The sequence below is a fragment of the Pseudomonas sp. PSPC3-2 genome, assembly GCF_049897085.1.
GTDB lineage: Bacteria > Pseudomonadota > Gammaproteobacteria > Pseudomonadales > Pseudomonadaceae > Aquipseudomonas > Aquipseudomonas paraveronii.
In genome coordinates this window covers 111,815-169,485 of the sequence record NZ_JAFCVO010000002.1, presented here as the reverse complement: position 1 = coordinate 169,485, position 57,671 = coordinate 111,815, and the positions used below count along the sequence as shown (strand labels likewise).

The following is a 57,671-nucleotide window of genomic DNA, read 5'->3' as shown; positions in this document are numbered from 1 at the left end:
GACCTCTTTTAGCCTTTCAGCTTCATTCGACGGAATGGGAGCGCCTTCGCCCATGATGACCCTCGCAATTGCTTGGTTCTGATTAACGGTATCAGACGGTGATGTCACTATGATATCATTTTTTTCATTCGCTGGATCGCTCGAAGGTCTGCGCGTCGGCGGCCTCCCTTGATGCTCTCCAGCGAGCAGTGCCGGCTGTCGCTATCAGCAAGCACACGCGCGTTGATCGCTTGGCCAGACGCTGGATCGGTGCGCTCAACGATGCCGCGCAAGACCTGCAACGGCTTGCACCCATCACCGCACCGTCGCAGGTCAGCATAGACAACAAGTGACGCAAAACCAGCGTCGGTCCAAGTGCTTTGACCTGGATCATTTACTCGAATGCCTTCGCATTTATCGTGCTGTAGTTCTTTGAAGCTTGAGATTGAGCTACAGTTCGAGCAAAGCATTATTAGTTAGTCTGAAGACACACTCAAAACGATATATACAAGTTGGCGGTTAATCGCGATTGAATGGTTCCGTTCTCCTAGAAAAGGTCAATGTTCAGTCGTTTCCGACTTCCAGCGCTATGTAGAAGGTTGCTAGGCGTTTTACACGTCTTTCAAATGTCAAGTACTGTCAAAGACCTAGGTACAGGGACGTATGGCTCGCGACACACAGGCAATGGTTGACGACGATACGTTGCGAACCCTCGAGAGCGTGCTCGGCTGTCTGTCAGTTGCGGTTGTGGCGCTGGACCGAGCCGCTCGGGTTGTCGCTGGCAACCCCGCGTTCTCACACCTGCAAATTCATAATGGTGTTTCTCCGACTGCGGGCGGCGAGTTTATCGCCCTCCTGCGGTCCGAAGACCAGGGTGTTTTTTACGCGGCACTGGAACAGGCAGCGGGGAAAACGCGAGTTGGTTTCTCGGCGCTGAGCAGGCTGTCGTGCGGGCTGGACATCGTCTTGACGCTGTGGCGCGAGGATTATTTTATTGTCGAGGTCATTGCCCGCCAGGGACCGTCAGCCGCGCAATCCGATACCGAAAGCTACTCGCAGATTCCGCTCAGGTCGATTTTCGATTCCTCCGGTACCGGCCTGGCGTTGGTGTCGTTGGACGGTCGTTGGCTACGGGCCAATGGCGTCATTTGCAGCCTGCTTGGGTATAGCGAAGCGCAGTTGCAAACCACCACGTTCATAGCACTGACCCACCCCGAAGACCGGGAGGTTGGCAAGCAGTTGATCGACGAACTCAAGCGCGGTGAAAGGCCTGGCGCGACGCTGCATAAACGCTGTATCCGTCGCGACGGGCGGGTGGTGTGGGTGCGGTTGACCGTGGGGCTGGTGCGCGATGATCAAGGGCAGCCAATCTGCTTTGTGTCCCAACTGGAGGACATCACCGAGAACTGGCAGCTTCGCGAAACACTGATGGGCAGTGAACTCAAATTTCTCACCCTCGCGGAAAATTCACCCAACATCATTGTTCGTTACGATCGCAACCTGCTGCGCACTTACGTCAACCCGACATTTTTGCTCTTGACCGGCATGTCTTATGACGAGTCGATAGGCGTCAGCCCTGACGCGGACGCGGGTGAGTATCTCAACCAACTTCGCCATGTCGTCGCGACGGGCGAAACGGCGCAATTCCTGGACAGTTGGACCTTCGCGGACAGTACTGAGTCTGTCAGTTGTGCGGTCAGCCTGACGGCCGAGCGCAGTCCGACAGGCGAGGTGGTCGGCGTGTTGGCGCTGGCCCACGACATTACGGAGTTGTGCAAGCAACAAGTCCTGGAAGATGCGCGCTTGGGCATTTTCGAAAAAATGTCGACGGGCGCCCCCCTGGAGGAAACGCTGGGGCTCCTTGTGGGTTATCTGCAATTGGCCTTGCCCCACCGGTCCTGCAGGGTGCAGCTCGGCACTGGCACTGTGATGAATAAGGCGTCTGCTGTCGGCTGGTCCGAACCGATCGTGGACAAACAAGGACACATTCTCGGCACTTTCGAGTTGTCCCAGTCTCCCGGCACCGGGCCGGATGAGAGCGACACGCTGCGCGTGCGCCAGACGTGTCACATTGCGGCGATTGCGATCGAACGCTGGCGATCAGAGTCGTTACTTCGGGAGCGTGAGCGTCGTTATCGTGACATTTTTGACCACACCCTGGACATGCTTTGCCTGCTGGAAATGACTGAGGTCGGTTGCCTGCGTTGTGTCGAGGTCAACCCCGCGTTGTTACGCGCGCTGGGCAAAGCTCATGCCGATGTTATCGGTGAGCCCCTGGAGCCGATCTTTGGTCGGTTGAGCGCGCAAAAAATCCAGGCGCTGTGCGAGCAATGCACGAGCGCCGGGCGGGTGGTTGAGTCCGATGAGGGCGTGATGCTTCGCAACGAAGTTCGTCAACTGCACGTTACTCTGGTGCCGGTAGCGGATTCGGGGCGCATGGCCCCGCAGATATTGGTGATCAGTCGCGACATTACCCTGTTGACAAGGGCCAGGCAGAAAGAACTCGGACGCCAGCACGATATCAGCGCCCTGGTCGAAAACAGCCCGGATGCTATCGCTCGTCTGAGTGCTCATGGCGAGGTGCTCTACGTCAATGCGCAACTGCGCAAATGGGTGGGCGGGGCCTGGCCGGAACTGATGGGAATGCCCATGGATGCGGTGGCGCCCCTGAACCACCAGTCTCAGCTGTTTCGCGAATTGGTGGCCCAAGTGATTCAGGAAAATAAAGCGACGGAGCAAGAGTTTTTTCTCTCGGGGTTGAAGGCCGCACCCAAAGTGGTGCTGATCCACTTTGTGCCAGAGGTCGACGGCCAGCGGGTCGTGAGTGTGCTGGCGGTGGGGCGCGACATTTCCAAGCTGCGCGCTGCCGAACGGCGCCTGGCCAACTCCAATGCACAACTGCGTGATCTATCGACCCGCCGCGAAACGGCGCGGGAAGAGGAGCGCAAACTGATCGCCAGGGAGATCCATGACGAGCTGGGCCAGCACCTGACGGCACTGCGCATGGGGATATCGCTGCTGAGGTTTCAGTTCGGCGCCTCCACACCGGAGCTGACCCCGCAGGTCGAGCGGCTGATGGTGCTGACCGATAAGACGATCCAGGTCGTGCGTGATGTCTCTACCAGCCTGCGACCCTCCGCCTTGAACCTGGGGCTGGTCTCCGGTCTTGAATGGCTGACAACCGAATTCGTCACCTTGACCCGAGTTCCCTGCGTGTTGCACCTGCCTTTGATTCCCCTGACGCTCCCCGATACGCACACCACCGCCGCGTTTCGCATCGTGCAGGAATCGTTGACCAATATCGCGCGCTACGCCGAAGCGACACAGGTCAGCGTCACCCTGAGCCCGCAGGAAACGCACTGGCTGCTGGAGGTCCAGGATAACGGCAAGGGGTTTGACCCGGATGCCGTCACCCGCCAGACCTTGGGGTTGGCCGGGATGCGTGAGCGCGGCCTGATGTTGGGCGGCAAAGTGATCATTTTCAGCCATCCCGGACAGGGCACTACGGTGCAGGCGTTCATTCCGATGCACAAGGATACGTATTGATGATTCGCATGCTGATTGCCGATGACCACACCATCATGCGCGAAGGGCTCAAGCAGTTGTTCATGCTGGTCGCCGACGTCCAAGTGGTGGCCGAAGCCGAGAGTGGCGCGCAAGTGATCGAACTGTTGCGCCAGGTCGAGATCGACCTGCTGCTGCTCGACATGAATATGCCAGGTATCAGCGGCGAAATTCTGATTGCCCGCCTGCATGCCCAGTACCCGAATCTGCCGATCCTGGTGTTGAGCATGCATAACGAAATCCACATCGCGCAACGCGCACTGCGCGCCGGTGCGCTTGGCTACCTGACCAAGGACCGCGACCCCGAGACCCTGTTGATTGCCATGCGACGCGTGGTCAGCGGTCAACGTTACCTGGACCCTGGGCTGGCGGAGCAGATTGCCCTGCAGAGCAGCGGCTTGAAGCAACAGACCTACGTTGAAAGCCTGTCCGATCGCGAGTTCCAGATTCTGCGCTTGCTGGCTCATGGCATGAGCGTCAACCAGATTGCGGGGCAGTTGGTCATCAGCAACAAGACGGTCAGTACCCACAAGACTCGGCTCATGGAAAAAATGGGCTTCAGTTCTACGGCGGACATTGTTCGCTTCGCCATGACCCTGGGGATTTCATAGTCAGCGCCCTTGGGTAGGGATTTTCCTACCCGGGTTCCCGGTATCCCTACCCCAGAATAGGGATGGTCTGATGGCTGGCGTGCCATTACTGAGCCATCATCCTCCTCAAGCAATCTAACTGCCGATCAACCGGTGATGAGAGGCTTTGACTGGGAGACAGACCGTGAACGAACAGACCACACCCCCCTCGGCTGCTTTGACACTGTTTCCCGTGGCCTTGGCCGGTCTGCTCGGTGGGCTGGCGATCGCTTACAGCAATGGTTTCAGCGCCTGGGCAGTAGGGGCGGGGAGCGTGTTGTTGGCGTTGTGTATCGGCCTGGGCCTTTGGGCAAACAGGGGCTACCAGGCGCACTGGACCCGACTGCGCCAGCAGCTCGATCAACCGGCAGAGACCTCGGCGACATTGGCCGTCGATAACGGCTTGGCAGATGTGTGTCTGAGCGTACTTCCGATCTGGTCCAGGCAGATTGAAGCGGCTCGACTGATCAGCGAAACGTCCATCCTCAAGCTCAGCGAACGTTTTGGCACGCTGTCATCAAACATCAGCAACAGCGTAGCCAGCAACGGCGGGCAAGACGCTTCCCAGCAATTGGTCGACTTGCTGGAAGTCGGCCAGCATGACCTCAACTCCATCGTTCTGGCCCTGCGCGCCGCGCTCTCGAATAAAGAGAACGAGCTCAAGGAAGTTATGCAGCTCTCAGGCTTCACAGAGCAACTTCAGCAGATGGCCAAGTTCGTCGGTGACATCGCCAGTCAAACCAACCTGCTTGCCCTCAACGCTGCCATCGAAGCCGCCCGAGCCGGTGAAGCAGGGCGAGGTTTTGCGGTGGTTGCCGATGAAGTGCGCAAGTTGTCGAGCATGTCCGGCGAGACCGGGCGCAAGATCAGTGAAACCGTCAATACCGTCAACGCGGCCATTGCCCGCACGGTGCAAATGTCCCGCCACCACGCCGAACAAGACACCTTGACCCTCGCCGACTCGGAGCGCGTGGTCTCGCAGGTCATTGAACATTTTCGCGGTACCGCCCAAACCATCGTGCGCAACAGCCATGACTTGCAGCAGCAGAGCGCCAACGTCGCCGACGAGATTGCCCAGGTGCTGGTCGCCTTGCAGTTTCAGGATCGCGTCAGCCAGATGTTGACGCTGATTACCCGCGACCTGGGCAAGCTAGAGCAGCAACTGGACGAGCGCCAAGCATCGAGCCTGAGTGGGCATGCGCTCACCCCGATGGCCAGTGACCGTTGGCTGCAAGAGCTTTCAACGGCTTACACGATGCCGGAGCAACACGCCATTCATGGCGGCAACACGCACGCCAAGGCTGACGCCAGCGAAATCACCTTTTTCTAGAGGAGCTTTTCCGATGAGCAAAACCATTCTGATTGTCGACGACTCGGCCTCCATCCGGCAGGTGGTGAGCATCACGCTCAAAGGCGCGGGTTACGACGTGATCGAAGGCTGTGATGGCAGAGATGCACTGAGCAAGCTGGATGGACGCAAAATCCACCTGATTGTCAGTGACGTGAACATGCCAAACATGGACGGCTTCAGCTTCGTCAAGGCCGCCAAGCTGCTGCCAGCCTACAAGTTCACCCCGGTCATCATGCTGACCACCGAAGCCAGTGATGCGATGAAGCAGCAAGGCCAGGCGTCCGGTGCCAAGGCGTGGATGGTAAAGCCCTTTCAGCCCGCGCAAATGCTCACCGCCGTCTCCAAGTTGATCCTGCCATAGCGATGGCCAGCGACCGCTGACCAGGAGGTTTCCATGAAAAGCACCGTCCCGATGCTGCGTCGAATCCAGGTCATGGAAGGCCCCCTGACGATCTACACGGCCACTGAACAAAAAGACCTGTTGTTGTCGTTGTTTCCGCTGGCCCATGAGGTCGAGTTGGACTTGTCCAATGTCGACGAACTGGACAGCGCCGGTTTGCAACTGTTGATCCTCATCAAACGCGAGTCGCTCAAAGGGAGCACGCAGCTGTTGCTGAGCAACCCGAGTGTGGCCGTGATCGAAGCAATACGGCTCAGCGGTCTTGACGACTACTTCGCCAATCCGCCTTTCGCTCAGTCGCTTGGAGCATGATCGTATGAACATGGATGACGTGCTGCAGACCTTCATTGCGGAGAGTCGCGAGCTTTTGTTGCAAATGGAAGATGCGCTGCTGCAGATCGAGAAGTCGCCGCAGGACCTGGATACCATCAACGGCCTGTTCCGTGTGGCCCACACCATCAAAGGCTCGGCCGGCTTGTTTGGCTTGATGCCCATCGTTGAGTTCACCCATGTCGCCGAAAGCGTCCTGGATCGGGTCCGCAGCCTGGAAGTGCGCGTCGACGAGGCGTTGAGTGCGCTGTTTCTCGACGCCCGTGACCATATTGGCCAATTGATCGACCTGCTGGCCGAAGATGGCAACCTTGATCGATTGGACGAACCGTTGCAGGTCCAGGGCCAACGCCTGGGTGAGCGGCTCGCTCTGTATCTGGAAGGCTCGGTACCGACTGCTTCGCCCGCGCCTCAACATAATAGGCCTGCGGCGGATGACCGCGGCGACAGTCCCGGCCACTGGCATTTGTCCCTGCGCTTTGGCCCGGATGTGTTGCGCAACGGCATGGACCCCTTGGCGTTCCTGCGTTACCTGAGCACGTTGGGGCGTTTGCTACATACCGTCACCCTGTTCGAGGCGTTGCCACCGATAGCCTCAATGGACCCGGAAACCAACTACCTGGGGTTTGAGCTCGCGCTGGCCAGCGACGCCTCCCGGGAGGTCATCGACGGCGCCTTTGATTTTGTTCGCGATGACGCGCTCGTACAGATCCTCGCACCGCAAGCGACTGTCCAAGCGTGTCGCGCGCATCTCGACGCGTTGCCCGAAGACAACGCCGAGCTGCTCGAGCTGCTGGTTCGTTGCGGCACATTGACTGAATCCCAGGCCTTGCTCGTCGCTCAAGAGGGCGAGCAAGCACCGGCCGAGACGCACGGCGAGCTTGAGGCACCGCAGGATTCGATCACGCCGCTGATCAAGGCCGCCAAGAGCGCGGCGAGCAACGAAGGCAATCTGATTCGGGTCGACGCGGCCAAGCTGGATCAACTGATCAACCTGGTCGGCGAGCTGATCATTGCCGGTGCCGGCGCCAACCTGGTGGCGGTGCGTAGCGGGATTGGCGAGATGATCGAAGCCACCAGTCTGTTATCGCGGTTGGTGGAGGAGGTGCGTGACTCGGCACTGACCCTGCGTATGGTGCAGATTGGCGCGACATTCACGCGTTTCCAGCGGGTGGTGCGGGACGTCTCCAAAGAGCTGGGCAAGGACATCGTGCTGCACATCGGCGGTGGCGAAACCGAGCTGGACAAGACGGTCGTCGAGCGTATCGGCGACCCGCTGACGCATCTGGTGCGAAACGCCATGGACCATGGCATCGAGCCCGCGTCGATTCGCCTGCAACGGGGCAAGCCTGCCCAGGGCACGGTGCGCCTGAATGCCTATCACGAATCCGGCAGCATTGTAATCGAGGTCTCGGATGACGGCGGCGGCCTGGCCAAGGACAAAATCCTGGCCAAGGCCCGCGAGCGTGGCCTAGTGGGTGACGGCCAACAACCGGCGGATAAAGACATTCTGAATTTGATTTTCGAGCCGGGCTTTTCCACGGCCGACCAGGTCAGCAACCTGTCGGGCCGAGGCGTGGGCATGGACGTGGTCAAGCGCAATATCACCGCTTTGCGCGGCAACGTGAGTCTGGAGAGTGAAGAAGGGCAGGGCACGACGGTGCGGATTCGTCTGCCGCTGACGCTGGCAATCATCGACGGTTTTCTGATCGGGGTGGGCAAGGCCTCCTATGTCATTCCGTTGAACATGGTGGAGGAGTGCATCGAGCTGGCGCCCGGGCAGGGCGCCGAAACCGGCTACCTGGACCTGCGCGGCGATGTGCTGCCGATCCTGCGGTTACGGGACATGTTTGACGTGCAAGAGCCTCGAGGTAACCGCGAAAACGTGGTCGTTGTGCAATACGCAGGCATGCGTGCCGGCTTGGTGGTCGATCGCTTGCAGGGGGAGTTCCAAACCGTGATCAAGCCATTGGGCAAAGTGTTTGGTGAGGCCCATGGACTGGGTGGTTTCACCATCCTAGGCAGCGGAGCTGTCGCCCTGATTCTGGATATACCCAATTTGTTAGGACTCGTTGCCAAGGACGCCACCCACCGCTCAATCCAAAGTCCTTTATCGACTCAATGAAGCGTCATCAGGAGTTCCTCGCCATGACCGTTATCAGAAATATCATGTTGTTGGTTTTCACGGCAGTGCTGGGTGTTGTCGTGTTGGGTGGCACCAGTTTTTACCTGACCGATGAAATCAATACGAGCGCCAGCTATGCCAACGTCAACACAGTGCCGAGCTTGCTGGAGATCGACCGTGCCGCAGCGGCGTTCACCAACCTTCACGCCTTGGAATGGCAACGTTTGAACGGTCCTGAAAAAAATCTCGTGCCGAGTTACGCCGACAGCGTGGCACAGAACTTCAGTGTCATTGGCAAAGCCCTGGATCATTATCAGGCCAAGTTAACCTCCGACGACCATGACGCGTCACTGTTGACGCAACTGCGCGGCCACCTGGGTGAGTTTGCCACCGTGCAGGCGCATTTCGACAAGTTCATCGACAACGGTGATCAAGCCTCGGCCCGCGCATTGATCGAGGCGAGCCAGCCACTGCAGAACGCGGTGCTGACGGCGATCAGCGACCTGCGTGATTACAACCTGGAACTGGGGCGCAAGGGCCAATTGCTCGCCACCGCCACCGAGCAAAACGCGCGCTACATCATCCTGTTGGTGAGCGGCCTGACCCTGTTGGCTACCGTACTGATGGGAAGCTTGCTGGGGCGTAACCTGATGCGCCAACTCGGTGCTGAGCCTTCGGCGGTTCGAGCCTTTGCTGCACGGTTATCCGCCGGCGAGCTGAATGCCAAGGCGACGCTCAAGGCGGGTGACACCACCAGCCTGATGGCGAGCATGCAGCAGTTGGGGGCGAGCTTGAATGAATTGGTCGTGGAGATGGACCGTATGTCCAGTGAACACGATAAGGGCGACATCGACGTACAGATCGATGCCGGCCGCTTTCATGGCAGTTACCGTTCCATGGCCCAGGGCATCAACGCTATGGTCAACGGCCACATCGCGGTCAAGAAAAAAGCCATGGCCTGTATCCGCTCCTTCGGCGAAGGTGATTTGTCGGCGCCGCTTGAGCGCTTCCCTGGCAAAAAAGCCTTTATCAATGAAAATATTGAGTTGTTGCGCACCAATATCCTGGCGCTGATCAATGAAATGCAGCACATGTCCAGCGAGCACGAAAAAGGTGACATTGACGTCATGATCGACGTCGATCGCTTCTCGGGTTCGTACCGTGATATGGGGCGGGGCATCAATGAAATGGTCGGCGGCCATATCAGTGTGAAGAAAAAGGCCATGGCCTGTATCCGTTCATTCGGCGAAGGCGATCTGTCGGCACCCCTTGAGCAATTCCCCGGCAAAAAAGCCTTTATCAACGAGAACATCGAGCAACTGCGGGCTAATATCCTGGCGCTCGTCGACGACACCCGCCAGATCAGTGACAGCGCGCTGATCGGCAAACTGGACACTCGCCCTGACGTTACACGGCATCAGGGTGACTTCCGCCGCATCATCCTGGGTATCAATGGTTCGCTGGACGCGATCATCGTGCCGATTACCGAAGCCATGGATGTGTTGTCGGCAATGTCCGGCGGCGACCTGACCCGTAGCATCGACGGTGACTATCAAGGCAAGTTCCTGGAGCTCAAGCACTCAGTCAACGGTACCGTGGAAAAACTCTCGGAAATCATCGGCGAAGTGCGTGGCTCGGCTGACTCGCTGTCCAGTGCTTCTGAGGAGATCTCCGCCACGGCCCAAAGCATGGCTCAATCGGCGTCCGAACAGGCCGCATCGGTGGAGCAAACCTCGGCGTCGATGGAGCAAATGTCGGCATCCATTGCCCAGAACACCGAAAATGCCAAGGTCACCGACGGCATGGCAGGCAAAGCCAACAAAGAAGCCTCCGAAGGTGGTCGAGCCGTGAAGGACACTGTGGCGGCGATGAAGACCATCGCCGAAAAAATCGGCATCGTCGATTCCATCGCGTACCAGACCAATCTGTTGGCGCTCAACGCAGCGATCGAAGCGGCGCGTGCCGGCGAGCACGGCAAAGGGTTCGCGGTAGTGGCGGCAGAAGTGCGCAAATTGGCTGAGCGTAGCCAGATTGCCGCGCAGGAAATCAGTGAAGTGGCCAAGAACAGCGTGGCCTTGGCTGAACGGGCGGGCAACCTGCTTGATGAGATTGTGCCGTCGATTGCCAAGACATCGGACCTGGTGCAGGAAATCGCGGCCGCCTCGGAAGAGCAATCCATCGGCTCCGAGCAAATCAACAGCGCGATGTCGCAGATGAGCCAACTGACGCAGCAAAACGCGTCGGCATCCGAAGAGCTGGCGGCAACGGCCGAGGAGATGAGCGGCCAGGCCGAGCAGTTGCAGGAGTTGATGGGCTTTTTCACCGTACAGAGCAAGCGTGCCGGGCGGGCGGTCTCGATGCCCGTCGTCAGCCGTGCGGCGTCCACGTTTGACCAGGATAGCCGTTCGGCGGAGGGCGGTTTCGTCCGCTTCGGGAGTTGACCCATGAGTGCCTCAGCCGTTACGCCAGGCACTAGTGAGCCAGCGCTGCAAGTCGATGAACCCTTGCAGTACCTGACCTTCCTGGCTGCTCAGGAAATGTATGCGGTCAACACACTGAGTGTTCGTGAAATCATCGAATACAACCAGGTGACAACCGTGCCGATGATGCCGTCGTTCCTGCGAGGGGTCATTAACCTTCGCGGTTCGGTGGTGCCGGTCGTAGACCTCAAGGCGCGGTTCGGCAAGGGGGTGACGGTATTGGGCAACCGAACGTGCATCGTCATTCTGGAGGCGGCGAAGGAGGGCGAGTCCCAGGTCTTGGGCGTGGTGGTGGACTCGGTCAGTGAAGTGATCGAGATACTCGATATCGATATCAAGCCCGCCCCGGCTTTTGGCAACCATATTCGTACCGACTTCATCCGGGGGATGACCAAGGTGCGAGGCGAGTTTGTCACGCTGCTGCAAATTGAGCATGTTTTGTGTGTCGATGAGATGGCCGGCTTGATGTGACCGTGACGCATACGGCCGCGCCTCCAGGCGCGACCGGAAAGTAATTGATCCGAGGTGAATCATGGCGCTATCCATCGAAAGTCCACGCAATTCCACGGCCTCAAGCCCCAGCCAATACCTCACCTTTGAGCTGGGCAATGAGATGTTCGCCGTCGGTACGCTCAATGTTCGAGAGATCATCGAATATGGGCCGATTACGAGCGTGCCGTTGTTACCCCCCAGCATACGCGGCGTGATTAACCTGCGAGGCGCTGCGGTGCCGGTACTGGACCTGGGCGTGCGCTTTCGCGGCGAACGCACGGTGCAGACCTCAAAAACCTGCTTTGTGATCCTTGAGGTACAGACCAATGCCGTGCGCAAGCCGGTGGGCATCATTGTGGATGCGGTCAGCGAAGTCCTTGAAATCGCCGAGCAGGACATCGAACCCTCGTTGAATTTCGGTACCGATGTCAGGGCCGATTTTCTGTTGGGTATCGGCAAACTGGAGAGCGGTTTTGTACTGCTGCTGGACATCGGTCGGGTGTTGTCCCTGGAACAGGTCGATGCGCTGGCAAGCCTTGAGTCCTCGGGCACGTCGTTATGAACGTGATTCTCTCCGACGCCGAGTTCCAGCAATTTCGCACCCTCATTCACCAAATCGCGGGCATCAGCCTGTCCGATGCCAAAAAACAGTTGGTGAGCGCTCGGCTCGCCAAGCGCCTGCAAGTGTTCAAGCTCAATACCTACGGCGCTTACTACAAGGTGTTGATGAAGGACAGTACGGAACTACAGGTGGCGGTCGACATGCTGACCACCAACGAAACCTACTTCTTTCGCGAGCCCAAGCATTTTGACTTCCTGCGCGACGTGGCGCTTCCCGAACTGCGCGGCAGCGGGCCTTTGCGCGTATGGAGTGGCGCCTGCTCAAGCGGAGAAGAGCCCTATACCCTGGCGATGGTCCTGGCGGACAACCTCGCCGGCCGGCCCTGGGAGATTGTGGCGTCGGACATCAGCAGCCGCGTGTTGGACAAGGCCCGCGAAGGGCGTTACCCCCTGGAAGCTATACGTGGGATACCCGAAGCACTGCTCAACAAATACTGCCTCAAGGGGGTCGGCGCCAACCACGGTTGCTTCATTGTCGACCCGGCGCTGGCGTCGCGGATCGATTTCCAGGCCATCAATTTGAATAATCCGTTGCCCAAACTGGGGATGTTTGACGTGATCTTCCTGCGCAACGTGATGATCTATTTTGACAGCGATACCAAAGTCCAGGTCGTCAAACGGCTGGTCAGCCACCTCAAGCCCGGCGGGTACTTTCTGGTGAGCCACTCGGAGAGCCTCAATGGCGTCACCGATGAACTGCGGCTGGTCAAGCCTTCAATCTACCGGAGGCCACATGCCCGACTCCCGTGAGATTTTCCTTAATCCCGGCGATTGGTTTTTCGGTGCAGGCGCGATTCGGCTGCGTACAGTGCTGGGCTCGTGTGTGGCCTTGCTGTTCTGGCACCCGCGGCATTTGTTGGGGGGCATGTGTCACTACTTGCTGCCCCAGCGCGCAGCGGCGAATTCAGGTGGCCTGGATGGTCGCTACGGCGATGAGGCGTTCCAATTGTTGCTCGGTCGAATACACGCGAGCAACGCCAAGCCAGCCGAGTTCAGAATCAGCGTATTTGGCGGTGGCAACATGTTTCCAGGGCTTGTGCGTCCGGACAATCATTACGTCGGGCAACGCAATGTCGAGCAAGCCAGGTACCTGCTCGATTTACATCAGTTGCACTGCCAAAACTTCCACGTGGAAGGCGTGGGTTATCGGACCGTGGTGTTCGATCTCGCCAATGGCGACATTGCGCTCAACTACCTGGCCCTGCCGCAACCCCAAAGCAGCCCTCATGGAGAGCGTGCGACATGAGCCTTATCAAAGTGCTGATCATTGATGATTCCGCCGTGGTGCGTCAGGTGCTGACCGCGACATTGGGACAAGACCCCGCGATTGAGGTGATCGGCGCGGCGGCCGACCCCGTGTTCGCCATGGACAAAATGAACAAGCAATGGCCGGATGTCATTGTGCTGGACGTCGAGATGCCACGGATGGATGGCATTACGTTCCTCAAGAAACTGATGGCAGAACACCCCACACCGGTGGTCATCTGCTCCACGTTGACCGAGAAGGGCGCGGCCACCACCATGCAGGCACTGGCTGCCGGTGCGGTCAGTATCGTGACCAAGCCACAACTCAATTTGCGCCAGTTTCTGACCGACAGTTCCGATGAACTGGCCGGTGCCGTCAAGGCCGCAGCCCGGGCCAACATGAAGCGTATGGTGCCGTCCGGGGAGCGAGCCCCCGTCAAGCTGAATGCCGACGTCATACTGCCGGCGAGCACTCAGGCAATGGCGCGCACCACCGAAAACATCGTCGCCATCGGTACGTCCACGGGCGGGACTCAAGCCCTGGAGCTGGTGTTGACCGCCTTGCCCAGGGTGTGCCCAGGCATCGTGATTGTGCAGCACATGCCCGAACACTTCACTGCGGCGTTTGCCGAGCGCCTCAATCGGCTGTGCGAGATCGAGGTCAGAGAGGCCAAGCATGGCGACCGAGTCGTCCCGGGTTGTGCATTGATCGCACCCGGTGGCCGGCACATGTTACTCAAGCGCAGCGGTGCCCAGTACCAGGTTGAAATTGTCGACGGCCCTCCCGTCAGCCGACATCGCCCGTCGGTGGATGTGCTGTTTCGCTCGGTTGCCCGCAGTGCCGGGGGCAACGCGCTGGGCATCATCATGACGGGCATGGGGGACGATGGCGCCCGTGGCCTGAAGGAGATGCACGATAACGGTGCCCGCACCCTCGGCCAGGATGAAGAGTCGTGTGTGGTGTACGGCATGCCCAAGGAAGCCTTCAAGCTGGGGGCGGTGGAGCGTGAATTGCCCCTTGAGCATATTGCTGCGGCGATTCTGCAATCCATGCATCAGCGTCGTTGACTGTTTCGGCTGTAGGCCTGGCGCGCCAAATGAAGGCGAGGAGGTTCGCGGGGCGGCTGTAAAAAATGCTAAGCCACCGGGGATACACGTGTGCTTGCGTTATAAACAGGTTACATACAAGCCTGACATTGTTCCGTAGGATGCACGCGCCAGGACGGCGCTACATGGCCGATAGCCAGTCTCTCCGGCTCTTAGCGCGGTACGTGCCCAGGAGGGGCCTTGTTTGCCCACCTGTTCGCTACCCAGCGTGCTTTGATTTATTCGACGGGACTTGCGTTTATATGTCGAAATTTGAAACTGGCGATTGTCCGGTCGCCTCCAGGCAATCGAAGAAAGTGATACTGGCGACAGTCATTGGCAATGGCCTGGTGATCTACGACTTCACGGTATACAGCTTTTCTGCCGTGATCATCGGCAAACTTTTTTTCCCATCGGACAGTTCCTTCGCCTCGTTGCTGATGGCGTTGCTGACGTTTGGCATCGGTTTCGCGATGCGCCCGCTGGGCGCAATCGTGATCGGCAACCTTGCAGACCGCAAAGGGCGAAAAGCCGGTTTGAATGTCACCAATTTATTGATGGCAGCCGGTACCGCGTTGATCGCTTTCATGCCGACTCATGCCTCTATCGGCGTCACCGCAACGGTGTTACTGGTCGTCTCGCGGTTGCTGCAGGGGTTCGCGACCGGAGGGGAGATCGGGGTGTCGTCGGTGGTGCTGATGGAGCTGGCGGCCCGCAATCAACGCTGCTATCTGGTCAGTTGGCGCTCTGCCAGCCAGGCTGCCGCAGTGTTGTTGGGGGCTGTCGTCGGTGCCGCAACGACCTCGTTGCTGACGCCCGAGCAGTTGTTGGCCTGGGGCTGGCGCATCCCTTTCGTGCTGGGGCTTTTGATCGCGCCGTTTGGGTGGTTCATTCGGCGCAATATGGTGGAGACAGCACGGCGCGGTATCCAGCTACCGTCGCTGCGTGTCTTGCTGAAAAGCCACCGACCCCAGCTATTGTTGGGGATTTTGATGATGGCAACCCCCACCGCAAGCATCTACCTGATGGTGCTCTATATGCCGACCTATCTGGTCCGCACGTTAGGCATGTCGCCGAAGATGAGCTTGCTCTCGGCGTGCTTTTCCAGTGCGGTGCTGTTCATCGCCGCGCCATTGTTTGCCCGGCTCGCCGATCGGCTGCCGCGACGCAAACCCACCCAATACGTGACGATGATCATCAGCATCCTGCTGGTTTATCCGGTATTTCTCGCCTTGACCCATGGTGTTGGCGAGCTGGCCTCTTTGCTGATTATCTGCGTCTATTCGGCTGTAGCGATGGGCAACAACGGTGTCGCCACCGTGATGATTATGGAGGCTTTTCCGGCGCATCATCGTGCCACTGGGATGTCGATGGTCTACAGCTTCGGCGTGACGATCTTTGGGGCGTTCTGTCCGTTTTTTGTGACGTGGTTGATCGGCATTACCCAGAACCCAATGGCGCCTGCCTGGTATCTGCTGGGTGCGCTATTGGTCAGCCTGTTCGCGTTAGTGAAGTTTCCATCCCGCTCGCCGACTCACTGATCAATCCAGCCGGCGACGTTACGGTTACCCGGCATAACTTTGCCCATGCGCTGCGCCGCCATCAGGCGATGGTCCTGCGGCGCCAGGTCATAGCGGCGACGAAACGCGCGGGTAAACGCCGATGCGCTGTTAAACCCCAGGCTGTAGGCGATCTCAATCACCTGGCGGTCCGGATAGCGCACCAGTTCGTCTGCCGCTTCGCGTAGGCGGCAGTTGAGGATATAGCGACCCAATCCACCCTCATGCTGGAACAGACGGTAGAGCGTGGCGCGGGGTAGCTGCATGGCCATCAGCACGTACTCTGGCGTCAACCAGGGTTGATACAGGTTGTTTTGCACATAACGCCTGGCTTTATCGAACATCGCGCTGCGCGCTGCCGCCCGCGCGTGCCCACCCAGCTTGGCCTGTTTCGAAAATGCCGCGAGCATGAGTTGAACGGCAGTATCGAATGTCGACGCGGCCTCGGCGCTGGTCATAGCGGGCAGTTTTCTTGAAAACGCCTCGACATGGTCGATCATCAACTGGGTCATAGGCGTCGTATTCTCGAAGACCCGCCCGTGGATCGACTCGGCATGTGGCAGCGCCGCCTCTACGACCGGGCGCGCGACAAAGAAGGTCAATACGCGGCAACACCCACGGCTCATTCTGATCGGCTGGTTCATGTCCATGGCAACGATGCTCGCGATGGCGGATGTGCCTTGTTCCTGTGGCCCGCCTCGAATGGACTCGATTGCGCCTTGGGTGAAGACCTGAAACACATAGTCCCGGACCTTGTCGGTCGAGATGCGTGCAATCGAACGCTCCAGCAACAAGGCGTCGCTCGAGCAGTCGGTAAAGACCCGATCACCCAATGTGTAGCGGTCAATGCTCGCGTTGAAGTGCGTGGTGGTTGCCTGGGAGGTAGGCAGCACGTCAATGACGTGCCCGACCCGATCACGCCAGGCCAGCAATTGGTTGGCAACCGGCTCGGCGCTGACCTCAAAGTGATCGTGGGCATGCCTGGAGGCGAAATGTTTAGGGGCGTATATGACTGAAGCTGATTTGTTCATGAATTCACTACAGCCCGGAAAGCCTAGGTTATCGACCCGTGAACAGGCGTTGTATCTACCCACTATATGTCCACGCTGCCTACCGGCAGCCCGTCAGAATGGGGTGTCGTTCTCCTTATAGCCGGTTTTTTCCCGAAAGTAATGACAATCCCTCTTTGTATCCAACTTGTTGCGTACTTTCAGGCGCCGGCAAGACCGCGGCAGGGCGCCTGAAAATAGTTGAAAAGTTGCAACGCAGGGTCAAGCCATCTGCAGCGCGCTTGATAGATTGATACGAATTCGAATTTAACAGCGTTTATGGGCTTCGCACGCTGTAAACGCGTGTGCTTGTTTCTCAAGCAAAGTCCGCTCGGTATTGGCCTTGTTATTTTCGGCGCGATGATCTGAAAGGGCACTTTCAACCGGTGAGTACTTCAGGTGTTCACCCGATGGCCCCGACGTCTTGGCTGACACATGCTTGTCCGGCAGCTCAACGATCGAGGCTTCGGCCTAGAGGATTGCAGCACTGACTGGCGGAATCTCAGGTCTTGGATCAATCAATGAAGATCGTGACCGCTGCAGCAATCAACCGCGCAGCGGCAGCCAGTTTTTACGCGGCAACGATGTATCAAACAACCTATTGAAGTAAGGAGTAACGGATGAGTTGCGCCGACTGGGAAGTAGGTTCGTTTGCGATCAATTTGACGCAGCCTGCTGGCGCCAACCCGCGGGAAGGCGCGGCTTTTTCGCTCGCGCAAATTGAAGTGGATAAATTGAACAATATCCACGCCGAGTCCGGAGTGGATTGGCAGAAAGTCGCCGATGCCTGTGTAAAAGTGCTTCGAGAAGAGGGCAAGGATTTTAATGCAGCGGTCTGGTTGTTATGTGCCTGGACCACCCTGCAAGGCGTTTCCGGCCTGGCGACCGGCGTGCATATAGTGCGCGAAATGCTTGAGCTGTATTGGGAGACCCTGACCCCGCCGCCGGCGCGATTGCGTGCCCGGCGCAACCAGGCCGAGTGGATGCTCGAGTGGCTCGCAGTGAAGCTTGAAGGCAGCTTCGAAGCGGTGCCCGGAGAACAATTGGCGCAGTTGCTCGAAGACTGGGACGCTATCGATAGCCATTGGCGCGATCGTGACGCCGATGGCCCAAGCTTTTTTGCGTTGCGTCGTCGTCTATCGCAGCTGCCGGTGCAAGCGAGTGCCGAGCCGACAGCCGTTGCGTCAGAGGCGGTGCTGCCGGCAGTCGATGCGCCTACCGCGATCCCGACGCCGGTTGCGCATGCCCCCTCGGCCCCTGTGCCGCCCCTGGTCCTCGCGCCGGTTCAGTCATTGGGCCGTCTTGAGAGCGATGAGGCCATCGAGAGCGCGGTCAATAGCGTGTTTGCTTCGCTTGCGCCGCTGGTGGGGTTCTGTCTGGAGTCTCGAGCGACCTTGCCGTTGCTGTTTCGCCTCAATCGCCAATTAGCCTGGACGACCCTGGAGCAAGCACCTCCTGCGCAAGGCTACACGACGCGCCTGCCGCCGCCTTCGGACGCGGAACTCGAAGGTTTCAGTCGCTTGCAAAGCGCTGGCGAGCCGCTGGACATCGTGCGCTTTTGCGAAGGTCGGTTGACGAGTTATCCCTTTTGGCTGGACCTCAATCGGGCCAGTCATGCCGCGCTCTCACGACTGGGTTCGGCGGCGATGGCCGGTGCCGCCAGCCTGGCCCTGGAAACCCGGCATTTTCTGGCGCGCTTGCCGTCGCTGGTCGAGCTGACATTCGCCGACGGCCAACCGTTCGCCGATGGCGCAACCCGCAGTTGGCTCGAAGGTTTGGCACCGGCGACGAGCAGCGGCGCCACGGATGGGCTGCAGACGCTGATCGACGAGGTCGGGCGTGATGCCGCGCAAGGCCGTTTGAACGAAGCGTTGGCGCGGTTGCAGGCTGCCGTGCGAGAGGCTGGCAGCGGCCGCGAGCGGTTTCGCCTGCGCGCCGCCCAATGCCATTTGCTACAGCGTTTCGACCCTCGCGCGCAGTTGCGTGTGGCCGTGGATGTATTGCTCCAGGAAGCGACGGAGCAGGGCCTCGATCGTTGGGAGCCGGATCTGGTCCGGCCGTTATTGGAGTTGGCCCTGGCGCATGAAGACGGCGGTTCGAGAGCGTTGTGGGGGCAACAGTTGGCAGCAATGGATTTGCCGGCTTTCTGGCGTTTGGCCAGCGAGCCGGCAAGTTGAATGAGCAACAGGCAATACCTGGCAGGCGTGTGCATATCCATGCCATGAGTTTTCTAACGGCTGCGTTGAGCGAGTCCGGTAAACAGGAGTGAGATTTAATGGCTAGTGAAGGTTCGGTCGCGCCTAAAGAGCGCGTCAATATTGTTTACAGCTCTGACACCGGCGGCGCGCAGGAACAGGTCGAGCTGCCGCTCAAGCAACTGGTGATCGGCGATTTCACCTTGCGTGAAGACGATACGCCGGTTGAAGACCTCAAACCGATCCGCGTCGACAAAGACAACTTCACCGATGTGCTCAAGGGCCAGAACCTGAGCCTGCAGCTGGCGGTACCCAATCGTCTGGCGGAAAACGCGCCAGAGGACGAGCAGCTCCCGGTATCGCTGACCTTCCAGTCCATTCGCGATTTTGAGCCGGATGCCATCGTGGCCCAGGTTCCCGAGTTGCAGCAGCTGATCGCCCTGCGTGATTCGCTCAAGGCCTTGAAAGGGCCGATGGGCAATTTGCCGGAATTTCGCAAGCAGCTTCAGGCCCTGATGAACGATGACGGTGCCCGCGAGCGTTTGCTCTCGGAACTCGGCGTAAAGGACAAGGAATAACCCATGAGCGAAGAAAAGAGTCAGGCAGCGAACGCCACCGGCCAGGCGGTCGAGTCGGTTTCCCTGTTGGATCAGTTGGTGGAAGCGACTCGCGTCAAGCCGGGCGACGAGGCGTATGCCGTCACCCGTCAGGGCCTCGAAGCCTTTGTCGCCGAGCTGCTTGAGCCTGCCCGGCAGTCCGAGAAGGTCAGCGCCGGATTGATCGACGACATGATCGCCACGCTGGATGCCAAGCTGTGTCGGCAAGTCGACGCGATCATTCACCACCAGCAATTTCAGAAGCTGGAATCGTCCTGGCGCTCGCTGAAGTTTTTGGTCGACCGCACGGATTTTCGCGAGAACAACAAGCTGGAAATCCTCAGCGTTTCCAAAGAGAAGCTGCTCGAAGATTTCGAGGATGCGCCGGAGATCACCCGTTCGGGTCTGTACAAGGCGGTGTACACCGCAGAGTTCGGCCAGTTCGGTGGCCAGCCGTTCGGCTCGATCATTGGTAACTACGAGTTCAACCCGGGCCCGCAGGACATGAAGTTGCTGCAATCGGTCGCGGCCATTTCGGCGATGTCTCACACGCCCTTCATCGCCTCGGCCGGACCGCAGTTCTTCGGCATCGACAGCTTTGCCGACCTGCCCAACCTCAAGGATCTGCAAGCCGTCTTCGAGGGCCCGCAGTTCACCAAATGGAACGCCTTTCGCGAAAGCGACGACGCGCGTTTCGTTGGCCTGACGTTGCCGCACTTCCTGCTGCGCACGCCGTATGGCGAAGACACGATTCCCGCCAAGACGTTCCGCTACAACGAAAACGTCGGGGGTGGTAACCAGGACTTCCTATGGGGCAACGCCGCGTTTGCCTTCGCCAGTCGCCTGTCCGACAGCTTTGCCCAGTACCGTTGGTGCGCCAACGTGATTGGCCCACAGGGTGGCGGCACCGTCGGTGATTTGCCGATCTACAACTACGAGGCCATGGGTGAAACCCAGACCAAGATCCCGACCGAAGTGCTGATTTCCGAGCGCCGCGAGTTCGAGCTGGCCGAGCAGGGGTTTATCGCACTGACCATGCGCAAGAACACCGACAACGCGGCGTTCTTCTCCGCCAACTCGTGCCAGAAGCCCAAGTTCTTCGGTAATGACAAAGAAGGCAAGGAAGCCGAGCTGAATTACAAACTGGGCACCCAACTGCCGTACATCTTTGTAGTCAGTCGCCTGGCCCATTACATCAAGGTCATCCAGCGCGAAAACATCGGTACCTGGAAAGAGCGCGGCGACCTGGAGTCAGAACTCAACACCTGGATTCGCCAGTACGTGGCCGATATGGATAACCCCGCGGCCGGTGTGCGCAGCCGTCGTCCACTGCGTCAGGCGGACATTACCGTCAGCGACGTCGAAGGGGATCCAGGCTGGTACCGCGTCGGTTTGAAAGTTCGCCCGCACTTCAAGTACATGGGCGCGTCTTTCACGCTGTCGCTGGTGGGCAAGCTCGACAAGAGCTGATCGGAAGCGCGAATGGGCAACGCAGCCGTTGCCCATTCAGGTGTTCACCCGAGGGTCATTGCCTCGGCGTTTCCATAAGATGGATTCAACGCAGCGAGACAGGGCCAGAGGCTTTGATCGATGCCTGAAAACTAACTGATTAACCCCGGAGTACACGTTATGCCAATGCCATGCTACTTGAGTATCGAAGGCCAGAACCAAGGCAAGATCGAAGGTTCCAGCACCGTTACCGGTCATGAAGGAATGATCCTTGTTCAGGCCGTCGAACACCTGATCGATATTCCGAAGAATCCGCAGACCGGCCTGCCTGCTGGTAAGCGTGTTCACCAGGGCATGACCCTGACCAAAGAAATCGACAAGTCCTCTCCAAAGTTGCTGCAAGCCCTGACTTCCGGCGAGCAGCTCAAGTCTGTTGTGCTGGAGTTCTATCGGATCTCGCCTAAAGGCACCGAAGAAAAGTACTACACCATCACCCTGAGCAATGCCGTGCTCGTTTCGGCCCACACCTGGGTGCCAAACGTATTGAACCCTGAGTTCAAGCAAATGGGCCATATGGAAGACATCGGCATCACCTACGAAAAAATCGTCTGGACCTGGGTTCCGGACGGTATCGAAGCCGAAGACTCGTGGTTGGCGCCAAAAGCGTAAGCCAGGCTCGACTGTTCAATGCCGCCCTGTTCCAGGGCGGCGTTCTTGCTATCGCAGAAGGTACACCGCGTTGAGAGAAAAACGATTGCTGGAGCGCATCACAAGCCTGCAGGTCGAAACCGGTCGCACGCACCTGACCCAGGCGGAAGTGTTGACGCAGTCGATCGTCCAGCATCTGCAACGCATTTTGAATACCCGGCGCGGCAGCGTGCCTATCGACGCCGAGTTTGGCGTACCCGACTTCACCAATCTGGCCGGTTCGTTTGCGACCGGCGAGACCACGCAAATAATCGAGAACATGACTCGCATGATCGCCCGCTACGAGCCTCGCTTGAAATCGCCGCGCATCCTGGTCGCCGAAGGCGCCCAGGAAGTGTTGTCGCTGAGTTTCAGTCTTGAAGGCGTGGTGTCGATCGATGATCGGGACATTCCCATTCACCTGGCAACGCGGGTGTCTTCGGACGGTCGCGTGTCCCTGGCGATGCACTAAGTCATGCTCAACAGCCATTATCAAAATGAACTCAACCAACTGCGACGTCTGGCCGATGAGTTTGCTCGCCGCAACCCGGCCCTGGCGCCGCTGCTGGGGGTGGACTCGGCCAATGACCCGGATGTCGAGCGCTTGCTCGAAGGCGTGGCGTTTCTTACCGGGATGGTTCGCCAACGGTTGGATGACGAGTTTCCCGAGTTCATTCAAGAGTTGGCGCAGCTGCTCTATCCCCATTACCTGCAACCCTTGCCCTGCCTGACGCTGCTGCAATTTCAGCCGCGTGGGGCATTGCAGGAGGTCTCGCGTATCGAGCCCGGATGCGAAATTGCCTCGGTGCCGGTCGATGGCCAGCGCGTGCGCTTTCGCAGCACCGCGGCGGTCGATCTGGAGCCGTTGCAATTGCTCGGTAGCCGCTGGGACGGCGCCGCCGGTGAAGAGCGCAGCCTGGTTCTGGACTTCGCTTTTACCACCGCCGATCCCAATAGCTGGCTGGCCGACAGCCTGCGTTTCTATCTGGGTGATGGCCTGGCCGATGGCTCCAAGTTGTTGCGTCTGCTGCAGCTCAACCTGCGTGAGATTCGTATCTGCGCCCAAGAGCAGCCCATGACCATCCTGCCGGCCAGCCATTTGCGTGGCCTGGGATTCGATGCGAGCAACACCTTGCTGCCGTTTCCCGATACCGCGCACCCGGCCTATCGTTGCCTGCAGGAATACTTCGCGCTGCCCGAGAAATTCCTGTTTATCGAGCTTTGCGGGTTCAAACAATGGCGAGCGAGAGGCGCCGACGGGCGTTTCAGCGTGCGCCTGATGTTCGAAAACCTGCCGGACTGGGCACCGAATCTGTCGGCCAACAGCTTTTTGCTGGGGGTGACGCCAGCGATCAATCTGTTCGCCCAGGACGCGCACCCGCTGCGCATCGACCACAAGCAAGTCGACTATCGCATCCAGCCTGCCGACCATGGCCAGCGCATGAGCATGCGGATTCATTCGGTGCTCAAGGTCAGTGCTTATTCCGCCGCAGGCGGCGAGCGGCTGCTAGAACCGTTCAATACCTTCTCGCAGCGCGACATGTATAACCTGCGCATCCGCGCCTCGAGCATCGATGCCCAAGGCTATGACCACTATCTGAGCCTGCCCTACAGCGAAGGCAAAGTGCCGGGCGAGATGACCTTGTCCATCGGCTTGCTCTGCACCAATGGCAAGTTGCCGGAAAGCCTGCGCCTGGGGGATTTGAACCAGCCTACCGACAACACACCGCCCAGGGTCGAGTTCAAGAGCATCCGTGGCATTACCCCGTGCCAGCCGCCCAAGTTCGACGACAAGTTGCTGTGGCGCATGCTCTCGCAGCTCAATGCCAACCACTTCCGCCTGGCCGATCGCGACTACCTGCGCGGCCTGCTCGCGCTGTATTTGCCGAGTGTCGGCGAAGGTGCCCAGGACGCCAACCAGCGCCGCATCGATGCCATCGAAAACGTCACCGTCAGTCACGAGCGGCGCTTTATTCGTGGGCTGCCGATCGAAGGCAGTGAGGTCCGGGTCGAGTGCCGGGGCGACTATTTTCTCAGCCCCGGCAATTTCTACCTGTTCGGTTGTGTGCTCGATGAGTTTTTCGCCGGCTGTACGGCCATCAACAGCTTTACCGCTTTCACGCTGTTCGACAGCGTCAACCACGAGACCTTGAAATGGCCAGCGAAGATCGGGCACCAACGCCTGTTGTGATCGATCCGCTGCTCGATGACGGCGGCGAGTTCGGGTTTTTCCAGGCCTTGCGCCTGTTGCGGTTACGTTTCCCGAGCGAAAAAGGCTTCGTCGACAACGTGCGGGTCCGGCCGCGTCTGGGGCTTGGGTTTCCGCTGCGGGATATCGAGGGGATCGAGCAGGACGGAGACGGTCGCTATCGGATCGAGGCGAACTTTTTCGGTCTGTATGGCGTCACCTCGCCGTTGCCGACGTTTTACACCGAAGACCTGATCGACGAGCAACTGCTGGGCCACTCAGCGGGACGTGACTTTCTCGACATCCTGCATGCCTCGCTCTATCCGTTGCTGTTCCGCGCCTGGGAAAAACACCGGATCTGGATCGACATTACCGAGCGGCGCGACGTCAAGAGCCTGCGCCAGCTGCAGGCGCTGATCGGCATTGCGGAAGCGCGTCCGGAGCAGCGCGATCAATCCAACGATTTGCTGCGGTATGCCGGGTTGTTCAACCAGTACCCGCGCTCGGCCCTGGGTCTGCAGCAACTGGTCAAGGCCGTGCTCGGTGATGTCGCGGTGGAAGTCGTGCCGTGTGTCGAGACGCGTCTGCGCGTCGACCGTGCGGCGCGCACTTACCTGGGCATGCAGTGCGGTGTGTTGGGCGAAAACAGCCTGCTCGGTCGTGAAGTCATGGACCGCAGCGGCACGCTGGATATCCGCCTGACGTCACTGAGTACCGCGGCTTTTCACGGGTTATTGCCGGGGCAAGCGCTGTATCAAAAGCTTGAACGGTTGGTGGGATTGTATCTGCAGACACCGCTACGCAGCCGACTGGTCATGCGGCTTGCGGCAGATAAGCAACAGTGCGCTTCGCTGGGGGGCGGCTGGCAGCGGCTGGGCCTGGATACCTGGCTGGGCGACGGTGACACACAGGACGATGTTGTATTCATGCTGACGGCCGAACACGGACCAATGCTCGAAGAGAGGGCTCGCTAGATGATTCAGGTAGAACTCAAACCGCTGTTCGCACGGCTCAATGTGTACAGCACCAAGGCCCTGGAGAACGCGGCGGGCCAGACCCTGGCGCGCGCTCACTACGAGATTTCCCTGGAGCACCTGCTGCGCCAGTTGCTGGAAGATCCGGATGCCGATACGACGCGCATCCTCGCTCGATTCGAGATCGATCCGATGCGTCTGCGTGCGTTGCTGGATGAGGGCCTGGCGCAACTGAAAAACGGCAACCCCGGGCGGCCGGTGTTCGCCGGCCTGCTCACTGAGTGGATTCAGGACGCCTGGCTGATTGCCTCGCTGGTGGTCGGCACCGGGCGGATTCGTGGCGGCTCGCTGTTGCTGGCGCTGGTATCGCGCCTGGGTTACTACACCGCCGGCACCCGTTATGGCGAACTGCTCAAGCCGATTTCCACCGATGCCCTGACGGCAGAGTTTGCTCAGCTGTTGGGCGGCTCCAGTGAAGGTCCGCTGGACAGCCTGCAGACCGGCACGGCCTCCGCTTCGCTGGGCAGTGCTGGCGGTGTTGCGCCCGCTGCCGAAGACAATATCGCGCGCTTTTGCGAGGACCTGACCGCCAAGGCAGTGGCGGGGCGCATCGACCCGATTTTCGGGCGCGATGATGAGATTCGCCAGATGATCGACATCCTCGCCCGGCGGCGTAAAAACAACCCCATCGCGGTGGGCGAACCAGGTGTGGGCAAGTCCGCCGTGGTAGAGGGGTTGGCGTTGTTGATCAGCCAGAATGAAGTCCCCGACTTCCTCAAAAACACACGCCTGCTCAGCCTGGATCTCGGTGCGCTGGAAGCAGGCGCCAGCGTCAAGGGCGAGTTCGAAAACCGCCTGCGGGGCGTCATCGAAGAGATCAAGGCGTCCACCACGCCGGTGATCCTGTTCATCGATGAAGCGCACATGCTGATCGGCGCCGGCGGCGCGGCGGGAGGCTCGGATGCGGCCAACCTGCTCAAACCCGCGTTGGCCCGTGGCGAGCTGCGCACCATCGCTGCCACGACCTGGTCGGAGTACAAGAAGTACTTCGAGAAAGACCCGGCCCTGGCGCGCCGTTTCCAACTGGTCAAACTGGACGAGCCGAGCGTTAAAACCGCGGTGTTGATCTTGCGCGGGCTCAAGGGCCACTACGAAAAAGTCCACGGGGTCAGCGTGCGTGATGACGCTATCGTTGCCGCCGCCGAATTGTCGGATCGCTACATTACCGGACGTTTGCTGCCGGACAAGGCCGTGGACTTGCTCGACACCGCCAGCGCCCGGGTACGCATTGGCCTGGGCATCAAGCCTGCCGAGTTGGAGCGCATGGAGCGGCAGTTGTCCGGCCTGGCGCGTGAACAGAGCGCCCTGGAGCGCGACCGTGGCAATGGTTTCCCCGTGGAAGACCAGCGCCTGACCGATATCGCCGACGAACAGGCCGACATCGACGAACGTCGTGCTGCGCTGGAAGTCCGCTGGCTGGCCGAGCGTGACGCGGCGCTGCGCGTCCTTGAAGCACGCAAGCAACTGACCCTGCAAGCACAGGATCTGCCGGTTCCGGCCGAAGGCGAGGTTGCGCAGGTACTGGCCTCGCTGGAAGAACGCCAGGCCGAGCTGGATCAGGCCCGTGAAACCCTGGCCGCGCTGCAAGGCGACGCGCCGCTGCTGTTCACCGAAGTCAGCCCCGATGCGATTGCCCAGGTCGTCTCCGACTGGACCGGCGTGCCGCTGGGCAAAGTGCTGCGCGATGCGGCGGGCGGCGTATTGGCCCTGGCCGACAACCTCAAGCTGCGCATTCGCGGGCAGGACACCGCCGTCGAGCAGATCGCAGAAATCCTCAAGGCCGCGCAATCCGGCCTGCGCGATCCGCAACAGCCGTTGGGCGTATTCCTGCTGGTCGGGCCCTCGGGTGTCGGCAAGACCGAAACCGCCCTGGCCGTGGCCGAACATTTGTTCGGCGGCGAGCAGGCGATGATCTCGGTGAACATGAGCGAGTACCAGGAGAAGCACACCGTCAGCCGCTTGGTGGGCTCGCCCGCCGGTTATGTTGGCTTCGGCGAGGGCGGCATGTTGACCGAGGCGGTGCGCAAGCGTCCGTATTCGGTGGTGCTGCTCGATGAAGTGGAGAAAGCCCACCTGGACGTGGTGAACATTTTCTATCAGGTCTTCGACAAGGGCAGCCTGTCCGACGGCGAAGGGCGGCAGATCGATTTTTCCAACACCGTGGTGTTGCTGACCAGCAACCTGGCCACCGAAGAGATCCAGAACCTGTGCGTCGACGGGCGTCCCGATCCGGACACCCTGGCGGAAAAGATCCGTCCGACCCTGTCCCGGCATTTCAAACCGGCGCTGCTGGCGCGCATGACCATCGTGCCGTTCTTCACCCTGGGTGGCGAGCAACTGGCGGGCATCGTGCGCCTCAAGCTGGGCCGGCTCAGCGAGCGCCTGCTGGCTTCGTCGAAAGTCCGTTTGACGTTTGCAGACGAGGTCGCCGACGCCATCGCCGCGCGCTGCACGGAAGTGGAGAGCGGGGCGCGCAATATCGATTTCATCCTGCGCAAAAGCCTGACACCGCGTTTGTCTGACGTGTTGCTGGGGGCGATTGCCGATCAGCGTCCGCTGGCTGGGTTGCATGTGGCGGTGGATGCGCGCGGCGAGTGGGTCATTACCGCGCAAGAAGTCGATGCGATCAGGTCTTTACCCGAGCGTGAAGCGCTGCTTGAACCCCTAGAGTGACCGCTCGTTTACCGTTTGAAGAACAAGGATTGATTGATGGCTCTCAATGATCACGCGCTCTGCACTTTCGCCAGCCTGGCACCCTCGCTGCTGCTCGAAACATTATGGGTGCAGCAGTGGCAGGGCGAGGAAAAGCTCTCTCAGCCCTATCGCTTCGAGGTTCGGCTGGCCACGATCAATCCGTTGTTCGACGACGAAGCACTGCTGGGCAACCGAGCGGTATTGACCCTGAGCGATGCGTTGGGGCAACCGCATCCCTATCAGGGCGTGGTCACAGAGGTGGATTATCTCGACGCCGATTCCCTGTATTTCTACTACCGCGTGGTGCTGGAACCACGCTTTGTACAGTTGCGTCATTTCCGTTTTTCCGAAATCTGGCTCGACAAAAGTCTGCCGGAATTGATTCGCGACGTGCTCAAGTTGGCCGACCTGACTGTCGAAGGTCCGGGGATGAACGGGTTGCCCGGTTCGGCGTATGACTTCGATATTCGCCTGCCGCTGGCCGATGATCCGCTGACTCAGGCGACGTTTACCTGCCAGTTCGAAGAAACCAGTTTCGCCTTTATTTCACGTCTTCTTGAATATTTCGGCGTGTATTACTTCTTTGAACAGGGGCCTGACGGCGAGGCGCTGGTGTTCTGTGGCGACCGACTGTACCAGCCGCAACTCCCCAGTCTGCTGACCTATCGTCGTCAAGATTCGGAACTGGATGTAGGTCGGGTCCTGGCGGTAGCGCGTACCTTCGAGCGCAAACTCGTCCGGCAAGCGGCGGGGGTCACGCTCCAGGACTTTTCCGCGAGCAACGCGCAGTTGAAGTTAGAGGTCAACGCTTCGGTGGCAACTGCCAGCCTTGGCGCAGATGCCTCGACTGAACAACGAGAGGCCGTCTCTGGTTCGTCTGTATTTATCGGCGGGCAAGGGTTGTATGGCGAGCACTTCGGTTCGCTCGAACAGGGGCAATGGTTGGCCAATCGCCGCGCCCAGGCCATCGGTTGCCGTCAGCGGGAGTTTCATGGCAGCGGTCGAGCCACGGGGTTGCGCGCCGGTTATCCGATGCTGTTAGTCGGCCACCCGCGCCCGCTATTCAATGCCGGTTATCTGGTTATTGAAGTTCACCATGACGGTTATCAGCCGTTGCCGGGCCTGGGGTCGGAGGGGGAAGGACCGGGGCAGGGGATCAACACGCGGTTTATCGCCTTGCCCGGCGAGGTGCAGTTCCGCGCACCCTGCGTGACCCCCCGGCCTTATGTGCAGGGCGTGCTCAGTGCGGTAGTGGACGGTGATGAAGATACCGGTCGGCCGCTGCTCAATGAGCATGGTTGCTACAGAGTGAGTTTCCCGTTCATTCGCGGCGAGAAGAATGCAACGCGCGGTTCGGCCTGGTTGCGTATGGCCACGCTGTCCAGTGGTTCGAGCCACGGCATGAATTTCCCGCTGCTCAAAGGCACGGAAGTGCTGGTTTCGTTCTTGGGCGGCGATCCGGACCGCCCGGTGATTACCGGTAGCGTGCCCAACTCCGAGAATCCTAATGTGGTCACCGGCGATAACGCGACCCAAAGCGGCTTGAGCACCCCCGGTGGGCATTTGTTTGCGATGGAAGACAGCCCGTCCGGGCCGATGATGAAGATGGGGGCGTCTACCGGTTGCAGTTTTACCTTGGGCGAGGGCGATGTCAGTGGGGCGCATTTGCGCACGGACAAGCATATGCAGTTGGCGTCCAGTTCTTATAAACATGAGATACCGGGTGTATATACGCTATCTATTGGTGGAGGGAGTGCACCGAAACCACTTGTGGCCCATGGCTCTAAAGAAGAGCTGCTGAGCAGCAACTTCACCGTTGGCCAGAACGTTTCCCTGGATGCTAAAGATTTTGTTCCCGGTGCAATGGCGGCTACAGGCATTTACGACTGGCTAAGTCATCGGACCAAAAAAACGATTACAGCACTTGATTTGTCAGCAAACTTAACAGGGGTTAAGGCCGCTGTTGCAGCGACTGGCTTGAACGTCAGTGTTGCACTCAATGGCGTGGATGTGAGTGTCAAGGTAGGGATTGTCTCAGTCGCCTACCAGTGGTTTCCTATAAAGGTTGTCAATGGCGATATTATTATTGATAAGGCAAAGGCCAAAAAAGACAAACTAACGTATAGCGAAAAATCGGTTGTCGTCGGCTCCGATATAAGTAAGGTTAAACTGGAGAAGTCTGCCTATTTCATGCATTTATCCAGCAATTCTCATGAGATTACGGTGGGCGCCAATACTATCGTATTGACCAACGATGGCGTGGTTATCAAGTCCGGTGGGATTGTTCATATCGATGGCGATCTGCATGTTTCCGGAGACGTCTTAATGGGTAAGGCACTGTCTGTTGTTGACAGTATTTATGTGGGGGGCGGGGCTCAGATAGGGGAGCGGATGGTAGATAGTTCAATTAACAAGCCTGACCCGTTTATTCCGAGTGTGGCGATCCAAGGGTTAAAAACCAGAGCCTCGGTAGAGTTGAAAAAAATCATTATCGAAGCCGCCCTCAATAAGGTCGATGTCGAAGCTCAGGTTGCTGTGGGTGCTGCCAGTGTGGTTGCGGCCGAGGCCGTCGGTGACGTCGCTGCTGGCGGCGCTGGCGACGCGCCTGCGGTTTGACCGGCGACAGTTGCTCTAAACATGTGCGGAGAGTCTGATGCAACTCAAATGTGAACACGCCAGCCTTGTGTTGCTTGCCACTTCCAAACTGCGGGATACCCATGTCTTGGTGGTTACTTTCGGCTTATTGGTGGATGCCGAAGGCAAGACCATGCCCGCCGAGCAGACCTGGAGCTGGATCGCCGAGCGCATGGGCAAGCAGACGCTGGACAGCGGTTTGAAAAAAAGCCGTGGCACCTTCGCAGTGCAGGGGCAAGCCTATGCCCTGACCGATGCACAGCGTGCTGGAATGGCAGTGCGGGTAAGTCTGGGGACACTTGAGAAAACCCTGCATGTGTTTCCACCCCGTCAATGGAACAAGGGCCTCTTGGGCTGGATGCCTGTTACAACCGGACAGATCGATTGCCTGCCGTTGACCCTGGAAAACGCCTACGGTGGTTCCCCGTGGGCGGATAACCCAGTGGGCAAAGGTTATTGTGCTGATACAGACACCGCTGGCGGAACTGCACTCGCACAACTGGAAGTCGCGAACCTGAGTGTTTGCGATCCAAAGGACCGCCCGGCAATTGCCAGCTTCATGCCATTACCGCCGCAAAGCGCTGCACGCAGTGCCTTTATGGGAACTCTTGACGAGGACTGGACCGCCTATCGTGCACCGTTCTTGCCGATCGACACCGATGCCCGCTGGTTCGATGAAGTGGCGCAGGACCAGTGCAATACCGAATTTTGGCGGGGAGACGAAGCCTGGTCGGTAACGGGGATGCACCCGGCCCAGGCACAAGTGTCCGGGCGTCTGCCTGGCCTGCGGCCACGACTTTTTGTCGAGCGCACTGATAAGCACCTTGCCATCACCGAGGCGCCAATGGACCTCGATACGGTATGGCTGTTCCCCGCAGCGCAGAGTGTGCTTTTGCTCTACCGGGCAGAGGTGTCTGTACTCGATATCGATGCGCAGGATATCGCCACACTGGCGATGGCCCTTGAGCGTGTCGGGGATGCCGAGCTGGATAAGCAGACATGGATTGATCGGCTTTGGCCGCGTCCTCCGGTGGAGCCGGTCGAGATACCGCCCACCGAGCCGCCGGTGTTCGACTCCGGGCCCATGATTGCCAGCGTGCAGGCTGCGGCGGACGCAATACACGCCGAATTATCCGTGGCGCATGAGCAGAGTCTTCAGATCGCCCAGGACATGGCGACAGGCATGGACATGCCTTTCAACCGTGCAGATTATCCGCCGTTGGCCAAACTGGATTTTGCGGCGTTCATGCGAGCGCCGCAGTCGCCTGCCAAGCCCTTCGATCCAGGGGCGCTACGAGCCGAAATCGAGACGGAATTGGCTAAGGCCAAGGCCGACAGCATGCGCCATGCCCGGAGTGCGATCACGCGATTGAGTCTGGATGTCGAGGAGACTTTGGCGCTGGCGAATCAACCCGTCCCCGAGGTTGACCTCATGGGGGTGCTGGCCCGACTGGACCTGCCTCAAGCACAGCAGGCGGATATGGTTGAAAAAGTGGCAGCGGGATTTTCCCGTTCACAAGCGATGGAGGCCTCCATCGATCAGCAACTCGCTGCTGTCGAAAAGGCACTGGCGGCTGATCGAATCAAATTCGGCCCCGCACCCACGCCTGCCGAATACTGCAATCTGACCCGTGAATCGCTGCAAGCCTTACACCTGGCGGGTAAATCGTTGCAGAACCTCAGCCTCAATGGCCTTGATCTTTCAGGGCTGGATCTGGGTCAAGCAGACCTGAAAAGAACGTTGTTTGAAAACTGTCGGCTCAAAGGTGCTTGTCTGGCAAATACGGACCTGAGCCAGAGTCAATTTATTGGTTGTGATTTGAGTGCTGCGAGTTTGGACAAGGCGTCCTTGCAAGAAACGGTCTTTGAACGGGTTCTATGCCCAGGTGCATCATTCAAGGGCGCTAACCTTTTGGCTATTCGAGCCAGTAAAAGTGATTTCTCTACGGCTGATTTCACCGAGGCCAACCTACAGCAAGCTCAACTCAACGAATGCAGCCTCGACAAGGCTCAACTGAGCAACGCCAATCTAAGCAAACTACGCCTCAATAAATGCGACCTGAGCGGCGCAATATTCACCGACAGCAACCTCCACAAAGCCAAGCTCTACGACTGCACACTGGACGCGACAGACATGCGCCGCGCCAACCTCAGCAAAGCCGATTTCGCCAAGGTGGTGGGCCGCGACCTGGACTTGCGCGAGTGCAATCTGCAAAACCTGCGTCTGGCCGCTCACTGCGTTTTGCCGGGTGTGCGCCTGGACGATGCCGACCTGACCGCTGCCAGTTTTCAAGACGCCGATCTGAATCACGCCAGCCTGCGCGGCGCTCGGTTTAACGACGCGCTGCTGAGCGGTTGCGACCTGAGTGATTCCGACGGTGTCGGGCTCGTCGCGCAAGGTGTCTGCCTGTCGGGATGTGACTTGAGTCGCGCTGATTGGTCTGGCGCCAACCTGCTTAACGGCCGCTTGCGCAAGGTGTGCCTGGAGCAGACCAACCTCAGTGGCAGCAACTTGCATGGCTTGGCCAGTGACGCTGTGCACGGCAGCGGCGTGCGCCTGGAACAGGCATTGATGACGCGTTGCCGACTCAAGGAGAGCCTGACTCATGCTTGAGGTATTAAGTGTCGAGCGTCTAAGGGAATTGCTGGCTGATTGGCAGCCCTTGCGCGCGTTGAATCTGGCCGGTGGCGACTATCGCGGTGTCGATTTGAGCAACGCGCGGCTGGAGGAAGTGGATGCGCGTGGCGCGCAATTCAATGGCGCCATTCTGACCCAAAGCTACTGGAAAGACTGCCGCCTGGACGGCGCCAATTTTTCCGACAGCACTGCTGACTCGTCGCACATGAACGCGTGTTCATTGCAGGGCGCATTGTTCACGAATGTGCGTTGGAACAAGGCCTACTGGGCGCAATGCTCCGGCGAGGATCTGGATCTGTCGGGGGCGCAGCTAGAGGCTTTTACGCTCTCGGAGTGCCGCGTACCGCGTATCAGCCTGGCAGCCGCCCAGTTGAGCAAATCCCAATGGAGCCGCTGCGATCTGACGGGCCTTGATGCCCAGTCGGCGCATTTTGCGAAGGCACGGTTGATCGATTGCCAACTCGATCAGGCGCGCTTCGGCCTGGCGTCGTTGCAGCAGTGTGCCTTTGATGAATCGTCGTTGAGTGGCGCCGATTTTCATGCCGTGCAGGCCGAGGGCGCGTCGTTCTACCGCTGCAAGGGAGCCGCGCCGATGTTTGTCGGTGCCAATCTCAAGGGCGCTCTGTTCAATGCCAGCCATTTTGACTCGGTCGATTTCAGTGATGCCGTTCTGGAGATGGCCATCCTGATAGACGCCCAGATGCCAGGCGCGCGCTTTGACCGCGCCCTGTTGCGTTATGCCGATTGCACCGCGTTGCTTGCGCCACGCGCCTCGTTCGTCGCCGCCGACGTGACCGGCATGAATGCGCATGCCGCTGACTTCACCCAGGCCGACTGGCAGCAGAGCAACCCCCAGGCCATCCAGCCCGTTGATACCGAACGCCTTGCCGCCGAGCAATGGCGGCCCGCCTCTTTAGGAAAATCGAGATGAATGAAGCCCCGCAGTATTGCGATGCCGCTGCTCAATTGCGTCATGCACAGGTCAACGCACTGGATGGCGAGCGTTTCGGCGTGGTCAGCAGCGATGGCCGCCGCTATTGGCTAAAACCTGCATTCGGTTGCCTGGTGCGTCCGGCAGTGGGGGACAAGGTGTTGGTCAGCTTGGACGCGCAAGGCGGTTACATCCTTAGCGTGCTGGAACGCGCCATCGCTCAACCGGCGCGTCTGCATCTGGAGGGTGATTTGCATTTGAGCCTGCCCGCTGGCGCGCTGAGCATTCAGGCTCGCGACGGCGTGAGCCTTGACGCCGGTAGCGCATTACGAGTGTGCGCCGAACAGGGCAGTGTGCAGATGCAGCGCGCGCATCTGACGGTCGGGACCCTGGCCATGAGTGGCGAGCATCTTGAGAACCATTGGGTCGAGCGCCACGACAACAGCGTGTATCACCGCGAAAAGGCCGTGCGCCACGAGGCGGATTTTGCTGATAGCCGCCGTCGCGTCGAAGGCCATGAAGAACTTCATTCCGGCTCGTTGCGCCAGCGCGTGCGCGATGAGTGGAGCGTGCAGGCCGACACGCTGGACCTGAACGCACAACGTAGCGTTGCCATTGATGGCGACAGCATCAAGCTGGGGTGAGATCGATTATGTATATGCTCAATAACGGCGGTGCGATGGCGATGTCCACCGTGCCCGATATCTGCAAGACGCCCGTTCCGCCAGCCGGGCCCGTGCCGTTGCCTTATCCCAACACTGCCGATACCAGCGCCGCGGACCCGGGTGGATTGGTGATGGAAGTGCTGGTGGACGGCATGCCAGCGATGAATATGTCCAGCAAGGTGTTGATGACCAGTGGCGATGAGGCGGGCGTGGCCGGTGGCGTCACCAGCGGCAAGGTCAAGGGTGAAATGATCTTCATCGATGGCAGCGCCAAAGTGATGGTCGCAGGTAAGCCCGCCGTGCGTGTCACCTGCCAGACCATGCACAACGCCAATAACACCATGGGTACGGTTTCGCAGCCAAGCCAGACCGCTGTCCTGGTGATGGAGTGAGCATGCCCTCCATTAAGTTTTCCATGGGCGGACTCGTCCTGTGCATCCTGCTCGCCGCCTGCAGCAGCCAGGAACTCACCCCCGAGCAAAAGGCCCTCACCGCGCTCAAATGGGACTACACCGAAAACGCCATCGAGCTGAGCTTCACCGCCGATAACGACCTCAATCAGTACGACGGCCAGGCGCATAACTTGTTGGTGGTGATCACGCAGTTCGATCAGGTCAGTGCGTTTTCCGGCTACACCGGCAGCTCCCAGCAACTGAGCAGCCTGCTGCTGATGAACAGCGCGCCGCCCGGGATGATCGGGCTTACGCGGCTGTTTATCGAGCCGGGTCAGACCCGGCAGTTGAGCCTGCCGCGACTCGAGGGCGCGAAGATGGTCGGCGTCGCCGTCGGCTATGCGCACTTGGACCCGGCGCGCAGCGTCAAGCTCTACCAGATCGGCGTCGATGTGACGTCGACGGGGTTCTTCAGCAAGACCTGGACCGCCACACCGCGCCCCATCGCCATTGACCTGCTCGTCGGGCCCGATGCGCTGTTGCGCGGCAAGGAAAGTCGCCTGGCGTTGCCCAAGCCGGTGCAGCCCCGAGAGGGCGAGGTGCGCCTGCCCGGCGCACAGGACTGACCTGCTTGTCGTGAGCGTTGCAACGGCCACGCTTTTTCAATTTTTTGCCTGAAACCGAGCCCTATGAATATCGATCAGTTGTTGTATTGGCACCAGGGCTTGTTCCTCCAGCCTCAGCATTTCCAACAGAACGATGCCCGTATCGAGCATCGTCTTGCCCGTACCACGGGGTTGAACCATCCATACCCGTGGGGCCTGATCTCGCTGAAGATCAACGAGCCCGCGCTGGTTGCCAAACAATGCCTGCTCGATCAATTGTCGGTGCGCTTCGCCGAAGGCACGTTGGCCGAGTACCCGGGTAATGCGGTGCTGGAATCGCGCAGCCTTGACCTGGGCGAATTCAGTGGCGGCCGCACGCTGTTTGTGGGGTTGCGCCGCTTGCTGCCAGGCGAAGTCAACGCGCAAGTGTTCGAGACCCTCTCGGCCGGTTCTCGGGCGGAAGCGCGGTTTATCGTGGCGGCTGACCCGGAAGTGATCGGTGACCGTCTCGGCAATTCCCCGGAAGCGCGGGTGCGCCCGATGTCCTATGTGTTGCGGCTGTTCTGGGAGGATGAGCTGGAGCATTTGAGCGCCTACGAGCTGCTGCCGATTGCCCGCCTTGAACTGGACGGTGATCGCGTCCGGCCGGCCCAGCGCTACGTGCCGCCGTCGATCAATCTGGCGGCATCGCCGATGCTCCTGCAAACCTTGCGTGAAGTCCGTGACGAACTGGTCGGCCGGGCGCGGCAGTTGTCGGTGTACAAGCAGCCGGGAGAGTCGCGGCGCGGCGATCTCGACGCTGCGCAGGTCAACCATCTGATGGCCCTGGCGGTATTGAATCGCTATGGCCCGTTGCTGACGCATTTGCTCGAAACACCGCAGGTTTCGCCATGGGAGCTTTACGGCACCCTGCGCCAACTTGTCGGTGAGTTGAGTCTGTTTTCCGATGTCTGCGACATGCTCGGCGAAACCCCGGATGGGCGTCTGTTGGTGCCGCCGTACAAACACGAGGAGGCGGGGGCCGCGACGATTGCACTGGTGGCCCTGATCGGCCAGCAGCTCAATGAAATCAGCATCGGCTCAGAGTTGCTGGTGCACCTGCAACTGCAGGAAGGTTTTTATCAGGCCACATTACCGGACGCGTTTTTCGGCCCACGGCATCGTTACTTTCTGGTGGCGCGCAGTGTGGTTGATCCGGTGTGGCTGGCCGAGTGCCTGCCGATGGACGGCAAGCTCGGAGCGCTGAGTGTCATGCAAGGCCTGGTCAACCGCGCATTGCCCGGCGTCGAGTTGATCTACCTGCAGGTTCCGCCCCAGGGGCTGCCACGGGTGGCCGGCGCGTTGTACTTCCGCCTGGAAACGCTGAGCGATGGTTGGGACACGCTACAGCAGGAGCGCCAGGCGGCGTTTTTCCTGCCCCAGCCGCCGGCTGACCTGAGTATCGACCTGGTGGTGGTGCGCACATGATCAATCCCCGCCTGGCTGACTGCTGGATGTCGAGTTTCGAGGCTGCCAAGCGCGGCTTCATTGATCCGGCACAGTCCTATGAGACGCTTGCGCCGGCGCTCATCGTGCTGCTCGATGGCGCGGCCAATCGGGCCCGCGAGCTGCATTTTGCCGAAGCCGAAGTGCGTGAGGCGTTGTTCGCGGTGGTCGCCTGGATCGATGAGGCGGCCATGTCTGGCGAATGGCCCGGGGCGGCAGAATGGCGGCGGGCGCCGTTGCAACGTCACTACTTTTCCACCAGTCGTGCCGGTGTCGAGTTCTTCCAGCGCTTGGAGGCGTTGCCCGAGGCGGCGGTCGGTGCCCGCGAGGTCTTCGGCCTGGCCTTGCTCGGCGGCTTCCAGGGGCGCTACGCGACCCGTCCGGGTGGCGAACTGATGCAATACCGCCGGCTCTGCCTGGAACGGATCATTCTCGATCGGCAGATGGTGCCGCTGGATGCCACCAGCCATCTGTTTGAACAACCCGAGGCGCAGTTACCAACACGCCTGCGTGTGGTGCGCCGGGGCTTGCCCGGCATTTCGTTGCTGCTGCTGATCGGGGTGCCCTTGATTCTGTTGACCGTGCTTTACATCAGTTTCGATCTCTCGCTGGGTCGACAAGTCAGCCAATTGCTGGAGATGCGCTGATGTTGAAGAAAGCAGGGGTGTTGTTGCTCTGGGCGGTGCTGCTGGTATGCATTGTGCTGTTGCTCTGGGGCCTGGCGCTCTACCAAAACTGGCCATTGTGGTACGTGCCGGTGATTTTCATCGTTGCGCTATTGCTGGTTTTTTGCCTGCGTGGGATCGGGCGGCGCTGGTATGCCTGGCGCTTGCGTCGGCGGATGAACAGCGAATTGCCCCAGAGTCGTCGCGATGAGGCGCCGGCGCTTGATCAGGACTGGAACAGCGGTGTGCAGATGTTGCGCCAGTCGCGCCTGAGTCGATTGGGTTCACCGCTGTATGTGCTGCCCTGGTTCTTGACGCTGGGCGAGAGTGACAGCGGCACCCGGCGTTTGCTGGGCAACAGCGGGCTGACCTCGGCCTTGCGTTCGACCCACGGTGGAAAGCCGGCGGCCTCGACTGGGGCCTTGGATTGGTGGTTCCTTGAGCGTGGCGTGATCATTGATCCCGCCGGGCGCATGGCCGAGGGCAACAGCGACGCGGGCCCGGAATGGCGACGGTTGCTGTACTGGCTGCTGCGTTCACGGCGCCGCGAACCCCTCAACGGTGTGCTGCTGGTGATCGACTGCCAGCGCTTGTTGAGCGATTCCGATGCGCGCCTGGCCGAGCAGGGACACAATCTGCGCCGCCGCCTGGATGACCTGGTGAAGGTCTTTGGTGCCCGTTTGCCGGTGTATTTCATTATTACCGGTGCCGAAGCCTTGCCGGGCTTCACCCCATGGGCGTCCGCTCTCACACCGCCCCAACGTGAGCAGCCATTCGGCCTGCTCAGCCTGCAGCGCACGGGGGCGGCGCAGGTGTTTCTCGAAGAGATGTTCAGTGGGATTGGCCAGCGGCTGTTCGACCTGCGTATCGAATTGGGCGTGCGTGGCCTGCCTGATGAAGAGGCGTTCAGCCTGCCGGAGCGCATCGTTGATCTACGCTCGCGTCTCCAGCATCTGCTGTTACCCGCGTTTGACGCCAACCCCTACAGCGAGTTGCCGCTGCTCTGCGGGCTGTTCCTCACGGCCAACGGGCAAGAGGCCGACGGCACAAGTGAAGGCTGGTTCAGTCATGAGTTGCTGGGACAGCTGTTGCCGGCGCAACGCCATGCTTATCAGCCCATCGATAGTTGGCATCGCTGGCGCAGGCTGTTGGCGCATGCCGCAGTGCTTGGCTGGCTGGGACTGTGTGTCGGCTTTGGCGCCTTGCTGGTGTATGCCGACCACCACACTCAGGCAGTGCTTACCGAAGCGATGGACGAGCCGCCAGCGGCCGAGGACTTCGACGGCGGGCTGGAGACCGACCTGGATGCGCTGCGTCGCTTCCGCCAAGCGTTGATCAGCCTGTCTGACCAGCAGCAGGGCGGCTGGCATGGTTTGCTGCCGTTCTCACGGCATATCGAACAGGTCCAGGAGCACTACCGCTCTGACTACGTCAGGTTGTTCGACCACGAAATACGCACGCCAGTATTCGATGGTGTCATCTCGCAAAACCTGCGCAGCGCGTTGAACAGCGGCGATCCACGCCTGATTGCCGCGTATGCCGAATTCCTTGTGCGACGGATCAACCTGCTCGATGCCCGTCTGAACAATCAGTCGATGGATAACCTGCCGCTGCCAGGTTCCGAGGTGGGTTTCCTGAACTTGACCTACGGTTCCAAGCAAGCGACCAGCGCCGGGCAGTTGGTCACCCTGGGGAGCAGCTATCGCTCCTATCTGGAGTGGCAGACCGATATGGCGCAGATGCAGAGCCAGCGAACGGCCTTGCTGGGTCAGCTCGAAAGCATGGGGCTTGAGGGACGCCCCCTGACGTGGCTGAAAGCCTGGGCCGAACTGCAGGACAATCTGCCGCCGATCCGGCTGGCTGAATACTGGAGCGATAGCGATAACCCGGGGCTGAGTCTTTCCGGTGCTTATACGTCGCAAGGACATACTGCGATTTTTGCTTTTATGGATGAACTCGGCCTCGCCAGCCGTGACAGCGCGCTGTGGGAGACACAGCGGGTAAAATTCCTCGATCAGTACCGAAGCGATACCCAGGATGCCTGGTATCGGTTTCTCCAGGGCAGCCTGCTCAGTGCGCAGACGCGCTTGAAAAATCGCGGTGATTGGCAACTGGCCCTGAGTGTCGTCGGTACGCCCAACGATCCGTTCCTGAAGCTGCTGCATCGCAGTGCCGAACGGTTCGCTCTGATCCCCGTCGAGCAACGCGCACCTTGGGCGAACCGGGCGGTGTCGCTCGATCGCTTGCTTGAACTGGCCCGTAACAACGATCTGCATGCCGAAGCGGGGGCGTTGGGCAGCCTGAAAATCACCAATGCGCTGGGGGGCGATGTGCTCAAGGGCGTGGCCAGTGGCGGTTCGATCGAGAGTGGCGTCAACGGCTTGCGCGACGAATTGACCCAAGCCCGCGCGTTGGCCAGGTTTCAGCAGTTGATGAAAGGTGTGGTGGCCGATCTGCAGAAAAGCGATGCGCAAGCGTTCCAGGTTGCCGTGGATACTTGGGGCTTCGGTGCCGATCCCTCGGTGAAGTCTGCGCCGCTGTGGGAAGCCGATAGCGTGCGCAGCGCCTTGATCCAGGCGCTGAAGGGGCCGGATCCGCGTGAAGATGTGGTCTGGTCGTTGGCGACCGGCCAGTTGGATTTCGCCTCGCATTACGCTTCCGAAGTGGCGGCCTGCCGCCTGCAAAGTGACTGGAGCGGGCAGTTGCTCAGTTCGATCCAGGGCGTGCAGGACCCGGTCATGCTTAACGAACTGCTGTACGGCGAACGCGGTCAACTGCCGGCCTTTATGAGCGGGGCGGTGAAAACCTTCGTGCAACGCGATGTGCAGCGCTACAGCGGACGGGAAGCGCTGGGTGTGCAAATTCCGTTGACCGGTGCGTTCTACGCTTATGTCAGTCGTATGCAGCATGCGCGCAACGATCTGCTCGGTGCCGAGCGACAGAGTCAGGCCCAGCAGGCCACGGAGCAGCAAAGCCGGCAGGCACTCGAAGCCGAGCAGAAAGGCCTGGTGGCGCAACGGGCAGAGCTCAAGCAAAGCATTGCCACACTGCAGGCCACGGCGGCCGTGGTGGAATTGTCCGCCGCGCCGTCACAGGTCAACCTCGGCGCTCGCTCGCTGCCCCAGCAGACGCGCCTGACGCTGCAATGCAGTGGCCGTTCGACAGTGCTGGATAACTTCAACTTTCCCACCAGCGCCAGCTTCGTCTGGGCCCCCGGGGCCTGTGCCGATGTTGCCCTGGAGATCAGCTTCGCCAACTTCAAGCTGACCCGGCACTGGACCGGGGACCGGGCGTTCGTGGACTTCCTGCGGCTGTTCAACGGTGGGCAACACACCTTCAGCGCTGATGATTTTCCGGGCCAGCGTAACTTGATGGGCAGTGAGAATCTTATCGGCATTCAACTGACCTACCGCCAGGAAGGCGAACAGGTATTGATGGACAAGTATAGCCAGGCCGACCAATTGCAGCGCCAGGCCACCATCCTCGATGCACAGTTGAATGGCATCGCCGAACAGTTGACGGCGATGGATGCCCAGGCGGCCGCGACGAATGTGCGTCTGGCCGCGCTCGGTTCGCCCACCGAGCAGGGGGTCGCGAGTATTCAACCGCCGACCCAGATCGCCTGGTGCTGGACGCCCAGGCCCGTGGCAACGGGGCTGTCGGCAGGTGAAGGGATTCGCTTGGATCTTGGCACCTATGGCAACGAGACGCGCGTGAAGAACCTTGAGGCGCAACTGCTCACCTTGGGCTTGTCCAGCCGGCGCGAAGCCGCACAGACGATAACCGGCGACAAGGCCACGCGGTTGCTGGTGGTGGCGCTGCGTGACGACGCGGCGGCACAACGGGCGATTCGCGACATTTTGCGCAAAATGGGCGTGAGCGCCACACTCGACAGTGCAGCCGCCAGTAAGGTCGACCTGTGATGAAGAGCTGGCGTGCTTCATTGGCGCTGCGCATTACCTGTGTGCTGGCGCTGGTTCTCGCGTTGAGTTGGTGCGTGGCCGCCGGGCTTAGCGCGTGGCGCACGTATGAACAACTGCAAGGCAAGGCGCTGGACGATCTCAGCCAGCGCCTGGCCTTGCTCTCCAGTGTGGACAATGACGATTTTCGCGACGCGGAGGAGGGCGCCAGACGACTGATGACGCGCTGGAACAGCGGCGCGGCAAACGAGTTTGGCGGCAATATTTTCCAGCGCAGCACCCTGCATTGGGTGCTCAATCCGACCGGGCCGGGCGTTGCGGACAACGCCGCGGCCACCGATCGGTTGGCCCGCGCCGCTTCCGCTGCCGAAGCATTCGGTACGGCCGGCCAGGCGATGACGGTCGATACGTTTTTCTATTTTCCCGACGCTGGGGCGGCTTTTTCCACGCAAGTCGATATTCCGTCGGGTTTCGCCCAGGCCCGAGCAACGCATTTGCGCGCGCTGTTCGACGGACTATCGGCAGATGGGCCTCAGGTTGTCTGGGACGGGCCCTATTACGAGCCGTCGCTGGGCCGCCAGTTGATCAGCGTTGCGGTGGTCGCCCGGGATGTATCGGGCAAACCCTTGTTCATGACCGGCTATGAATTGAAGCTCGATGAGCGGTTGGCCCGTATCGGGCAGTTGCTCAATGGCTATCCCACCCTGTTGCTGGATGCACAAGGTCAGCGTATTGCCGATCTTTCCGGCAATACGCTGGAGGCGGTTTCCCGCGACAGGCTTAAGCAACTGATCGCGGATTTGCCGGCCGCCGCCGGCTTCCCACAGATCGGTCGCTTCGACGCCGACACGCCGATGATCGTCGCTCACCTGCAGCAACCGGATTGGTATCTGTTGACGGTTTATCCGCAAGCGCAACTGCGCGCCGGCGCGTTGGGCCTGATTCTAGCCGAGGTACCTTTTGCGATTGTCGGCTTCATCCTCTTGGCCCTTGGTTTACTCTGGGTGTTGCATCGCCAGTTGGCGCAGCCGCTGGCCCGGTTTGCGCGGGAAATCGAAGAAACCGCTCGCGGCGACGACCTGTCGCGTCGTTTGCCAGAGGCGCGCGCCGATGAGCTGGGACGCTTCGCCAGGGCCTACAACCGCTTGCTCGATGCGTTGCAGGCCGAGCAGGCCGGGCTGGAGCACCTGGTGGAGGTGCGCACTCAGGAACTGCAGGGCGCCCGGGACATGGCCAACCAGGCCAACCAACTCAAGGGGCAGTTCCTGGCCAACATGAGTCACGAAATCCGTACCCCGATGAACGCCGTCATCGGCATGAATCACTTGCTGGCGGATACGCCGCTCACGGCTCAGCAGCAACATTTTGTCACGGCCATCCGTGAGAACTCCGAAGCCCTGCTGGCGCTGATCAGCGACATCCTGGACTTCTCCAAAATCGAGTCGGGTAACCTGAATATCGAGCAGGTCGAGTTCGATCTGACCGAAGTGCTGGAAGACGTCACCGAACTGTTGGCACCGCGCGCGGCGGAAAAAGGCCTGCGCATGATCTGTCATATTGCCACCAATGTACCGGGGCAAGTGATCGGTGATCCGTGGCGATTGCGGCAGATTCTGCTCAATCTCCTGAGTAACGCTGTCAAGTTCACCGCCAGCGGCTCGATTCGCCTGCTGGTCTGGCGGGGGGAGGACGACCAGCTTGGATTTCAGGTGATCGATACCGGCATCGGCATCGCGCCGTCCGCACAGCGTTCGGTGTTTGAGGCGTTTTTGCAGGCCGATGCCTCCACCACCCGAAACTACGGCGGTACCGGGTTGGGCTTGTCCATCAGCCAGCGCCTGGCTGGGATGATGGGTGGCGGTATCGAGTTGCACAGCCAACCGGATGTGGGTTCGACCTTCGCGCTGACCTTGCCCTTGCCGCAATGCCCGGCGCGTGCGGCCGACGCCCCACGGTTGTGGGGGCTGCGGACCCTGGTGGTGGATGAACACGCCGATGAGCGTGGGGCATTGATGGAGATGCTCGGCCAGTGGCAGATGCTGTGCCAGGGCGCAGCGTCTGCCGAAGAAGCATTGAGCCTGATGCACGAGCAGGCACAGTTGGGTGTCAGGTTCGACTTAGTATTGGTCAATTGGCGCCTGCCGATGGTCGATGGCGTCGAGTTCGCCGACCTGTGCCGTGCAGCCCCGGCGTTGGCCACCGCGCGTATCGTGCTGATGGCCTCGCAGGTGGAATCACTGCCGTCTGCCGATGAACTGCGCGCCCATGGCCTGGCCGCGTGCGTTGTCAGGCCGCTGCGTCGTCAGCATTTCTATCGGACCTTGTGCGAGGTGCAGAGCGGTGCAACGCCGACGCTCTGCGAAACCGCATCGCCGTTGCGCAGTCTGGAGCGGCATGACTTCGGCCTGGATGTCCTGGTGGTCGATGACATCGCCACCAATCGCGAGATTACTCAGTTGTTCCTGGAGCGTTTCGGCCATCGCGTCGTTCATGCCCGCGACGGTGTCGAGGCACTGGAAATACTCGGTCGGAAGATTTTCGACGCGGTCTTGATGGACGGGCAAATGCCGCGAATGGATGGCATGGAGGCTGTTCGTCAATTGCGTTCGGGGCAGTGCTCAGTGCTGGATGAGGAGGTTTACGTGATTGCCTTGACCGCCAACGCCATGAGCGGCGACCGGGAGCGCTTCATCGAAGCCGGCGCCAACGACTATCTCGCCAAGCCCGTGTTACCGATGCAGCTGTTCGATGCGATCACGCAAGTGATTGTGCGGCAGCAGGCACGGGGGATGGAGTTGCGCAGCGCAGAGCCCTCGGCACCGAGCCTGGCGAAGCCCGTGCCGACCCTGATGCCACTCCAGGAACAGGACCCACTCCGGGCCCCGCGTCTGCAGCGTTTATTCATGGCGGACTGCCAGGCCTTGCTGGCTCGGCTCAAGGAGGCGGTCGCGCAGGTCGATCATGCCGAGGCCGCGCGTATCGCCCATAGCCTCAAGGGGAGCGCCGGGCAGTTCGGTGAAGCGGCGCTGGAGGCGTCGGCGGCGTTGATGGAACAGGCCGCCGCTGACGCGGATATCGCCACGATGCTCGCTGCGCTGTTGCAACTGGACATGCAGGGTCTGACCCTGGCTGCGCGTCAGCCCGGCCCCTCTGAAAAAACTGGAAAGCCTGACGATGTCTGAGTGCCGTTTACTGCTGGTGGATGATCACGCAATGATTCGCGAAGGGTTGTGTGCGCTGCTGGCCGATGTGCCTGAGCTGAGCGTGGCGGGCGAGGCCGAAGATGGTCAGCAAGCCGTTGCCATGTGCCGCGCCTTGCAACCTGACTTGGTGTTGATGGACCTGAATATGCCGTTGCTCGATGGCGTCTCGGCCCTGACCCTGATCGCCAGGCGCTGGCCGGCCATCCTGATCATCGCCCTGACTTCGACGGTCTCCGAACATAACGCCGCGCTGGCGCTGGAGGCCGGCGCGGTCGGCTATGTGCTCAAGCGCAGCCGGCGCGAAGACCTGCTCCAGGCCATCGCCCAGGTGCGCGCAGGGAAAATCTATATCGATTCCGGTCTCGATGCCGCTCAAGTCATGGCGCTACGCGGCGCCGGGCACGCGGCCAGCGGTGTCAGCCTGACCGGACGAGAACGCCAGGTCTTGAAGCTGGTCGCCGAAGGCGCGCGTAATCGAGACGTTGCCGAGATCTTGTGTATAGGCCTCAAAACCGTAGAGACCCATCGGCTCAACCTGATGAAAAAACTGGACGCACACAACGCTGCCGATATGACCCAATGGGCCTATCGGCTTGGCCTGCTTGGCGAGGATCAATAACCCGTGTTGGGCAACGGCGGCTGGCTTTTTGATTGGCGCGGGGACACCGGCGTAAGTCAGCCCGCGCGCTGAACAACATCATGACGAAGCATCAATTTTGAACAATTTGTAGACGACGACAAAAAACACCGGCACGAAGAAAATCGCAAGCAATGTCCCAGAGAGCATGCCGCCAATCACCGCCGTTCCGAGTGCGTGCTGTGCCCCGGCGCCGGCGCCACTGCCGAGGACCATGGGCAGTACGCCCAGAATGAAGGCAAGCGACGTCATCAGAATGGGGCGTAAACGCATCCTGACCGCTTCAAGCGCTGCCTCAATGAGCCCCTTGCCTTGCTCGTGAATCTCCTTGGCGAACTCGACGATGAGAATGGCGTTTTTCGACGCTAGCCCGATGGTGGTCAGTAAGCCGACCTGGAAATACACGTCGTTCATCTTCCACGTCAGGATGGCACCGACCAGTGCGCCGAGTACGCCTAAGGGGACAACCAGAATCACCGACATCGGTATCGCCCAACTCTCGTACAACGCTGCCAGACACAGGAACACAATCAGGATCGACAAGCCGTAGAGCAGCCCGGTGCGGCCCGTTGATGCTTTTTCCTGGAGCGACAAACCTGTCCACTCGTAGCCAAAGCCTGCTGGCAGTTGGGCCATGGCGTCTTCGACAATCGCCAGCGCCTCGCCGCTTGACGCTTTCCCCGGCATCGCCATGCCAAGTATCTCCACTGACGGCGAACCGTTGTAGCGCTCAAGCTTGGGCGATCCCGACGCCCAGTGCGCCGTGGCAAACGCGGTGAACGGCACCATGGTTCCTGCGCTGTTGCGGACATACCAGCGACCGATGTCCTTAGGCAACATACGGAACTGAGCATCCCCCTGGAGCATGACTTTTTTGACCCGACCCTGATCAAGAAAGTCGTTTACGTAAGTGCTCCCCCAAGCTGTTGAAAAGGTATCGTTGATATCGGACATCGAAAGCCCTAGCGTGCCTGCTTTGTGGTGATCGATATCCAGACGAAACTCTGGCGCGTCCTCTTGCCCGTTGGCCCGAACGGCGACCAATCGCGGGTCTTTGCTGAGAATGCCCAGCAGTTGGTTACGGGCTTTCATCAAGGCTTCATGGCCAAGGTTTGCGCGATCCTGAAGCATGAGGTCAAAACCCGTTGCGTTGCCCAGTTCCGATACCGCGGGTGGGGCGAACGGGATGATCTGCGCATCCCTGACCTTGGCGAAATAAGCCCATGCCCTGGCCGTCACGCTGTTGACGCTAAGGGATTCGTCACGGCGCTCGTCCCATGGCCGCAGCTTGATGAATGCCAGGCCAGTGTTTTGGCCATTGCCTGCGAAACTGAATCCGGAGACGGTGAAAATGCCCGCAACCGCCTCTTTCTCATCCACGAGAAAATGCTGCTCGACTTGTTTGAGCGCGTCATTGGTGCGGGCTGCAGTCGCGCCGGGTGGAAGCTGTATCAGCGCAAAGAGCGTGCCTTGATCCTCGTCGGGCAGAAAACCCACCGGGATTTTGAGGAAGGCGCCGACAACCAAGATCAGGAGCGCGGCGTAGATGAGCATATAGCGTTTGGGCCTGCTCAACATATGGTTCACGCCACCCTGATAATGGCGGCTGCCACGTTCGAAGGTCCGGTTGAACCAGCCGAAGAAACCGCGCTGGGTCAGCTCATGTCCACGATCGATCGGTTTGAGCAGCGTGGCACAGAGTGCGGGCGTCAGAATCATTGCGACGAGAATGGACAACACCATCGCCGACACGATCGTGATGGAGAACTGGCGGTAAATGACCCCCGTCGAGCCGCCGAAGAACGCCATAGGGATGAACACCGCGGCCAGCACCAGTGCGACGCCGACCAGCGCCCCGGTGATCTGCCCCATGGATTTGCGAGTTGCCTCCTTGGGCGACAGGCCTTCTTCGCTCATGACCCGCTCGACGTTCTCCACCACCACGATGGCGTCGTCGACCAACAGCCCGATCGCCAACACCATCGCAAACATCGTCAGGGTGTTGATGCTGAAGCCGAATACCGCAAGTACGCCGAACGTGCCGAGCAACACCACCGGAACGGCAATCGTGGGAATGAGGGTTGCGCGAAAATTTTGCAAAAACAGGTACATCACCAGAAATACCAGCACGATCGCTTCGACCAACGTGCGCACGACTTCTTCTATGGAAATGCGCACGAAAGGGGTCGTGTCATACGGTTTCTGTACCTGAACACCCTGCGGGAAAAAGGGTTTGAACTCCTCAATCCGCGCATCGATGGCCTTGACCGTATCGAGTGCGTTGGCTCCCGGAGCGAGTTTGATGGCCAGACCGGCAGCCGGTTTGCCATTGAACCGACTGGCGTTACTGTAGCTTTCGCTGCCCAGTTCGACCCGGGCGACGTCACGCAAACGCACCTGGGCGCCGTCGGTCTGCGTGCGCAGTAAGATGTCCTCAAACTCGGCGGCACTGCGAAGTTGAGTCTGAGAGGTAATGGTCGCATTGAGTTGCTGGTTGCCGGACGCCGGCAGCGCGCCGAGTTGCCCGGATGACACTTGCACGTTCTGCGCTTGGATCGCGTCCTTTACATCCAGCGGCGTCAGGCTGAAGTTTTCCAGCTTGTCGGGATCGAGCCATATCCGCATGGCATATTGCGCACCGAATAACGTGGTATCGCCAACCCCATCGACCCTTCCGATCGCGTCCTGGATGTTGGCCGAGACATAGTTCGATAGATCGGCACCATTCATTCGGCCATCTTCGGAGGTGAAGGCCAGGATATTCAGAAAGTTGGTGGACGATTTGACGACCTGCACGCCCTGTTGCTGAACCTGCGAGGGAAGTAGGGGAGTCGCCAGTGCGAGCTTGTTCTGCACCTGTACCTGCGCAGTGTCAGGGTCCGTGCCGTTTTCAAAGGTCAGCGTAATCGTGACGGAGCCATTGGATTCGCTCGTTGACGCGATGTAGCTCAGGCGATCCAGGCCCTTCATTTTCTGCTCGATGACTTGAGTGACCGTATCCTCCAGGATTTTTGCCGACGCACCTGGGTAGGTCGCGGTAATGGCGATGGCGGGCGGTGCAATAGTCGGGTATTGCGCAATGGGCAGCGTCAGGATGGACAACACACCGACAAGCATGACGATGATGGCCAGCACCCAGGCAAAAATCGGGCGATCAATAAAAAAACGTGCCATGGTATTTACCCGCTGCTCAATGAAGGTCGGAAGGTGCAGGTGCCTGCGTCACGGACGGCGCCTGCCACGGTACGGTCTTGACCGTCACACCAGGGGCCGCGCGCTGCAGCCCATCAATGACCAATTGATCACCGGCATTCAGCCCACTACGAATCAGCCACTGATCCCCGATAGCCCGGTCGGTTTCCAGATCTCGTCGCTCGAGTTTGTCGTCCTTGCCCACCACGTAAGCCTGGGGTTTGCCTGTGCTGTCCCTTGATACCGCTTGCTGGGGAACCAGCAGGCCTTGATCCTTGACACCCTCTTCAAGGACCGCGCGGACATACATCCCCGGAAGCAGGGTGGCGTTGGGATTGGGAAAGATCGCGCGAAGGGTGATGGCCCCGGTGTCTTGATCCACCGTCACATCCGAAAATTCAAGCGAGCCCTCCAGGGGATAAAAGCTGCCGTCTTCGAGTCGCAGCCTGACTTTAGCCGCGCTTGCACCGCTTTTTTCCAGATCGCCTTGGGCCATTGCTTTCTTGAGGCGCAGGAGTGCGACGCTAGGCTGCGTGACGTCCACGTAGATCGGATCAAGCTGCTGGATGGTTGCCATGGCCGTGCTCTGACTGGCCGTGACCAATGCGCCTGGGGTGATACTGGATTTGCCGATGCGTCCTGAGATCGGGGCATCGACGCGGGTGTAGGCCAGATTGATGCGACTGCTTTCAACATTGGCCCTGGCCGATGAAACATCCGCCTCGCCTTCGCCCACGGAAGCCACAGCGTCGTCGTAATCCTGTCGACTTATGGCATTGACGGCGGACAGCTCCTTGTAGCGATCACGCTTGAGTCGTGTGGAGATGAGGGTTGCCTGGGCCTTGGCCAATGCCGCGACATTGTTTTCATAGGTGGCTTTGTAGGTGGCGGGGTCAATTGAGTAGAGCACCTGGCCCGCCTTGACGTCGCTGCCCTCGGTGAAGCTGCGTTTAAGCACGATGCCGTTGACCTGAGGCCGCACCTCTGCGATCAGAAACGGCACCGTCCGCCCAGGAAGCTCGGTGGTAAACACCACGCGTTGTGGCTGTACAGAGAGCGTACCCACTTCAGGCGTACCTGCGGCCGGTGGTGCGCCGCCTGGCGGTTTGCCACAGGCCGCCAAAACACTGATTGACGCGATGACCACCACTGACATGAGGCGCTTCGGGTATGCAAGGCACATGGCGTGCTCCAAGGACAAAAGACATAATTAACGATACCGAACTGTACGGTAATCTATTTTGACAGAAGCATTTGGTCAAGTAATAATGGTACACATCGGTATCGAAATAGGAGATTTCTTGTGCGGGTACTTACGGACAGCAAGCGGGATGCGATTCTTCAGGCCGCCGCAGACATTTTTCATGAGCAAGGGTTTGAAGGGGCTTCCATGGCAGGCATCGCCACGCGAGTGGGCGGTTCCAAGTCGACGCTCTACCGCTATTTTTCCTCCAAGGAGGAGTTGTTTGTTGCGGTGAGTCATCAGGCTGCCAAAGACCAGATTCTTCCAACCCTGGAAACATTGCTGGCAAGCACGGATCAGGAACTGGGTGGCGTACTTCGACGTTTTGGGGAGACGGCACTGGCGATTGTCGCGAGTGAACCCGCGATCAAAGCCATGCGCACAGTGATCAGCGAGTCAGGTCGCAGTGACATCGGCAAGCTCTTCTATGAAACCGGGCCACAGATCGCCATGCATGCCCTGGCTGATTTTTTCCGGGCCCGAATGCTCGCAGGTACGTTGCGTCAGGCTGATCCCCACGTGGCAGCTCGACACCTCATCGCGCTCTTCGAGTCAGAGACCATATTTCCTTGCCTGATGGGCATCAGGTCCGAGCTATCCAGTGCCGAGATCAAAGGGGCTGTTGACCGCGCTGTTGAAGTGTTCCTCGGTGGTTACGGCGGGGGGGATGGAAAAACAGCAACAGAAACCGAAACGATTACTTGATGGGTCCCCAGCCGCTGGTGGCGGGGGTCACTCAAACGCCATTTACTTGATAGGGCTGCGCAATGAAGAAATCTCTATTGTCTCTTGCAGTAACCGCGTTTGTGCTGGGCGGCTGCTCACTGATCCCTGACTATCAACGGCCCGCAATACCTACGGCTACACAGTACCCAACGGGCCAGTCGTATTCGCCAGCCACCGCTGCGGACACTGTGGCCGCTGACCTGGGCTGGCGCCAGTTTTTCAAGGAGCCTGGGCTTCAGCAACTGATTCAGCTATCGCTGGAAAACAACCGAGACCTCAGAGTCGCCGCACTCAATATCGAAGCGTACCGCGCCAAATACCGGATCCAGCGTGCCGACCTGCTGCCATCGATTTCCGCCGATGCCAGCGGGACCCGCCAGCGAACACCCGCCGATCTTTCGCAGACAGGGCGTACAACTACGTCAGGCCAGTATTCGGCGACACTGGGCATCAGTTCTTATGAACTGGATTTGTTCGGCCGCGTGCGCAGCCTCAGCCAAGAGGCGCTGGAAACCTACCTTTCCAGCGAAGAGGCCCGTCGCTCGACTCAAATCAGCCTGGTGGCAAGCGTTGCCAATGCGTACTTCACCTGGCAGGCGGATCAAGCACTGCTGGCGCTGACCCAAAACACCCTTGACGCCTATGAGCAAAGCTTGGACCTCACCACGCGCAGCAGCAAAGTGGGGGTGTCTTCCGCACTGGATCTGGCACAGGCTCGCACATCGGTAGATAGCGCTCGCGTGAGTCTGGCGACCTACCAGCGACAGGTCGCCCAGGATCAGAATGATCTGGTGTCACTGCTGGGCGCAGGCTTGCCCGACAATCTTCCGCTAGCCAAGCCCTTGGGGACTGACCTGCTGGCCACCGTACCGGTTGGTTTGCCGTCGGATCTGCTGACCCGTCGTCCAGACATTATCGAGGCCGAACATACGCTGAAGGCTGCCAACGCAGACATCGGTTCAGCTCGCGCAGCGTTTTTCCCGAGTATTACCCTGACAGCCGACGCGGGAACGTCCAGCAGCGAGCTGTCCGGCCTGTTCAAGGGCGGCTCCGGCAGTTGGCTATTCACCCCCAGTATCAGCCTGCCGATCTTTAACGCCGGCAACCTGCGGGCCAGTCTGGACTATTCGAAAATAGAGAAAGACATCAGCGTCGCTAACTACGAGAAGGCCATTCAAACTGCCTTCAAGGAAGTCTCTGACGGCCTGGCGTCGCGCAAAACCTACGTCGATCAGCTTCAGTCGCAGCGTGACTATGTTCAGGCCAGTCAGGACTACTACGTTCTCGCCGAGTGGCGATACCGTGTCGGGATCGACAGCAATCTTACCTTTCTGGATGCCCAGCGTTCGTTGTACAGCGCACAACAGTCCCTCATCAGTGACCAGTTGTCCCAGCTGACTAGCGAGGTCAACTTGTACAAGGCTTTAGGGGGAGGGTGGTATCCAAACTCGGTCGAGAAGACTTCGAAACTCAAAGGTTGAGCATTTGCGTCGTACTGCCCGTTTCAATGACGTACTGAGTATCGCCATAGCAGTACTGCGCCTTGCCTTTGAACGCGCCTTCCAGCGCCTGCCCCAGGCGACTTGCGCGATGTTAGCGCAGGCCCCTGCTACCCATCCAAGCAGCCGTTCGTACATCTTCAAATCAAAGTGCCTGATATATCCTAAGCGCAAGGGCCCCATTCAAGCCTTGAACCAGAACCGTTACGTTATCTAGCTTCCCGCTACCAGGTGGCTAAGTAACCACTCAATAAAACTTCTCGCCAGCGGGCTGTTCTCGCTGTCGCGATGAGTCAGCAAGGCCCAACTGGGGCCACGAATAGTTTCCTCAACCAAGGGTTGCAACAGTCCGCTGGCGCGCGATTGGCGGCTCAGTAACTGGCTAACCAAGGCGATGCCGAGTCCGGCACAAGCGGCATCCAACAGTAGGCCGGGATCGGAGAAGTTGAGCCCGTGATCCTTCTGGCCTACATCTATCCCTGCCTCCACCGCCCAGTGGCTCCAGTCCATTTCCCGCTCGCCATGCAGGGTTGTGCGCTGGTCGCTCGGCACTGCCAACAGGCTCGGATGGCAAGCCGGGTACAGGCGGTCAGCGTATAGCACTTTAAAGCTGCACTCGGACTGGGAACTGATGTCATCGCGCACCGCGAGGTCGATGGTCTGGGTGGTCATCTCCGGGACTTCATCAGTGCTGTAAATCCACAGATCAACCTCCGGATGCTGGCGGCGAAAATCCCCCAGGCGTGGAAGCAGCCAGTGACGGGCGAACGTTGGGGTGGTGTTGAGCACCAACTGGTTGGGTTTGTGGTACTGCCCCAGGCGGCGAATGCCGACGGCCAGTTGCTGTAGCAGTGCCTGGGTGGTGCTAAGTAGATCGTAACCAGCGTCGGTCAGGCTAACGCTGCGTCCGTTGCGAAAGAACAGTGGTTGTTCGAGGTAGGTCTCCAGGCTACGAATCTGCTGGCTAATTGCCGATTGGGTGAGGTGCAACTCCTCTGCCGCCTTGTGGAAACTACCCAGTCGGGCGGCGGCTTCGAAGCCGCGCAGCGTGTTCAAGGGCGGCCAGTGCTTGAGCATATTGATAAGCTCTCCTAATCATTTGCCTGCAAAATTCATCGTTTGTTTGCCATATTTTTCAGGCTTAGCATGCATGCCATAACCGAATAGGCAGTTTTTCATTGAACACAATGACTTAACTCAAGGGTACTTGTCATGCAGCAGAATGAAATTCGAAACAGTGGTTGGATGATGCCGGCCGAGTGGGTCAGGCACACCGCGACCTGGATGGTCTGGCCCCACAACACCGCACTCTGGGAGGCCGGTTGGGGCGTGACATTGCCGCAAGTGCAAGAGGACTTCGCTCGCGTGGCCAACGCCATCGCTCGTTTCGAACTGGTGAAACTGGTCGTCGACCCGTCTGCCGTCGCCAGTGCCAAAGCGCTCTGTGGGCCGAACATTGAATTGATCGAGCTGGCGGTGAACGACAGCTGGTGCCGGGACTCCGGTCCGAGCTTCGTTTGCCATCCGCAACAAGGCCTGGCCGGGGTGAGCTGGCGCTTCAACGCGTGGGGCGGTAAGTCGGCCCACGATCTGGACGAAAGCCTGGCCCGGCGCGCGCTCAATCACTTGGGCGTGGAGTGCTTTGGTACTGCGCTGAGCAATGAAGGCGGGGCCATTCATGTGGACGGCGAGGGCACGCTGATCACCACCGAATCGGTATTGCTCAACCCCAATCGCAATCCGGGCATCAACAAGGCCGAGATGGAGGAGATCTTCACTCGCCTGCTGGGTGTGAAGAAGACTGTCTGGCTGCCGGGAGACCCAAACTATGTGACCGGCGACATGACCGATGGCCATGTCGACGGTGTGTGCGCGTTCGCCCGTCCTGGGGTTTTGCTGGTAGACGCCACGCGCGACCAACACTCGGTGTATGCCGAAGTGGTACGTGAAAACCGTCGCGCTCTGGAGCTGGCAACCGATGCCCAAGGTCGCAAGTTTGAGCTGATCGAGCTTTATGAAGCCACCGATGCGGTGGACACCGAGGCTGAAGTGTTCTGTGCCTCCTACACCAACTTCTACATCGCCAACAACGCCATCATCATGCCGGCCTATGGCATTGATGCCGACAAGGTGGCTGCCGAAGTGTTGAGCAAGACCTTCCCAGGACGCGAAGTAGTACCGGTTCGGATCAATCACCTGGCTCATGGCGGTGGCGGTGTGCATTGCATCACCCAGCAACAGCCAGCCGGGCCACTGGAGGGTTAATGAAATGACCATTCTGACGATTGCCACAACCCAGATGGCCTGCACCTGGGACCTGAAACACAACGTTGATCAGGCCGAGCAATTGGTGCGTGAGGCGGCCGCTAAAGGCGCCCAAGTCATCCTGCTGCAGGAGCTGTTTGCAACCCCGTATTTCTGCATCGAGCAGAATCATAAACACCTGGCGCTGGCCGAGGAATATCAGGACAGCAGCGTACTCAAGCGCTTTGCCGCGCTGGCCAAGGAGTTGGGTGTGGTGCTGCCGCTGAGCTGGTTCGAGAAGGCGGGCAATGCCTACTTCAACTCGCTGAGCGTGGCCGATGCTGATGGGCGCCTCCTGGGTGTGTATCGCAAGACGCATATCCCCAACGCTATCGGTTATCAGGAGAAGGAATATTTCAGCCCTGGCGATACCGGCTTTCGTGTCTGGGACACTGCTTTTGGGCGCATAGGTTTGGGCATCTGTTGGGATCAGTGGTTCCCCGAGACCGCACGTTGCCTGGCATTGATGGGCGCCGAAGTCTTACTGTTCCCCACCGCCATTGGCTCTGAACCTGGTTGCACGACGCTGGATTCAAGTGATCACTGGCAGATGACCATGCGCGGCCATGCCGCCGCCAACATCGTGCCGGTGGTGGCCGCTAACCGCATTGGCCGAGAAGCGGCGACCACCGATCCGACCCTGCAGATGAACTTCTACGGCTCGTCCTTTATCTGCAATCACAAGGGCAAGCTGCTGGCCGAGTCTGACCGCGACAGCGCCGGCGTGCTGGTACACAGCCTGGACTTGGCCACCATGCGCGAAGAGCGTCTGACCTGGGGCATCTACCGCGACCGCCGTCCAGAGATGTACGGGGCGCTGTTAAGTCTGGACGGTCGCCACGCTAACGCACGCTGGAATACTCAAGGGGTTTGACATGAACATTACCAACAAGCCGTTGCTCTGCTCCTTAGGATTGGCACTAAGTTGTACCTTGTCGTCGGTGCAGGCGGAGGAAAAGACCCTGAAGTTGTACAACTGGGCGGATTACTTCGCCGAGGACACCCTCGCCAAGTTCACCGCCGAAACCGGGATCAAGGTGATCTACGACGTCATGGATGGCAGTGAGACGCTGGAAGCCAAGATGATGGCCGGCGGCAGTGGTTATGACCTGATCTTCCCCGGCGACACTGTTGGCGAACGTCTGATGCGCGCCGGCAGCCTGCAGCCGCTGGACAAGTCAAAGCTCACGGCCCTGAATGACATCGAGCCAGGTCTGCAGAAGCTACGTACGCATTATGTCTACTCGAACAAGGCCACCGTACCCTACACGTGGGGCACCATCGGCCTGACCTACAACGCCGAGCAGATTAAACAGCGCATGCCAGATGCGCCGGTGAATAGCCTGGACATGCTGTTCAAACCGGAACTGGCCGCCAAGTTCGCAGACTGCGGCATCTCGATGATCGACTCGCCGGACGAGGTGCTGGCGGTAGCACTCAATTACCTCGGCCGCGATCCGCGCAGTGCCAAGCCTGCAGACCTGGCCGCAGCGAGTGAGTTGCTGCTCAAGCTGCGACCGTCTATCCGTAAGTTCCAGTCGCAGCCGGTGAGCGAGTTGGTCAACGGCAACTTGTGCCTATCGCTCGGTTACAGCGGGGATATGACTCAGGCGCAACGTGCCGCAGATGCAGCAGGCAAGAAAGCCACGTTCCAGTACCACGTCCCGCGCGAAGGCACCACGGTATGGATGGACACCATGGCGATCCCCGTCGACGCCAAACATCCGGAATATGCCTATGCGTTCATCAACTTCGTCATGCGCCCGGAGAACATGGCCGCCATCAGCAACTTCACCGGCTACCCCACCTCCAATGCCAAAGCACGTCCGAGTGTCGACTCAGTGATGCGTAACAACCCGGATATCTACCTTGATGAGGCCGCTTATGCACGACTGATCCCGGGTCAAGACATTCCCCAGTCCAATATGCGTGCGCGCATGCGTGCGTGGACCAAGTTCAAGACAGCCTCCACTAAGTGATGGCAAGTCGACCATCCAGATAGTCGGCTTTGAAAGCGGTCTTAACCCATGGCCGCAGTTATTGTCCTTCAAAACAATGCAACGACAAGAATTGAGAGATAAACACATGTCAACACGTCGTAATTTCATTAAGCAGGTAGCGTTAGTTTCTAGTCTCGGCGCAGCGGCATCCATGGGGCTCGGCATGAATGCCTCTTGGGTACAAGCAGCCATCAAGGGAAGCTGGTATATGCCGGATGAAAACGAGTTACAGGAACGGATGTTCCTATCCTTTGGTGCCTCGTCAGCGGTCCACCAAGATTGGGCTACGCCGGTGAATAATAATATCGCTCTGCTGGCCAAAACCATCGCCAAATATCAGCCGGTTACCGTGTTGTGCCGCCCCAATGAATTGGCTAAGGCCACGGCGGCATGCGGTACTACCAACATCACATTTCAGACCATGGCGCTGGACGACATTTGGATGCGTGACATGGGTGGCTGTTTCGTGGTCGACGACCAAGGCGGTCGAGGGCTAGTGGATTTCAACTTCAACGGTTGGGGCGATAAGCAGGCTCACGCCAATGACGCTAACGTGGCCGACAAACTGAGCAAATTGACGGGCGCCACCTACATCGCCAGCCAGCTGACGGGCGAGGGCGGCGGTATCGAAATAGATGGTAATGGCACTGCGATCTTGACCGAGAGTTCCTGGATCAACAGCAACCGTAATCCAGACATGACTAAGGCGCAGATCGAAACGGAACTGAAGGCTAACTTGGGCCTGCGCAAAATCATCTGGTTGCCGGGCATCAAGGGCAAAGACATCACCGATGGTCACGTCGATTTTTACGCCCGTTTTTCTTCAAAAGGCGTGGTGGTGGCGCAACTCGACAACGACCCGGACTCTTATGAGTACCCGATCACCCGCAAGCACCTGGAAATTCTCAAGGCCGCCACCGACGCCGATGGCAACAAGTTGCAGGTGTACACCCTGCCGCCACCGTTGAAGTTGCGCAGCAACGTCTACACCGAGAGCCTGGATTTCGCCCCCGGCTATATTAACTACATCACGATCAATGGCGCGGTGATAGTTCCACATTTTGGTGATGCCGCGGCAGACAAATACGCCAAGGATCTGCTAACCAAGTTGTATCCGGGCCGCGTGGTGGTGCAGGTCAACATCGACCCGATTGCCGCCGGTGGTGGTGGAATTCACTG

General features: G+C 59.5%; 43 protein-coding genes and 1 pseudogene (2 of these 44 running past the window's edge). 39 read left to right on the top strand and 5 right to left on the bottom strand.

Going from position 1 to position 57,671, the window contains the following annotated elements; translation table 11 throughout:
- Positions 1-54, bottom strand: the beginning of a protein-coding gene (locus tag ACP7CJ_RS05680; RefSeq protein ID WP_426099800.1) for a sensor domain-containing phosphodiesterase. The gene continues 1,713 nt to the left of window position 1, outside the view; only the first 54 of its 1,767 coding nucleotides appear in the window; it begins with the start codon at positions 52-54; the stop codon falls past the left edge of the window.
- A gap of 588 nt (positions 55-642) precedes the next feature.
- Here ACP7CJ_RS05680 and ACP7CJ_RS05675 point away from each other — a divergent pair.
- From ACP7CJ_RS05675 to ACP7CJ_RS05610, 14 genes and pseudogenes are all read left to right on the top strand, one after another.
- Complete coding sequence (locus ACP7CJ_RS05675; protein ID WP_426099799.1) at positions 643-3,525, top strand: PAS domain-containing sensor histidine kinase; 2,883 nt, start codon at positions 643-645, stop codon at positions 3,523-3,525.
- The gene (locus ACP7CJ_RS05670; RefSeq protein WP_276193015.1) at positions 3,525-4,154 is read left to right on the top strand and encodes a response regulator; all 630 of its coding nucleotides are present in this window, start codon (positions 3,525-3,527) and stop codon (positions 4,152-4,154) included. The genes ACP7CJ_RS05675 and ACP7CJ_RS05670 overlap by 1 nt, the downstream gene beginning before the upstream one ends.
- 163 nt (positions 4,155-4,317) lie before the next feature.
- A complete protein-coding gene (locus ACP7CJ_RS05665; protein ID WP_426099798.1) occupies positions 4,318-5,502 on the top strand; it encodes a methyl-accepting chemotaxis protein in 1,185 nt (394 codons plus the stop codon).
- 13 nt (positions 5,503-5,515) lie between these two features.
- On the top strand, positions 5,516-5,884 hold the full coding sequence (locus ACP7CJ_RS05660) for a response regulator (RefSeq protein ID WP_247396048.1): 369 nt from the start codon (positions 5,516-5,518) through the stop codon (positions 5,882-5,884).
- A gap of 33 nt (positions 5,885-5,917) precedes the next feature.
- Positions 5,918-6,235, top strand: a complete 318-nt coding sequence (locus ACP7CJ_RS05655) for an STAS domain-containing protein (protein ID WP_276193014.1) — start codon at positions 5,918-5,920, stop codon at positions 6,233-6,235.
- 4 nt (positions 6,236-6,239) lie between these two features.
- The gene (locus ACP7CJ_RS05650; protein ID WP_276193013.1) at positions 6,240-8,378 is read left to right on the top strand and encodes a chemotaxis protein CheA; all 2,139 of its coding nucleotides are present in this window, start codon (positions 6,240-6,242) and stop codon (positions 8,376-8,378) included.
- Positions 8,375-9,700 (top strand): annotated as a pseudogene (locus tag ACP7CJ_RS05645) (MCP four helix bundle domain-containing protein); the annotation flags it as partial. The gene ACP7CJ_RS05650 and the pseudogene ACP7CJ_RS05645, both read left to right, overlap by 4 nt.
- A complete protein-coding gene (locus ACP7CJ_RS05640; protein WP_426099898.1) occupies positions 9,677-10,819 on the top strand; it encodes a methyl-accepting chemotaxis protein in 1,143 nt (380 codons plus the stop codon). The pseudogene ACP7CJ_RS05645 and the gene ACP7CJ_RS05640, both read left to right, overlap by 24 nt.
- Before the next feature lie 3 nt (positions 10,820-10,822).
- A complete protein-coding gene (locus tag ACP7CJ_RS05635; protein WP_276193012.1) occupies positions 10,823-11,329 on the top strand; it encodes a chemotaxis protein CheW in 507 nt (168 codons plus the stop codon).
- 61 nt (positions 11,330-11,390) lie between these two features.
- Positions 11,391-11,912 carry a chemotaxis protein CheW gene (locus tag ACP7CJ_RS05630; RefSeq protein ID WP_276193010.1) on the top strand — a complete coding sequence of 174 codons (522 nt, stop codon included), beginning with the start codon at positions 11,391-11,393 and terminating at the stop codon, positions 11,910-11,912.
- On the top strand, positions 11,909-12,721 hold the full coding sequence (locus ACP7CJ_RS05625; RefSeq protein WP_426099797.1) for a CheR family methyltransferase: 813 nt from the start codon (positions 11,909-11,911) through the stop codon (positions 12,719-12,721). Before ACP7CJ_RS05630 ends, ACP7CJ_RS05625 begins: the two co-directional genes overlap by 4 nt.
- Complete coding sequence (locus tag ACP7CJ_RS05620) at positions 12,705-13,217, top strand: chemotaxis protein CheD (RefSeq protein ID WP_276193008.1); 513 nt, start codon at positions 12,705-12,707, stop codon at positions 13,215-13,217. The genes ACP7CJ_RS05625 and ACP7CJ_RS05620 overlap by 17 nt, the downstream gene beginning before the upstream one ends.
- The gene (locus tag ACP7CJ_RS05615; RefSeq protein ID WP_276193007.1) at positions 13,214-14,284 is read left to right on the top strand and encodes a protein-glutamate methylesterase/protein-glutamine glutaminase; all 1,071 of its coding nucleotides are present in this window, start codon (positions 13,214-13,216) and stop codon (positions 14,282-14,284) included. The genes ACP7CJ_RS05620 and ACP7CJ_RS05615 overlap by 4 nt, the downstream gene beginning before the upstream one ends.
- 281 nt (positions 14,285-14,565) lie before the next feature.
- Positions 14,566-15,843, top strand: a complete 1,278-nt coding sequence (locus ACP7CJ_RS05610; protein WP_426099796.1) for an MFS transporter — start codon at positions 14,566-14,568, stop codon at positions 15,841-15,843.
- Here the strand turns inward: ACP7CJ_RS05610 and ACP7CJ_RS05605 are convergent.
- Positions 15,837-16,892 (bottom strand): helix-turn-helix domain-containing protein, encoded by a 1,056-nt coding sequence (locus ACP7CJ_RS05605; protein WP_276193003.1) that lies wholly within the window; start codon positions 16,890-16,892, stop codon positions 15,837-15,839. The two genes, ACP7CJ_RS05610 and ACP7CJ_RS05605, sit on opposite strands and share 7 nt — an antisense overlap.
- 638 nt (positions 16,893-17,530) lie before the next feature.
- Here ACP7CJ_RS05605 and tssA point away from each other — a divergent pair.
- The 19 genes from tssA to ACP7CJ_RS05510 all read left to right on the top strand — a co-directional run bounded on the left by tssA (position 17,531) and on the right by ACP7CJ_RS05510 (position 45,510).
- Positions 17,531-19,087: a type VI secretion system protein TssA gene (tssA, locus tag ACP7CJ_RS05600; protein WP_426099795.1), complete on the top strand. Its 1,557-nt coding sequence runs from the start codon at positions 17,531-17,533 to the stop codon at positions 19,085-19,087.
- Between the two features lie 98 nt (positions 19,088-19,185).
- Positions 19,186-19,683 (top strand): type VI secretion system contractile sheath small subunit, encoded by a 498-nt coding sequence (gene tssB / locus ACP7CJ_RS05595; RefSeq protein WP_247397917.1) that lies wholly within the window; start codon positions 19,186-19,188, stop codon positions 19,681-19,683.
- 3 nt (positions 19,684-19,686) lie between these two features.
- Positions 19,687-21,171 carry a type VI secretion system contractile sheath large subunit gene (tssC, locus tag ACP7CJ_RS05590; protein ID WP_276193000.1) on the top strand — a complete coding sequence of 495 codons (1,485 nt, stop codon included), beginning with the start codon at positions 19,687-19,689 and terminating at the stop codon, positions 21,169-21,171.
- Positions 21,172-21,330: 159 nt separating this feature from the next.
- Complete coding sequence (locus tag ACP7CJ_RS05585) at positions 21,331-21,819, top strand: Hcp family type VI secretion system effector (protein ID WP_020291465.1); 489 nt, start codon at positions 21,331-21,333, stop codon at positions 21,817-21,819.
- A gap of 70 nt (positions 21,820-21,889) precedes the next feature.
- A complete protein-coding gene (tssE, locus tag ACP7CJ_RS05580) occupies positions 21,890-22,309 on the top strand; it encodes a type VI secretion system baseplate subunit TssE (RefSeq protein WP_247397922.1) in 420 nt (139 codons plus the stop codon).
- A gap of 3 nt (positions 22,310-22,312) precedes the next feature.
- Complete coding sequence (tssF, locus tag ACP7CJ_RS05575; RefSeq protein ID WP_426099794.1) at positions 22,313-24,028, top strand: type VI secretion system baseplate subunit TssF; 1,716 nt, start codon at positions 22,313-22,315, stop codon at positions 24,026-24,028.
- Positions 23,992-24,999: a type VI secretion system baseplate subunit TssG gene (gene tssG, locus ACP7CJ_RS05570; protein ID WP_426099793.1), complete on the top strand. Its 1,008-nt coding sequence runs from the start codon at positions 23,992-23,994 to the stop codon at positions 24,997-24,999. The genes tssF and tssG overlap by 37 nt, the downstream gene beginning before the upstream one ends.
- A complete protein-coding gene (gene tssH / locus ACP7CJ_RS05565) occupies positions 25,000-27,732 on the top strand; it encodes a type VI secretion system ATPase TssH (RefSeq protein ID WP_426099792.1) in 2,733 nt (910 codons plus the stop codon). It abuts the gene before it with no gap.
- A 36-nt stretch (positions 27,733-27,768) separates the two neighbouring features.
- Entirely contained in the window at positions 27,769-30,369 is a 2,601-nt protein-coding gene (locus ACP7CJ_RS05560) for a type VI secretion system Vgr family protein (protein WP_426099791.1), read from the top strand.
- A 37-nt stretch (positions 30,370-30,406) separates the two neighbouring features.
- Positions 30,407-33,001 carry a DUF2169 family type VI secretion system accessory protein gene (locus tag ACP7CJ_RS05555; RefSeq protein ID WP_426099790.1) on the top strand — a complete coding sequence of 865 codons (2,595 nt, stop codon included), beginning with the start codon at positions 30,407-30,409 and terminating at the stop codon, positions 32,999-33,001.
- Positions 32,994-33,956: a pentapeptide repeat-containing protein gene (locus ACP7CJ_RS05550; RefSeq protein WP_426099789.1), complete on the top strand. Its 963-nt coding sequence runs from the start codon at positions 32,994-32,996 to the stop codon at positions 33,954-33,956. Before ACP7CJ_RS05555 ends, ACP7CJ_RS05550 begins: the two co-directional genes overlap by 8 nt.
- Positions 33,953-34,600 carry a DUF3540 domain-containing protein gene (locus tag ACP7CJ_RS05545; RefSeq protein ID WP_426099788.1) on the top strand — a complete coding sequence of 216 codons (648 nt, stop codon included), beginning with the start codon at positions 33,953-33,955 and terminating at the stop codon, positions 34,598-34,600. Before ACP7CJ_RS05550 ends, ACP7CJ_RS05545 begins: the two co-directional genes overlap by 4 nt.
- 8 nt (positions 34,601-34,608) lie before the next feature.
- Positions 34,609-35,013 carry a DUF4150 domain-containing protein gene (locus ACP7CJ_RS05540; protein ID WP_426099787.1) on the top strand — a complete coding sequence of 135 codons (405 nt, stop codon included), beginning with the start codon at positions 34,609-34,611 and terminating at the stop codon, positions 35,011-35,013.
- A gap of 2 nt (positions 35,014-35,015) precedes the next feature.
- On the top strand, positions 35,016-35,639 hold the full coding sequence (locus ACP7CJ_RS05535) for a type VI secretion lipoprotein TssJ (protein ID WP_426099786.1): 624 nt from the start codon (positions 35,016-35,018) through the stop codon (positions 35,637-35,639).
- A gap of 63 nt (positions 35,640-35,702) precedes the next feature.
- Complete coding sequence (gene tssK / locus ACP7CJ_RS05530; protein ID WP_426099785.1) at positions 35,703-37,085, top strand: type VI secretion system baseplate subunit TssK; 1,383 nt, start codon at positions 35,703-35,705, stop codon at positions 37,083-37,085.
- Positions 37,082-37,750 carry a DotU family type IV/VI secretion system protein gene (locus ACP7CJ_RS05525; RefSeq protein ID WP_276192989.1) on the top strand — a complete coding sequence of 223 codons (669 nt, stop codon included), beginning with the start codon at positions 37,082-37,084 and terminating at the stop codon, positions 37,748-37,750. The genes tssK and ACP7CJ_RS05525 overlap by 4 nt, the downstream gene beginning before the upstream one ends.
- Entirely contained in the window at positions 37,750-41,691 is a 3,942-nt protein-coding gene (locus ACP7CJ_RS05520; RefSeq protein WP_426099784.1) for a type VI secretion protein IcmF/TssM N-terminal domain-containing protein, read from the top strand. The genes ACP7CJ_RS05525 and ACP7CJ_RS05520 overlap by 1 nt, the downstream gene beginning before the upstream one ends.
- Positions 41,691-44,870 carry a response regulator gene (locus ACP7CJ_RS05515; protein WP_426099783.1) on the top strand — a complete coding sequence of 1,060 codons (3,180 nt, stop codon included), beginning with the start codon at positions 41,691-41,693 and terminating at the stop codon, positions 44,868-44,870. Before ACP7CJ_RS05520 ends, ACP7CJ_RS05515 begins: the two co-directional genes overlap by 1 nt.
- Entirely contained in the window at positions 44,863-45,510 is a 648-nt protein-coding gene (locus tag ACP7CJ_RS05510) for a response regulator (protein WP_276192985.1), read from the top strand. Before ACP7CJ_RS05515 ends, ACP7CJ_RS05510 begins: the two co-directional genes overlap by 8 nt.
- Before the next feature lie 78 nt (positions 45,511-45,588).
- Here the strand turns inward: ACP7CJ_RS05510 and ACP7CJ_RS05505 are convergent, their stop codons facing one another.
- Together ACP7CJ_RS05505 and ACP7CJ_RS05500 are read right to left on the bottom strand one after the other, a co-directional pair.
- Positions 45,589-48,702: an efflux RND transporter permease subunit gene (locus tag ACP7CJ_RS05505; protein WP_276192984.1), complete on the bottom strand. Its 3,114-nt coding sequence runs from the start codon at positions 48,700-48,702 to the stop codon at positions 45,589-45,591.
- A gap of 16 nt (positions 48,703-48,718) precedes the next feature.
- A complete protein-coding gene (locus ACP7CJ_RS05500) occupies positions 48,719-49,903 on the bottom strand; it encodes an efflux RND transporter periplasmic adaptor subunit (RefSeq protein WP_426099782.1) in 1,185 nt (394 codons plus the stop codon).
- A gap of 120 nt (positions 49,904-50,023) precedes the next feature.
- On the opposite strand from ACP7CJ_RS05500, the gene ACP7CJ_RS05495 reads away from it, so the two are divergent.
- Both ACP7CJ_RS05495 and ACP7CJ_RS05490 read left to right on the top strand, forming a co-directional pair.
- On the top strand, positions 50,024-50,668 hold the full coding sequence (locus ACP7CJ_RS05495; protein WP_276192982.1) for a TetR/AcrR family transcriptional regulator: 645 nt from the start codon (positions 50,024-50,026) through the stop codon (positions 50,666-50,668).
- Positions 50,669-50,730: 62 nt separating this feature from the next.
- Positions 50,731-52,170, top strand: a complete 1,440-nt coding sequence (locus ACP7CJ_RS05490; protein WP_276192981.1) for an AdeC/AdeK/OprM family multidrug efflux complex outer membrane factor — start codon at positions 50,731-50,733, stop codon at positions 52,168-52,170.
- Between the two features lie 231 nt (positions 52,171-52,401).
- On the opposite strand, the gene ACP7CJ_RS05485 is transcribed toward ACP7CJ_RS05490, so the two are convergent.
- Positions 52,402-53,265 carry a LysR substrate-binding domain-containing protein gene (locus tag ACP7CJ_RS05485; RefSeq protein WP_247397532.1) on the bottom strand — a complete coding sequence of 288 codons (864 nt, stop codon included), beginning with the start codon at positions 53,263-53,265 and terminating at the stop codon, positions 52,402-52,404.
- Positions 53,266-53,400: 135 nt separating this feature from the next.
- Between ACP7CJ_RS05485 and ACP7CJ_RS05480 the strand changes: the two genes are divergently transcribed.
- The 4 genes from ACP7CJ_RS05480 to ACP7CJ_RS05465 form a co-directional block, all read left to right on the top strand.
- Complete coding sequence (locus ACP7CJ_RS05480; protein WP_247397535.1) at positions 53,401-54,453, top strand: agmatine deiminase family protein; 1,053 nt, start codon at positions 53,401-53,403, stop codon at positions 54,451-54,453.
- Between the two features lie 4 nt (positions 54,454-54,457).
- Positions 54,458-55,366 (top strand): N-carbamoylputrescine amidase, encoded by a 909-nt coding sequence (aguB, locus tag ACP7CJ_RS05475; protein ID WP_426099781.1) that lies wholly within the window; start codon positions 54,458-54,460, stop codon positions 55,364-55,366.
- A gap of 1 nt (position 55,367) precedes the next feature.
- Positions 55,368-56,471: an extracellular solute-binding protein gene (locus ACP7CJ_RS05470; protein WP_426099780.1), complete on the top strand. Its 1,104-nt coding sequence runs from the start codon at positions 55,368-55,370 to the stop codon at positions 56,469-56,471.
- Positions 56,472-56,577: 106 nt separating this feature from the next.
- On the top strand, positions 56,578-57,671 hold the 5' portion of the coding sequence (locus tag ACP7CJ_RS05465; RefSeq protein WP_426099779.1) for an agmatine deiminase family protein. It continues 28 nt past the right edge of the window; the window shows 1,094 of its 1,122 coding nt (coding positions 1-1,094); the start codon lies at positions 56,578-56,580; its stop codon lies off the right edge, out of view.

Bases quoted from the DNA above. Each gene is read 5' to 3' on its own strand.
- ACP7CJ_RS05500 (WP_426099782.1), bottom strand. From the start codon at position 49,903: ATGTGCCTTGCATACCCGAAGCGCCTCATGTCAGTGGTGGTCATCGCG.
- ACP7CJ_RS05520 (WP_426099784.1), top strand. From the start codon at position 37,750: ATGTTGAAGAAAGCAGGGGTGTTGTTGCTCTGGGCGGTGCTGCTGGTA.
- ACP7CJ_RS05670 (WP_276193015.1), top strand. From the start codon at position 3,525: ATGATTCGCATGCTGATTGCCGATGACCACACCATCATGCGCGAAGGG.
- tssH (WP_426099792.1), top strand. From the start codon at position 25,000: ATGATTCAGGTAGAACTCAAACCGCTGTTCGCACGGCTCAATGTGTAC.
- ACP7CJ_RS05585 (WP_020291465.1), top strand. From the start codon at position 21,331: ATGCCAATGCCATGCTACTTGAGTATCGAAGGCCAGAACCAAGGCAAG.
- ACP7CJ_RS05485 (WP_247397532.1), bottom strand. From the start codon at position 53,265: ATGCTCAAGCACTGGCCGCCCTTGAACACGCTGCGCGGCTTCGAAGCC.
- ACP7CJ_RS05470 (WP_426099780.1), top strand. From the start codon at position 55,368: ATGAACATTACCAACAAGCCGTTGCTCTGCTCCTTAGGATTGGCACTA.
- ACP7CJ_RS05555 (WP_426099790.1), top strand. From the start codon at position 30,407: ATGCAACTCAAATGTGAACACGCCAGCCTTGTGTTGCTTGCCACTTCC.
- ACP7CJ_RS05525 (WP_276192989.1), top strand. From the start codon at position 37,082: ATGATCAATCCCCGCCTGGCTGACTGCTGGATGTCGAGTTTCGAGGCT.
- tssF (WP_426099794.1), top strand. From the start codon at position 22,313: ATGCTCAACAGCCATTATCAAAATGAACTCAACCAACTGCGACGTCTG.
- ACP7CJ_RS05655 (WP_276193014.1), top strand. From the start codon at position 5,918: ATGAAAAGCACCGTCCCGATGCTGCGTCGAATCCAGGTCATGGAAGGC.
- ACP7CJ_RS05620 (WP_276193008.1), top strand. From the start codon at position 12,705: ATGCCCGACTCCCGTGAGATTTTCCTTAATCCCGGCGATTGGTTTTTC.
- ACP7CJ_RS05490 (WP_276192981.1), top strand. From the start codon at position 50,731: ATGAAGAAATCTCTATTGTCTCTTGCAGTAACCGCGTTTGTGCTGGGC.
- tssK (WP_426099785.1), top strand. From the start codon at position 35,703: ATGAATATCGATCAGTTGTTGTATTGGCACCAGGGCTTGTTCCTCCAG.
- ACP7CJ_RS05605 (WP_276193003.1), bottom strand. From the start codon at position 16,892: ATGAACAAATCAGCTTCAGTCATATACGCCCCTAAACATTTCGCCTCC.
- ACP7CJ_RS05505 (WP_276192984.1), bottom strand. From the start codon at position 48,702: ATGGCACGTTTTTTTATTGATCGCCCGATTTTTGCCTGGGTGCTGGCC.
- ACP7CJ_RS05550 (WP_426099789.1), top strand. From the start codon at position 32,994: ATGCTTGAGGTATTAAGTGTCGAGCGTCTAAGGGAATTGCTGGCTGAT.
- aguB (WP_426099781.1), top strand. From the start codon at position 54,458: ATGACCATTCTGACGATTGCCACAACCCAGATGGCCTGCACCTGGGAC.
- ACP7CJ_RS05635 (WP_276193012.1), top strand. From the start codon at position 10,823: ATGAGTGCCTCAGCCGTTACGCCAGGCACTAGTGAGCCAGCGCTGCAA.
- ACP7CJ_RS05560 (WP_426099791.1), top strand. From the start codon at position 27,769: ATGGCTCTCAATGATCACGCGCTCTGCACTTTCGCCAGCCTGGCACCC.
- ACP7CJ_RS05540 (WP_426099787.1), top strand. From the start codon at position 34,609: ATGTATATGCTCAATAACGGCGGTGCGATGGCGATGTCCACCGTGCCC.
- ACP7CJ_RS05660 (WP_247396048.1), top strand. From the start codon at position 5,516: ATGAGCAAAACCATTCTGATTGTCGACGACTCGGCCTCCATCCGGCAG.
- ACP7CJ_RS05625 (WP_426099797.1), top strand. From the start codon at position 11,909: ATGAACGTGATTCTCTCCGACGCCGAGTTCCAGCAATTTCGCACCCTC.
- ACP7CJ_RS05480 (WP_247397535.1), top strand. From the start codon at position 53,401: ATGCAGCAGAATGAAATTCGAAACAGTGGTTGGATGATGCCGGCCGAG.
- ACP7CJ_RS05610 (WP_426099796.1), top strand. From the start codon at position 14,566: ATGTCGAAATTTGAAACTGGCGATTGTCCGGTCGCCTCCAGGCAATCG.
- ACP7CJ_RS05535 (WP_426099786.1), top strand. From the start codon at position 35,016: ATGCCCTCCATTAAGTTTTCCATGGGCGGACTCGTCCTGTGCATCCTG.
- ACP7CJ_RS05515 (WP_426099783.1), top strand. From the start codon at position 41,691: ATGAAGAGCTGGCGTGCTTCATTGGCGCTGCGCATTACCTGTGTGCTG.
- tssC (WP_276193000.1), top strand. From the start codon at position 19,687: ATGAGCGAAGAAAAGAGTCAGGCAGCGAACGCCACCGGCCAGGCGGTC.
- ACP7CJ_RS05630 (WP_276193010.1), top strand. From the start codon at position 11,391: ATGGCGCTATCCATCGAAAGTCCACGCAATTCCACGGCCTCAAGCCCC.
- tssA (WP_426099795.1), top strand. From the start codon at position 17,531: ATGAGTTGCGCCGACTGGGAAGTAGGTTCGTTTGCGATCAATTTGACG.
- ACP7CJ_RS05675 (WP_426099799.1), top strand. From the start codon at position 643: ATGGCTCGCGACACACAGGCAATGGTTGACGACGATACGTTGCGAACC.
- tssB (WP_247397917.1), top strand. From the start codon at position 19,186: ATGGCTAGTGAAGGTTCGGTCGCGCCTAAAGAGCGCGTCAATATTGTT.
- ACP7CJ_RS05545 (WP_426099788.1), top strand. From the start codon at position 33,953: ATGAATGAAGCCCCGCAGTATTGCGATGCCGCTGCTCAATTGCGTCAT.
- ACP7CJ_RS05650 (WP_276193013.1), top strand. From the start codon at position 6,240: ATGAACATGGATGACGTGCTGCAGACCTTCATTGCGGAGAGTCGCGAG.
- ACP7CJ_RS05615 (WP_276193007.1), top strand. From the start codon at position 13,214: ATGAGCCTTATCAAAGTGCTGATCATTGATGATTCCGCCGTGGTGCGT.
- tssG (WP_426099793.1), top strand. From the start codon at position 23,992: ATGGCCAGCGAAGATCGGGCACCAACGCCTGTTGTGATCGATCCGCTG.
- ACP7CJ_RS05510 (WP_276192985.1), top strand. From the start codon at position 44,863: ATGTCTGAGTGCCGTTTACTGCTGGTGGATGATCACGCAATGATTCGC.